This window comes from Serratia sp. HMSC15F11 (assembly GCF_001808215.1).
Taxonomy (GTDB): domain Bacteria; phylum Pseudomonadota; class Gammaproteobacteria; order Enterobacterales; family Enterobacteriaceae; genus Serratia; species Serratia nevei.
This window is the reverse complement of record NZ_KV792467.1, coordinates 1-55666: the sequence shown is the minus strand read 5'-3', so window position 1 is coordinate 55666 and position 55666 is coordinate 1. Positions and strand designations below refer to the sequence as shown.

General features: G+C 60.7%; 53 protein-coding genes. 41 read left to right on the top strand and 12 right to left on the bottom strand.

Translation table 11 applies throughout. The annotated features are described in order from the left end of the window. Window positions 1-616: 616 nt before the first annotated feature. Together HMPREF3138_RS15160 and HMPREF3138_RS15155 are read left to right on the top strand one after the other, a co-directional pair. Window positions 617-2080: a serralysin family metalloprotease gene (locus tag HMPREF3138_RS15160; RefSeq protein ID WP_038874135.1), complete on the top strand. Its 1464-nt coding sequence runs from the start codon at window positions 617-619 to the stop codon at window positions 2078-2080. A gap of 55 nt (window positions 2081-2135) precedes the next feature. Continuing rightward, complete coding sequence (locus HMPREF3138_RS15155; protein ID WP_038874139.1) at window positions 2136-2513, top strand: AprI/Inh family metalloprotease inhibitor; 378 nt, start codon at window positions 2136-2138, stop codon at window positions 2511-2513. A gap of 40 nt (window positions 2514-2553) precedes the next feature. Here the strand turns inward: HMPREF3138_RS15155 and HMPREF3138_RS15150 are convergent, their stop codons facing one another. After that, entirely contained in the window at window positions 2554-3180 is a 627-nt protein-coding gene (locus tag HMPREF3138_RS15150) for a lysoplasmalogenase (protein WP_038874141.1), read from the bottom strand. A 160-nt stretch (window positions 3181-3340) separates the two neighbouring features. Here HMPREF3138_RS15150 and HMPREF3138_RS15145 point away from each other — a divergent pair, with 160 nt between their 5' ends. Next, entirely contained in the window at window positions 3341-3697 is a 357-nt protein-coding gene (locus HMPREF3138_RS15145) for a DUF2500 domain-containing protein (protein WP_038874142.1), read from the top strand. Between the two features lie 3 nt (window positions 3698-3700). Here HMPREF3138_RS15145 and HMPREF3138_RS15140 read toward each other — a convergent pair whose 3' ends face one another. Next, the gene (locus HMPREF3138_RS15140) at window positions 3701-3973 is read right to left on the bottom strand and encodes a DUF1145 family protein (protein ID WP_004934327.1); all 273 of its coding nucleotides are present in this window, start codon (window positions 3971-3973) and stop codon (window positions 3701-3703) included. Next, window positions 3963-4583, bottom strand: a complete 621-nt coding sequence (gene rsmD, locus HMPREF3138_RS15135; RefSeq protein ID WP_033636678.1) for a 16S rRNA (guanine(966)-N(2))-methyltransferase — start codon at window positions 4581-4583, stop codon at window positions 3963-3965. The genes HMPREF3138_RS15140 and rsmD overlap by 11 nt, the downstream gene beginning before the upstream one ends. 242 nt (window positions 4584-4825) lie before the next feature. Here rsmD and ftsY point away from each other — a divergent pair, with 242 nt between their 5' ends. From ftsY to rpoH, 4 genes are all read left to right on the top strand, one after another. Then, window positions 4826-6376, top strand: coding sequence for a signal recognition particle-docking protein FtsY (gene ftsY / locus HMPREF3138_RS15130; protein WP_038884802.1), 1551 nt, complete (start codon window positions 4826-4828; stop codon window positions 6374-6376). A 5-nt stretch (window positions 6377-6381) separates the two neighbouring features. Then, window positions 6382-7053 (top strand): cell division ATP-binding protein FtsE, encoded by a 672-nt coding sequence (gene ftsE / locus HMPREF3138_RS15125; protein ID WP_004934337.1) that lies wholly within the window; start codon window positions 6382-6384, stop codon window positions 7051-7053. Further along, window positions 7043-7996 (top strand): permease-like cell division protein FtsX, encoded by a 954-nt coding sequence (gene ftsX, locus HMPREF3138_RS15120; protein WP_033636680.1) that lies wholly within the window; start codon window positions 7043-7045, stop codon window positions 7994-7996. The genes ftsE and ftsX overlap by 11 nt, the downstream gene beginning before the upstream one ends. Window positions 7997-8314: 318 nt before the next feature. Further along, window positions 8315-9172, top strand: coding sequence for an RNA polymerase sigma factor RpoH (rpoH, locus tag HMPREF3138_RS15115; RefSeq protein WP_038874147.1), 858 nt, complete (start codon window positions 8315-8317; stop codon window positions 9170-9172). A 63-nt stretch (window positions 9173-9235) separates the two neighbouring features. Here rpoH and HMPREF3138_RS15110 read toward each other — a convergent pair whose 3' ends face one another. The 3 genes from HMPREF3138_RS15110 to panM are packed head-to-tail and all read right to left on the bottom strand — an operon-like array spanning window position 9236 to window position 12904. Next, window positions 9236-11254, bottom strand: a complete 2019-nt coding sequence (locus HMPREF3138_RS15110) for a hypothetical protein (RefSeq protein ID WP_371326905.1) — start codon at window positions 11252-11254, stop codon at window positions 9236-9238. Between the two features lie 43 nt (window positions 11255-11297). Further along, complete coding sequence (locus tag HMPREF3138_RS15105) at window positions 11298-12515, bottom strand: DUF3142 domain-containing protein (protein WP_038874151.1); 1218 nt, start codon at window positions 12513-12515, stop codon at window positions 11298-11300. Further along, on the bottom strand, window positions 12512-12904 hold the full coding sequence (gene panM / locus HMPREF3138_RS15100; RefSeq protein ID WP_038874152.1) for an aspartate 1-decarboxylase autocleavage activator PanM: 393 nt from the start codon (window positions 12902-12904) through the stop codon (window positions 12512-12514). Before panM ends, HMPREF3138_RS15105 begins: the two co-directional genes overlap by 4 nt. Before the next feature lie 405 nt (window positions 12905-13309). Here panM and HMPREF3138_RS15095 point away from each other — a divergent pair, with 405 nt between their 5' ends. From HMPREF3138_RS15095 to HMPREF3138_RS15040, 12 genes are all read left to right on the top strand, one after another. Next, on the top strand, window positions 13310-14425 hold the full coding sequence (locus HMPREF3138_RS15095) for a branched-chain amino acid ABC transporter substrate-binding protein (RefSeq protein WP_025304902.1): 1116 nt from the start codon (window positions 13310-13312) through the stop codon (window positions 14423-14425). A gap of 117 nt (window positions 14426-14542) precedes the next feature. After that, window positions 14543-15469 (top strand): high-affinity branched-chain amino acid ABC transporter permease LivH, encoded by a 927-nt coding sequence (gene livH / locus HMPREF3138_RS15090; RefSeq protein WP_038874154.1) that lies wholly within the window; start codon window positions 14543-14545, stop codon window positions 15467-15469. Continuing rightward, window positions 15466-16749 (top strand): high-affinity branched-chain amino acid ABC transporter permease LivM, encoded by a 1284-nt coding sequence (locus HMPREF3138_RS15085; protein ID WP_038874155.1) that lies wholly within the window; start codon window positions 15466-15468, stop codon window positions 16747-16749. Before livH ends, HMPREF3138_RS15085 begins: the two co-directional genes overlap by 4 nt. Further along, the gene (gene livG, locus HMPREF3138_RS15080) at window positions 16746-17516 is read left to right on the top strand and encodes a high-affinity branched-chain amino acid ABC transporter ATP-binding protein LivG (RefSeq protein WP_038874156.1); all 771 of its coding nucleotides are present in this window, start codon (window positions 16746-16748) and stop codon (window positions 17514-17516) included. Before HMPREF3138_RS15085 ends, livG begins: the two co-directional genes overlap by 4 nt. Before the next feature lie 268 nt (window positions 17517-17784). Further along, entirely contained in the window at window positions 17785-18486 is a 702-nt protein-coding gene (gene livF, locus HMPREF3138_RS15075) for a high-affinity branched-chain amino acid ABC transporter ATP-binding protein LivF (protein WP_038874157.1), read from the top strand. A 44-nt stretch (window positions 18487-18530) separates the two neighbouring features. Next, entirely contained in the window at window positions 18531-19718 is a 1188-nt protein-coding gene (locus HMPREF3138_RS15070; RefSeq protein WP_038874158.1) for an aminotransferase-like domain-containing protein, read from the top strand. A 311-nt stretch (window positions 19719-20029) separates the two neighbouring features. Continuing rightward, window positions 20030-21349 carry a sn-glycerol-3-phosphate ABC transporter substrate-binding protein UgpB gene (gene ugpB, locus HMPREF3138_RS15065; protein WP_038874159.1) on the top strand — a complete coding sequence of 440 codons (1320 nt, stop codon included), beginning with the start codon at window positions 20030-20032 and terminating at the stop codon, window positions 21347-21349. Window positions 21350-21427: 78 nt separating this feature from the next. Then, complete coding sequence (gene ugpA, locus HMPREF3138_RS15060; RefSeq protein ID WP_070559144.1) at window positions 21428-22315, top strand: sn-glycerol-3-phosphate ABC transporter permease UgpA; 888 nt, start codon at window positions 21428-21430, stop codon at window positions 22313-22315. Further along, on the top strand, window positions 22312-23157 hold the full coding sequence (gene ugpE, locus HMPREF3138_RS15055; protein WP_038874160.1) for a sn-glycerol-3-phosphate ABC transporter permease UgpE: 846 nt from the start codon (window positions 22312-22314) through the stop codon (window positions 23155-23157). The genes ugpA and ugpE overlap by 4 nt, the downstream gene beginning before the upstream one ends. 5 nt (window positions 23158-23162) lie before the next feature. Further along, window positions 23163-24233 (top strand): sn-glycerol-3-phosphate import ATP-binding protein UgpC, encoded by a 1071-nt coding sequence (locus HMPREF3138_RS15050; RefSeq protein WP_038874163.1) that lies wholly within the window; start codon window positions 23163-23165, stop codon window positions 24231-24233. Beyond that, the gene (ugpQ, locus tag HMPREF3138_RS15045) at window positions 24233-24970 is read left to right on the top strand and encodes a glycerophosphodiester phosphodiesterase (protein WP_038874165.1); all 738 of its coding nucleotides are present in this window, start codon (window positions 24233-24235) and stop codon (window positions 24968-24970) included. Before HMPREF3138_RS15050 ends, ugpQ begins: the two co-directional genes overlap by 1 nt. Window positions 24971-25030: 60 nt before the next feature. Next, on the top strand, window positions 25031-25987 hold the full coding sequence (locus tag HMPREF3138_RS15040) for an AEC family transporter (protein ID WP_038874167.1): 957 nt from the start codon (window positions 25031-25033) through the stop codon (window positions 25985-25987). On the opposite strand, the gene HMPREF3138_RS15035 is transcribed toward HMPREF3138_RS15040, so the two are convergent. Further along, window positions 25968-26297, bottom strand: a complete 330-nt coding sequence (locus tag HMPREF3138_RS15035) for a hypothetical protein (RefSeq protein ID WP_038874168.1) — start codon at window positions 26295-26297, stop codon at window positions 25968-25970. The two genes, HMPREF3138_RS15040 and HMPREF3138_RS15035, sit on opposite strands and share 20 nt — an antisense overlap. A gap of 151 nt (window positions 26298-26448) precedes the next feature. Here HMPREF3138_RS15035 and HMPREF3138_RS15030 point away from each other — a divergent pair, with 151 nt between their 5' ends. Beyond that, window positions 26449-27309 carry a carboxylate/amino acid/amine transporter gene (locus tag HMPREF3138_RS15030; RefSeq protein ID WP_038874171.1) on the top strand — a complete coding sequence of 287 codons (861 nt, stop codon included), beginning with the start codon at window positions 26449-26451 and terminating at the stop codon, window positions 27307-27309. Between the two features lie 36 nt (window positions 27310-27345). Here the strand turns inward: HMPREF3138_RS15030 and metR are convergent, their stop codons facing one another. Further along, the gene (gene metR, locus HMPREF3138_RS15025; protein ID WP_038874173.1) at window positions 27346-28290 is read right to left on the bottom strand and encodes an HTH-type transcriptional regulator MetR; all 945 of its coding nucleotides are present in this window, start codon (window positions 28288-28290) and stop codon (window positions 27346-27348) included. Between the two features lie 90 nt (window positions 28291-28380). Between metR and metE the strand changes: the two genes are divergently transcribed. Continuing rightward, window positions 28381-30669, top strand: a complete 2289-nt coding sequence (gene metE / locus HMPREF3138_RS15020) for a 5-methyltetrahydropteroyltriglutamate--homocysteine S-methyltransferase (RefSeq protein WP_071605372.1) — start codon at window positions 28381-28383, stop codon at window positions 30667-30669. Between the two features lie 84 nt (window positions 30670-30753). Here metE and HMPREF3138_RS15015 read toward each other — a convergent pair whose 3' ends face one another. Continuing rightward, on the bottom strand, window positions 30754-31581 hold the full coding sequence (locus tag HMPREF3138_RS15015) for a dienelactone hydrolase family protein (protein ID WP_038874174.1): 828 nt from the start codon (window positions 31579-31581) through the stop codon (window positions 30754-30756). A gap of 487 nt (window positions 31582-32068) precedes the next feature. Between HMPREF3138_RS15015 and udp the strand changes: the two genes are divergently transcribed. The 12 genes from udp to hemB all read left to right on the top strand — a co-directional run bounded on the left by udp (window position 32069) and on the right by hemB (window position 42689). Next, complete coding sequence (gene udp, locus HMPREF3138_RS15010) at window positions 32069-32830, top strand: uridine phosphorylase (protein WP_004934432.1); 762 nt, start codon at window positions 32069-32071, stop codon at window positions 32828-32830. Window positions 32831-32960: 130 nt separating this feature from the next. Beyond that, window positions 32961-33743, top strand: coding sequence for a tyrosine-protein phosphatase (locus HMPREF3138_RS15005; protein ID WP_038874176.1), 783 nt, complete (start codon window positions 32961-32963; stop codon window positions 33741-33743). A gap of 79 nt (window positions 33744-33822) precedes the next feature. After that, complete coding sequence (locus HMPREF3138_RS15000; protein ID WP_004934438.1) at window positions 33823-34353, top strand: DedA family protein; 531 nt, start codon at window positions 33823-33825, stop codon at window positions 34351-34353. 140 nt (window positions 34354-34493) lie between these two features. Continuing rightward, window positions 34494-36041: a DNA recombination protein RmuC gene (rmuC, locus tag HMPREF3138_RS14995; RefSeq protein ID WP_048232418.1), complete on the top strand. Its 1548-nt coding sequence runs from the start codon at window positions 34494-34496 to the stop codon at window positions 36039-36041. 78 nt (window positions 36042-36119) lie between these two features. After that, window positions 36120-36875: a bifunctional demethylmenaquinone methyltransferase/2-methoxy-6-polyprenyl-1,4-benzoquinol methylase UbiE gene (gene ubiE, locus HMPREF3138_RS14990; protein ID WP_025304918.1), complete on the top strand. Its 756-nt coding sequence runs from the start codon at window positions 36120-36122 to the stop codon at window positions 36873-36875. A 13-nt stretch (window positions 36876-36888) separates the two neighbouring features. Beyond that, a complete protein-coding gene (locus tag HMPREF3138_RS14985) occupies window positions 36889-37497 on the top strand; it encodes a ubiquinone biosynthesis protein UbiJ (protein WP_038874179.1) in 609 nt (202 codons plus the stop codon). Further along, on the top strand, window positions 37494-39125 hold the full coding sequence (gene ubiB / locus HMPREF3138_RS14980) for a ubiquinone biosynthesis regulatory protein kinase UbiB (RefSeq protein ID WP_038874180.1): 1632 nt from the start codon (window positions 37494-37496) through the stop codon (window positions 39123-39125). The genes HMPREF3138_RS14985 and ubiB overlap by 4 nt, the downstream gene beginning before the upstream one ends. An 80-nt stretch (window positions 39126-39205) precedes the next feature. After that, window positions 39206-39469: a Sec-independent protein translocase subunit TatA gene (gene tatA / locus HMPREF3138_RS14975; RefSeq protein WP_004934452.1), complete on the top strand. Its 264-nt coding sequence runs from the start codon at window positions 39206-39208 to the stop codon at window positions 39467-39469. Between the two features lie 3 nt (window positions 39470-39472). Beyond that, window positions 39473-40042 (top strand): Sec-independent protein translocase protein TatB, encoded by a 570-nt coding sequence (gene tatB, locus HMPREF3138_RS14970; protein ID WP_038874181.1) that lies wholly within the window; start codon window positions 39473-39475, stop codon window positions 40040-40042. Window positions 40043-40045: 3 nt separating this feature from the next. Next, window positions 40046-40816 (top strand): Sec-independent protein translocase subunit TatC, encoded by a 771-nt coding sequence (gene tatC, locus HMPREF3138_RS14965; protein WP_038874183.1) that lies wholly within the window; start codon window positions 40046-40048, stop codon window positions 40814-40816. A 53-nt stretch (window positions 40817-40869) separates the two neighbouring features. Further along, window positions 40870-41652 carry a 3'-5' ssDNA/RNA exonuclease TatD gene (tatD, locus tag HMPREF3138_RS14960; protein ID WP_038874208.1) on the top strand — a complete coding sequence of 261 codons (783 nt, stop codon included), beginning with the start codon at window positions 40870-40872 and terminating at the stop codon, window positions 41650-41652. A 14-nt stretch (window positions 41653-41666) separates the two neighbouring features. Next, the gene (gene hemB / locus HMPREF3138_RS14955) at window positions 41667-42689 is read left to right on the top strand and encodes a porphobilinogen synthase (RefSeq protein WP_033636707.1); all 1023 of its coding nucleotides are present in this window, start codon (window positions 41667-41669) and stop codon (window positions 42687-42689) included. 45 nt (window positions 42690-42734) lie between these two features. Here hemB and rfaH read toward each other — a convergent pair whose 3' ends face one another. Beyond that, window positions 42735-43223 carry a transcription/translation regulatory transformer protein RfaH gene (gene rfaH, locus HMPREF3138_RS14950; protein ID WP_004934466.1) on the bottom strand — a complete coding sequence of 163 codons (489 nt, stop codon included), beginning with the start codon at window positions 43221-43223 and terminating at the stop codon, window positions 42735-42737. A gap of 246 nt (window positions 43224-43469) precedes the next feature. Here rfaH and pepE point away from each other — a divergent pair, with 246 nt between their 5' ends. From pepE to fre, 3 genes are all read left to right on the top strand, one after another. After that, entirely contained in the window at window positions 43470-44195 is a 726-nt protein-coding gene (gene pepE / locus HMPREF3138_RS14945) for a dipeptidase PepE (RefSeq protein WP_038874185.1), read from the top strand. 86 nt (window positions 44196-44281) lie between these two features. Further along, entirely contained in the window at window positions 44282-45778 is a 1497-nt protein-coding gene (gene ubiD / locus HMPREF3138_RS14940) for a 4-hydroxy-3-polyprenylbenzoate decarboxylase (RefSeq protein WP_048232423.1), read from the top strand. Between the two features lie 50 nt (window positions 45779-45828). After that, window positions 45829-46530: an NAD(P)H-flavin reductase gene (gene fre, locus HMPREF3138_RS14935; protein ID WP_038874189.1), complete on the top strand. Its 702-nt coding sequence runs from the start codon at window positions 45829-45831 to the stop codon at window positions 46528-46530. 172 nt (window positions 46531-46702) lie between these two features. Here the strand turns inward: fre and fadA are convergent, their stop codons facing one another. Beyond that, entirely contained in the window at window positions 46703-47866 is a 1164-nt protein-coding gene (gene fadA / locus HMPREF3138_RS14930) for an acetyl-CoA C-acyltransferase FadA (protein WP_070559142.1), read from the bottom strand. 10 nt (window positions 47867-47876) lie between these two features. Beyond that, window positions 47877-50066 (bottom strand): fatty acid oxidation complex subunit alpha FadB, encoded by a 2190-nt coding sequence (fadB, locus tag HMPREF3138_RS14925; protein ID WP_038874192.1) that lies wholly within the window; start codon window positions 50064-50066, stop codon window positions 47877-47879. Window positions 50067-50299: 233 nt separating this feature from the next. Between fadB and HMPREF3138_RS14920 the strand changes: the two genes are divergently transcribed. The 5 genes from HMPREF3138_RS14920 (at window position 50300) to hemG (ending at window position 55596) form a co-directional block, all read left to right on the top strand. Then, window positions 50300-51496 carry an MFS transporter gene (locus HMPREF3138_RS14920; protein ID WP_038874193.1) on the top strand — a complete coding sequence of 399 codons (1197 nt, stop codon included), beginning with the start codon at window positions 50300-50302 and terminating at the stop codon, window positions 51494-51496. Between the two features lie 112 nt (window positions 51497-51608). Continuing rightward, complete coding sequence (gene pepQ / locus HMPREF3138_RS14915; protein WP_038874195.1) at window positions 51609-52940, top strand: Xaa-Pro dipeptidase; 1332 nt, start codon at window positions 51609-51611, stop codon at window positions 52938-52940. Further along, window positions 52940-53554 (top strand): IMPACT family protein, encoded by a 615-nt coding sequence (locus HMPREF3138_RS14910; protein WP_038874197.1) that lies wholly within the window; start codon window positions 52940-52942, stop codon window positions 53552-53554. Before pepQ ends, HMPREF3138_RS14910 begins: the two co-directional genes overlap by 1 nt. A 35-nt stretch (window positions 53555-53589) precedes the next feature. Next, complete coding sequence (gene trkH, locus HMPREF3138_RS14905) at window positions 53590-55041, top strand: Trk system potassium transporter TrkH (protein ID WP_004934492.1); 1452 nt, start codon at window positions 53590-53592, stop codon at window positions 55039-55041. A gap of 21 nt (window positions 55042-55062) precedes the next feature. Beyond that, window positions 55063-55596 carry a menaquinone-dependent protoporphyrinogen IX dehydrogenase gene (gene hemG, locus HMPREF3138_RS14900; protein WP_038874199.1) on the top strand — a complete coding sequence of 178 codons (534 nt, stop codon included), beginning with the start codon at window positions 55063-55065 and terminating at the stop codon, window positions 55594-55596. Window positions 55597-55666 lie beyond the last annotated feature (70 nt).

The following is a 55666-nucleotide window of genomic DNA, read 5'->3' as shown; positions in this document are numbered from 1 at the left end:
GAGTCAAGCGTCGGATGAGAATTATTGCTAACGGCGTTCGAGTGTATAAAGGGGTATTCATTCAATAATGAATAATGCGAATTTAAATCTATAGGCTTTTCTTATCCCCTATTTGGGTGAAAAGCCTCACTGCCGTTAGTTTAAATAAGAAAATAATATTCCTATAGAAACTAAAAAGTCGCCTGACCTAATAATAAAGAGTTATTAACCTATAACGCTTTAGCAAAATTTACCTTTTTGCCCGTACCAAGCCAGCATGATTCGCTTGTGCCTGCAGGCCGCATTGTTATTGAAGTTTGGTGCCAACTTATCCTCGTTAAGTTTCATTTGTTTTGTAAATAAACCTAAAAAGCAGCATAACAAACTTTCGTTTAGACAATAAAAGGTTGATTATTTTATGTTCAGTTTCGCGGCCCTGCCTATAATTGGAATCGATTACCATTTTTAATGGCAATCTTATTTGCTGATATATATGCATTAATTCTACCTAATACACTGCCGACAACGGCGCATAAGCCCCTTCCAGCAAGCTTAAGGTTCATTCACCGTAGCTTACGGGGAGGTTATGTCTATCTGTCTGATTGATAGCGATCAGATAATGAGTGGAATCGAACCAATGCAATCTACTAAAAAGGCAATTGAAATTACTGAATCCAACTTCGCAGCCGCTAAAACCGGCTACGATGCTGTAGCCGACCTGCTGCATTATCATGAGCGTGGCAACGGGATTCAGATTAATGGCAAGGATTCATTTTCTAACGAGCAAGCTGGGCTGTTTATTACCCGAGAGAATCAAACCTGGAACGGTTACAAGGTATTTGGCCAGCCGGTTAAATTAACCTTCTCCTTCCCGGACTATAAGTTCTCTGCCACCAACGTCGCCGGCGACACCGGGCTGAGCAAGTTCAGCGCGGAACAGCAGCAGCAGGCTAAGCTGTCGCTGCAGTCCTGGGCCGACGTCGCCAATATCACCTTCACCGAAGTGGCGGCCGGTCAAAAAGCCAACATCACCTTCGGCAACTACAGCCAGGATCGCCCCGGCCACTATGATTACGGCACTCAGGCCTATGCCTTCCTGCCGAACACCATTTGGCAGGGTCAGGATCTGGGCGGCCAGACCTGGTACAACGTCAACCAATCCAACGTGAAACACCCGGCGACCGAAGACTACGGCCGCCAGACGTTCACCCATGAGATTGGCCATGCGCTGGGCCTGAGCCACCCGGGCGATTACAACGCCGGTGAAGGCAACCCAACCTACCGCGACGCCACTTATGCGGAAGATACCCGCCAGTTCAGCCTGATGAGCTACTGGAGCGAAACCAACACCGGTGGGGATAACGGCGGTCATTACGCCGCTGCTCCGCTGCTGGATGACATTGCCGCCATTCAACATCTGTATGGCGCCAATCTGTCGACCCGCACCGGCGACACCGTGTACGGCTTTAACTCCAACACCGGTCGTGACTTCCTCAGCACCACCAGCAACTCGCAAAAACTGATCTTTGCGGTCTGGGATGCGGGCGGCAACGATACCTTCGACTTCTCCGGTTACACCGCGAACCAGCGCATCAACCTGAATGAGAAATCGTTCTCCGACGTGGGCGGTTTGAAGGGCAACGTGTCGATCGCCGCCGGGGTGACCATCGAGAACGCCATTGGCGGTTCCGGCAATGACGTGATCGTCGGCAACGCGGCCAACAACGTGCTGAAAGGCGGCGCGGGCAATGACGTGCTGTTCGGCGGCGGCGGGGCGGATGAGCTGTGGGGCGGTTCCGGCCAGGATACCTTCGTGTTCACCGCTGCCAGCGATTCTGCACCGGGTGCTTCGGACTGGATCCGCGACTTCCAGAAAGGGATCGACAAAATTGACCTGTCGTTCTTCAACAAAGAGGCGCAGAGCAGCGATTTCATCCACTTCGTCGATCATTTCAGCGGCGCGGCCGGTGAAGCACTGCTCAGCTACAATGCTTCCAACAACGTGACCGATCTGGCGGTGAACATCGGGGGTCATCAGTCGCCGGACTTCCTGGTGAAAATCGTCGGTCAGGTAGACGTCGCCACCGACTTTATCGTGTAACACAGCAACGACACGCCCGGCGCAGTCTCGGCCGGGCGTGATGTGGGAGCCCGGTATGAAAGGTACTTTAACGCGCACCGCTCTGGCGGCGGGCGGCATGATGGTGACGAGTGCGGTCATGGCCGGCAGCCTGGCGCTGCCGACCGCGCAGTCGCTGGCGGGGCAATGGCAGGTTGCCGACAGCGAACGGCAATGCCAAATCGAGTTTTTGGCGAATGAGCAAAGTGAAACCAACGGCTATCAGCTGGTGGATCGGCAACGTTGTCTGCAAAGCGTGTTTGCGGCCGAGGTGGTGGGCTGGCGCCCGGCGCCGGATGGCATCGCCCTGCTGCGGGCGGATGGCAGCACGCTGGCGTTCTTCTCGCGCGACGGCGATCTGTATCGCAATCAGCTGGGCGCCGATGATGCCTTAACGTTGAAAGCGTTGGCTTGATGTGGAAACGGGTTCGGCGTACCGAACCCGCGGCAGGTCGTTACAGGTAGAGTGAGCGCACGATCAGGAAGTGGCCGGAGAAGTAACAGAAAGCGACGATGGCGTCCGCTGCGCGGAAGGTGAAACGGTAGCGGTTGATCAGCCAAACGACGTTGGCCAGCAGCAATAGCGAGGTGCCGGTCAGCAGCGAGAAGCCGAAATCGGTGCTGCGCAGGAAATATTGTTCGCCCGCCAACCAGACCATCAGCAGCGTCATCGCCACGTAGGTGACGATTGGCCAGCGCATCTCTTCCAGCCGGGTCCAAAGGGTGGCCAGCAGCAACGCGCCTATCGCCAGCAGCGCCAGCGGCAGCGGCCAAAACAGACTGAACGTCATCTGGCTGGCGAAGCTCAGGGTGTACAGCAGGTGGGACAGAAAAAAGGCGCCGATGGCGTACAGTACCCGCTCGCGCGGCAACAGGAGCAGCGCGTCGCCGCTCAGCGTCGCCAGCAGGCCGAGTACGATCAGATAACCTGCCGCGCTGAGCACCGGCGCCTGCCAGGCCAACAGCAACAGCAACAGTAGCGTGACGGGTTTGAACACCCAGCGTTGCCAGCGCGGCCCACGGTATGAGGCGTCGACGAACAGCCAACCGGAAAAGAATACGGCAAGAAACGGCCAACTCATTGATGTCTTCCTTATGTATGAGGGAGCCGCAACCACCGGCTCCAAACTGTCACCCATGTCACTTCTTATTTCAGTGTAGGTAGCCTGCCGACGATCGACAATGCTTTCTTGAGAATGCTATGTTTACGCCGATTTGGCCGTGAAGGAAATGGGGAAACCGATGAGCAAGCCACCGTTGTTTTTTGTCGCCGTGATTGCGCTGATCGCCGTGCTGGCCACGCAACGCTATTTCAAACAGCGCCAGCAGGAGGCGGAAAAAGACCGTGCACCGATGCGCAGTCTGCAGGTGACGGTGAGCGACAAGCGCAGCTTCCCGGTCGCCAAAACCCGTGCGCCGCAGCGCGAACCGCTGGTCAATGAGCCGATGTATTACGAGGTGGTGTTCCGCCCGGTACAGGGCGGTGAAGACATCACGCTTCGGCTGAAACAGTGGCAATACAACCCGATAGAAAAAGGCGCGCAGGGCACGTTGAACATGCAGGGCACGCGCTTCGTCTCTTTCACCGTTAAGCCGTAGCGGTCACTTTTTCTTGATGGGCGGCTGTTTCTTCTGCCAGGCCAACAGCTCGAACACGCCAAAGATAAAGATCTTGGCTTCTTGCCAGTAGCTGATCGGCTGATCCTTCGGCTGGGTGGATTTCAGCAGCACCAGTTGCAGGCCGTGCATCACCACCATGAAGAACAGCGCCACGTCGATGAAATACTTCAGCGGCTTGGGAAACGGATGGAACAGGTTAGAGAGCAGGAAGCCCCACACGCACAGCATCAGCAGGCGGCCCAGATTAATCAGCATGGTCGGTTTTCTCTTGCGAACGAATATAAAGGCGATAGGCCACCTGGCCGGCGACTTTCTCCCGGTGCAGCTGCCAGCTGGCAGGCACGTCCGCCGCGGCGCTTTCCGCCTCGGCTTCTACATAGATCCAGGCCTCGTCGGCCAGCCAGCCTCGCTGCTCCAGCAACAAGGCGGTCTCCGCCAGCAGGCCTTTGCGAAACGGCGGATCGAGAAACACCACGTCAAACGGTTGGCCCTCGCCCGCCAGCCAGCTCAGCGCGTTGGTGTTGATAACCACCCCTTTGCCCTGCAGCAGCGCCAGATTTTTTTCCAGCTGCTGCGCCACCGGTCGTTCGAATTCCAGCAGCGTGGCGCTGCCGGCGTAGCGCGACAGCGCTTCCAGCCCTAATGCGCCGCTGCCGGCGAAACAGTCCAGGCAGCGCGCGCCCTGAATCACCGGCGCCAGCCAGTTGAACAGGGTTTCGCGCACCCGATCGGTGGTGGGGCGCAGCCCCGGGCTGTTCGGCACCGGAAGCTTGCGACCGCGCCATTGGCCGCCGATGATGCGGATCTGTCCGGCTGCGGCCTGGGGCGGTTTTTTGGCCGCCGCCCGTGGCGAGAGTCTTGTCATAAGCGTTGTTTGATTTCTTTTGCGGCGCGGTGCCGCAGAGGTTAACGAAAAGTTGCCCCTATTCTACCGGTGACGGGCGTCGGGGGGAACGGTAAAACGTTGTTGTCTGATTTCACACCGGAAAGCATGCCGGATGCGTGTTGCTGCGCGAGGGAAAGTGATAGACTCGGCGGATTATTGTCAGCATATATCCTTCAGGTATGTAGGGTAAGCGAGCCTTCGGTACGGAGTAGAGTCATAACATGGCAAAAGATAAGAAACGTGGGTTTTTCTCCTGGCTGGGCTTTGGCCAGAAGGAAAAGGAAGAAGAGCAACAGCAACCTGAGCAGCCGGTAGAGCAGGCGGAGCCTCAGGCCGCGGAGACGCCGGCTGAACCGGCAGCCGCCAAGCTGGATGACAAGCTCCCCGCCCAGGAATCTGAACCTGCCGCCTCCGTCGACACCCCGGGAGAGTGGGATAACGGTCAGGCCGGCGAACAAATCGCGGAGAACCTGCCGGCGGCGGCCGAACACCCAACGTCGCAAGCGTTGGCCGAAGAGATTGTCAGCGTGACCGAGCAGGTAGTGGCGCAGCAGCAGCCGATCGTCGAGCCTGAGCCGGTTGTCGAACCTGAGCCGGTTGTGGAACCTGAGCCGGTCGTTGAGTCCGAGCCTGTCGTTGAACCTGAGCCGGTTGTTGAACCTGAGCCGGTTGTTGAGCCCGAGCCGGTCGTCGAACCCGAGCCAGTCGTTGAGCCCGAGCCGGTCGTTGAACCCGAGCCGGTTGTTGAGCCTGAGCCGGTTGTCGAAACTGAGCCGGTCGTTGAGCCAGAGCCGGAAGAGGAAAAAGAGCCACTTGAGCCGGCCGCTGCGCAAGAGCAGGAGCGCCCGACCAAAGAAGGCTTCTTCGCTCGCCTGAAACGCAGCCTGCTGAAGACCAAGCAAAACCTCGGCTCCGGCTTTATGGGGCTGTTCCGCGGTAAAAAGATCGACGACGACCTGTTCGACGAGTTGGAAGAACAGCTGCTGATCGCCGATGTCGGCGTAGAAACCACGCGCAAGATCATCACCTCCCTGACCCAGCACGCCAGCCGCAAGCAGCTGAAAGACGCCGAAGCGCTGTACGGCAAGCTGAAGGAGGAAATGTCCGAAATTCTGGCCAAGGTCGATCAGCCGCTGGATGTCAGCGGGAAAACCCCGTATGTCATCCTGATGGTCGGCGTGAACGGCGTGGGTAAAACCACCACCATCGGTAAGCTGGCGCGTCAGTTCCAGGCGGAAGGCAAGTCGGTGATGCTGGCGGCGGGGGATACTTTCCGCGCCGCGGCGGTAGAGCAGCTGCAGGTGTGGGGCGAACGCAACCGCATCCCGGTGGTGGCGCAGCATACCGGTGCGGATTCCGCTTCGGTGATCTTCGATGCGGTGCAGGCTGCCAAAGCGCGCGGCATCGATGTCTTGATCGCCGATACCGCCGGCCGTCTGCAGAACAAATCGCACCTGATGGAAGAGCTGAAGAAGATCGTCCGCGTCATGAAAAAACTGGACGACCAGGCCCCCCATGAGGTTATGCTGACGCTCGATGCCAGCACCGGCCAGAATGCGGTCAGTCAGGCGAAATTATTTAATGAGGCCGTGGGCTTAACCGGCATCACGCTGACTAAACTGGACGGTACCGCCAAGGGCGGGGTGATCTTCGCCATCGCCGATCAGTTCGGTATCCCGATTCGCTATATCGGCGTCGGGGAAGGCATCGAAGATTTGCGGCCGTTTAAGGCTGACGATTTTATTGAGGCACTTTTTGCCCGAGAGGATTAATACGGATGATTCGCTTTGAACAGGTCAGTAAAGCTTATCTGGGCGGACGGCAAGCGCTGCAGGGGGTCGATTTCCATCTGCGCCCGGCGGAAATGGCGTTTCTGACCGGCCATTCCGGCGCGGGGAAAAGTACCCTGCTGAAACTGATTTGCGGTATCGAACGGCCCAGCGCCGGGCACATCTGGTTTGGCGGCCACGACATCAGCCGTTTGAAAAACCGCGAAGTGCCGTTCCTGCGTCGGCAGATCGGCATGATCTTCCAGGATCACCATCTGCTGCTGGATCGCACGGTGTATGACAACGTGGCGATGCCGCTGATCATCGCCGGCGCCAGCACCGAAGATATCCGCCGTCGCGTTTCCGCCGCGCTGGACAAGGTCGGTTTGCTGGATAAAGCGAAGAACTTCCCGATTCAGCTGTCCGGTGGTGAGCAGCAGCGCGTGGGCATCGCCCGTGCGGTGGTGAACAAGCCGGCGGTGCTGCTGGCGGATGAACCGACCGGCAACCTGGACGACGCGCTGTCGGAAGGCATTCTGCGCCTGTTTGAAGAATTCAACCGCGTCGGCGTCACCGTATTAATGGCGACGCACGACACCGGGCTTATCGCCCGCCGTAATTACCGCATCCTGACGCTGAGCCAGGGCCGCATGCAAGGGGGCGCTCACCATGGCCAATAACGCAAAAACCGCCAAGAGCAAGGCGCTGCGCGGCGGCTGGCGCGAACAGTGGCGTTACGCCTGGATGAACGCCATCAAAGACATGCTGCGTCAGCCGTTGGCGACGCTGCTGACGGTGATGGTGATCGCCATCTCCCTGACGCTGCCTAGCGTGTGCTACATCGTGTGGAAAAACGTCAGCACCGCGGCCAGCCAGTGGTACCCGACGCCGCAGCTGACGGTCTACCTGGATAAATCGCTCGATGACGACGCGGCGCTGAAAGTGCTCGACGCCATCAAGGCGGAAGCCGGTGTGGAGAAGGTGAACTACCTGTCGCGTGAAGAAGCGCGCGGCGAGTTCCGTAACTGGTCGGGCTTTGGCGGCGCGTTGGACATGCTGGAAGAGAACCCGCTGCCGGCGGTGGCGATCGTCACGCCGAAGATGAGCTTCCAGAGTTCGGATACCCTCAACACCCTGCGCGATCGCGTGGCGGCGGTGCAGGGCGTGGAAGAAGTGCGTATGGATGACAGCTGGTTTGCCCGCCTGGCGGCGCTCACCGGGCTGGCGGGCCAGATTGCGGCGATCATCGGCGTGCTGATGATCGTGGCGGTGTTCCTGGTGATCGGCAACAGCGTGCGTCTGAGCATCTTCAGCCGTCGCGACACCATCAACGTGATGAAGCTGATCGGCGCCACCGACGGCTTTATCCTGCGGCCGTTCCTCAACGGCGGGGCGATGCTGGGCTTTGCCGGCGCGCTGCTGTCGCTGGTGCTCTCCGGCGCGCTGGTGTGGCAGCTGGAGTCGGTAGTCGCCGGGGTAGCCAAGGTATTCGGCACCACCTTCACCCTGCACGGGCTGGGCTGGGATGAGGCGCTGCTGCTGCTGATCATCTCCGCGATGATCGGCTGGATCGCCGCCTGGCTGGCGACAGTGCAACATTTACGCCGATTTACACCACAGTAAGATTTTTTTGGTATACTCTTCTCCTGCTGCTTTTGATCGCGTTGCGGGAGAAGAGTGACCTCAAGCGAAGTCAGCACCACATCTCTCTTCTTAGCGCACAAATTCCCTATCGGCCTGCACCCTCGTCACGTATTGTCAGCAACAATGCTTGCAAAAAAGGGTGAACTTATAGGGCGGAGTACGGTCAAAAATTAGCAGCAAATGTTAAGGTGCCCGGCGTGTGGAACCGCTTTTGCTTCAGCAACTGCCGTAGAATCAATCATTTCCCCGCTGTAATAATCACCTGCATGATTTTGTATTCTCATAGAGAGGGTTTGAATGACCAAAGAAATGCAAACTTTAGCCTTAGTACCCCAAGGTAGCTTGGAAGCCTATATCCGGGCAGCCAACGCCTATCCGATGCTGACGGCAGAGGAAGAGCGGGAGCTGGCTGAACGGCTGCATTATCAGGGCGATCTGGATGCCGCTAAGCAGCTCATCCTGTCTCACCTGCGCTTTGTCGCTCATATTGCCCGCAACTATTCAGGCTACGGTCTGCCGCAGGCAGACCTGATTCAGGAAGGTAATATCGGCCTGATGAAAGCCGTTCGCCGCTTCAACCCTGAAGTCGGCGTGCGTCTGGTTTCCTTTGCGGTGCATTGGATTAAGGCGGAAATCCACGAGTACGTATTGCGCAACTGGCGCATCGTGAAAGTGGCGACCACCAAAGCGCAGCGCAAGCTGTTCTTTAACCTGCGCAAAACCAAACAGCGTTTGGGCTGGTTCAACCAGGACGAAGTGGAGCTGGTGGCCCGCGAGCTGGGCGTAACCAGCAAAGACGTGCGCGAGATGGAATCTCGCATGGCGGCGCAGGACATGACCTTCGATCCGACGCCGGACGACGAGGCTCGCGATGGCCAGGCGATGGCGCCGGTGCTGTATCTGCAGGACAAGAGCTCCGACTTCGCCGAAGGCATCGAGGAAGATAACTGGGAAAGCAACGCCGCAGACAAACTGGCCTATGCGCTGGAAGGTCTGGACGAGCGCAGCCAGCATATCATCCGCGCCCGTTGGCTGGACGACGACAACAAGTCGACGCTGCAGGAGCTGGCCGATCAGTACGGCGTTTCCGCCGAGCGCGTGCGCCAGCTGGAAAAGAACGCCATGAAGAAATTGAAAATGGCGATCGAAGCCTGAGTCGATGCGATATTCGAAAAAAAAGCCCGGCAAGCCGGGCTTTTTCATGCCTGAAATTCGGCGTTATGGCGCCACGGCGGCGAAGTCCGGCGCCGGGCAGTCGTAGCCGAATTTTGCCGCCCACGGGTAGCGGGTGCCGGTGTTGATGTAGCGCTGATAAAGCGCCCGGCCGGTCTTGGCGTCGCGCTTGATAACCCAGCTGGCGGCGTTACACAGCACGGCGGCGTAGGCCTGGCTTTTCGGCGGCAGCAGATCGGCTGCCTGTTGCGCCAACCCCACGGCCTGCCAGCGATAGTGCAGGAAACGGTTGTCCTGCGCCGGCAGCGCTGCCTTGGCGCGCGCCGCTTCTGCGCTGTCGATCCAGCTTTTATGCTTCAGCTCGCGAGTATCGAACGCATCCCCCAGATAGGAATAGCCGGCGCCATAGATGGCGTAGTCCGGCGTCATCTCATAGCCGGTAAACTCCAGCCCCTGGGCGCGCAGCAGGTTGGCGGCGCGATAGTAAGCCTGCGCGCGCGTCAGCGGCGCGGCGGATTTGTCCTGGGCGGCCTTCAGCTCGTCGGCGTACTGTTGCGCCGCCTGGCGGTAGTTGGGGATATCGAAGTAGGCCTGCGCTTCCGGCGCTCGTCCGACGCGCATCAGCCGCCGCGCCAGCAGTTCGCGCAGCTGCACTTCCGGCGTGATCTGCTGGCCGCCGTAGTCGTCCGGGTTAACCGGCTTGAGCGGCGTCGTCGGCGCCGGGGCGTGTTTATCGACAAAGCCTTTCAACTCATCGACGGTCAGCACGCGCTCTGCCACATCGGCCACGTCGGCCCAGTAGAGCGCCTTGCCGCGATACAGCAGGTCCATCGCCTGCAGATAGTCGCCGCGGTTCAGCGCCAGGATAGCCTGTTCGCCGGCCACCCGGCACTCGGGCACGATGGTTTCCGCGACGAAGTCGGCGTTGCGCTGTTCGCCCCAGCTTTCGTCGGCGGGGAACGCGCTTGCCGCCTTGGCGTAGGCGGCGGTGGCGGCTTTCACATCACCGTCACGCAGCGCCATTTTGGCGCGCAGCCACCACGCCAGGCCGCTGTCGCCGGCGTTTTTCAGCAGGCTGGCCGCCATCGGATACTGCCCGGAACGGTAGGCCAATGCCGCCAGCCGATCGCTGCCGGCGAAGCCGCTTTTCACCGTGCCGTCCAGCAGCGCCAGGATCTGGCTGATGATCTGTGCGGAGCGGCCGTTGCCGTCGGTATCCGCCATCTGCAGGTTGCCGCTGCGGGCGAACAGTTCAATGGTCACCAGCTGTTGGATTAAGGGATCGCCGATAACCTGCTTCAGCGTTTCCAGATGGTCGGGATTGACCAGGAAACTGGAGACGTACTGCAGCGACTGCCCGCCGCTCGGATCGCCCTGCGCCGCCTGCTGTGCGTACAGGTGGGCGGCGGGAGCGACGTCACCCAGCCACAGGTGGATGCGCGCCTGCTGTCCGAGGCTGCTCAGCGCCAGCTGATCGGGGTCGGCGGCGCCGCTTTTCACCCGATCGATCACCTGCTGGAACGCTGCCAGCGCCTGTTCAAGTTCGGCTTTAGGCGGATGCTCGGGGGCGGGCGCCGCTTCACCAGATTCATTCATCGGCGTACCGTGGTCATTCATCAACACCCGACCAAGCGAATACTGCGCCCGTAGCCCCCAGTCGCCCTGTTCGGCGGCCGGCAGCTTCAGCACCTGCTGGAAATACTCTGTGGCGCGCGGATCGTGGCCGGCGAAAGCGACGGCACCCAGTTGATAAAGGCGCGCGGCGTTGGACAACCCCTGCGTATTGACGGCGTCAGCCTCTTCTACCGTTTTGGCGGCGCGCATTTTGCCGATCGCCACCGTTTCCGGCGACTGCGGCATTGGTTTCGGCGGCATTGGCGGCGGCGGGGCTTGCCAGTGCGGCAGCTGCTTGTCCGCCGGCACCAATCGGCCGGCTTCGAAGGCGAAATTGCCCTCCGGCATATACAGCAGGGTGCCGTTGCGGTCGATCAGCAGCCGGTTAGGAAAATCCGGGCCGCAGGCATAGCCGTTCAGCGGCAGCGCCAGCGCGGCGCCGATCAGCATGGCCAGCGGAAGAAGGCGGCGGGTGTTCCGTGCCGCGCGCGAATCAAGGTGTGACAAGGGTGCCTCCTGGCGTCAGTTTTTGGCAGCGCAGCCAGCCCAGCGGCCGGGATTGCCCGGCGCGCAGCTGGTCGCCGCTGATGCGAATAAAGCGTTGCCGTTGCGGTGCGGATTCCAGCCGGTAGTTGCCGACCGCGTCCGCCGCCAGGCAGTCGTCGGCGCGGATGATCACCTCTTGCGGCAGCGGGGCGTCCACCGGCCCGTTGTTATGAATTATCAGATCATACAGCCCATTTTGCTGTGGCTGAGGCCTAAATTTTACCTGCCACTCGACGTTCAGCGGCCGCCGTTCGATCACCGCTCGCAGCGTGGCGAGCGACCAGGCGCGCCGATCGTCCGCCAGCGGCAAGCGGAACCAGATAATGCCGCGCAGCCGGGGCGGCGTTTGCTGCGCCAGCGTCTGCAGAAAATCGGCGATCTGCTGCGGCGCGACCGTCAGCTCGCGGCCGTTGCCCGCCACGCGCAGCGAGGATTCGCTCTCCACCTGCGCGCCCTGCGCATCAAACCCCAGCAGCGCCATGCCATAGGCCGGCAGCGCGACGCGAAACGGCTTCGGTGTGACGGCGGCGTACTGCCGCACCCAGTGCAGTGCCAAGGGGCCGTCAAACAGCCCCTGCTGCGGCGAGAGCACCGCGTGCACCTGCAGGACGGAACTGTCGGCCTGTTGCAGTACGCCGGGCAGGTTGGGCGAGCCGATCCAGGCCGGCAGGGCGGTGATGCCGAGTTGCAAAGCGGTGGGCAGCCGTTGGCGCAGCCGCTGTAGAAAGCGTTGGTAGTCCGGCAGGCGGGCGGTGGCGGCGTCATGATCGATCTCGACGCCGGTGACGGGCAGCCCGGCCGCCTGCCAGCGCTGGGTGAGCGCCAGCAGCCGCTGGATAATGGCTTCTTGGTCCAGCTGCGGCAGCTGGCCGTCGAGGCGCGCTACCAGCCAGAGCGGGCGGCCGTCCTGCTTCAGCAGGCTGAGATCGGCCGGGATTTCCCGCCAGCCTTCGCGCGGATGCACCTGCAGCGCCAGCACGCGCAGCGCGCCGAACAGATCGCGGCTGTGCGTCAGCGCATCGGCGTGCTGCGGCGTCCAAACCCGCTGCCAGACATAAACCTGCTGATCCCAGCCTGAGGCCAGGCGTAGCGCCTGCTGGCGCCCGAGGAGTGCGGCCGCCAGCCCCAGCGCAATCAAGACCAGCGCCGCCAGCCGGCGTTTCATTTTTGCCAGAGATCGCCCTGCGGTGCGAAGCCGCAGGCGCGCATGAAGTTATCGACTTCCCCGCGTTCGCGCGGCGCCAGGCCGGCGGTCGACAGCTGCCAGTGGGCAACCTGCGGCAGCTGACGCTGCGCATCCTGCACCAGGTAAAGACCGACGCCGCGGCGGCGCGTCACTTCGCGCACCAGCAGGTCCTGCAGCTCGGCGCGGTCGTCCTGCAGCGCGATTTTCACCGCCCCCAGCAGCCGCTCGTTGAAGCGGGCAGCGAACAGCACCTTGCCGTCGCTCAGCCAGCTTTGCCACTGTTCCGGCTGCTGGTGCGGCCAAATTTTACCGAGGTCGATAAGGTCTTGCGGGGACAGCGCGGTCAGGCGCTCGATGGTCAGTTTCATGCAGAATTTCCGCGCAGCTAAATGATGCCGACAGTGTAATAGATCTTGTGCAGAGCGTTGTGTAAGTTTTTCTGTACGATTACTGTGCAATATGTTTTTTGCACGGGGCATTTTCCGAGTAAATAGTTAGTAAACGGATTGTTAACCAGCACAACGCACTACGCCTCAAGGTAAAGAGCGCAGATTTAATTCGAATTTTATCCTGTTTACACCGCTTGTTTCTGCCGGATGAAGTTGATTTGCAGAAGAAAATTCCTGTTTAATGGCATGAAAAATAAAGTCTTATTAGAAAATAATGCCGATAAAACGCCTAAATCATTATTACTTATAACAAAAGCGGTCAATAACGATCGGGCGCAGGCAAACACAACAGGTACGTTCACAACGACAGATGGGGATTTGCGGATGAAATTAACAACAGGTAAGGCACTGCTGGCGGGTTGTATTGCGATGGCCATGAGCCAGGCGGCCATGGCGAAAGACATCAAGGTGGCGATCGTCGGGGCGATGTCCGGCCCGGTCGCGCAGTATGGCGACATGGAGTTTACCGGCGCGCGCCAGGCGATTGCCGACATCAACGCCAAGGGCGGCATCAAGGGCGACAAGCTGGTTGGCGTGGAATACGACGACGCCTGCGACCCGAAACAGGCGGTTGCGGTCGCCAACAAGGTGATCAACGACGGCATTCGCTACGTGATCGGCCACCTGTGCTCCTCGTCTACCCAGCCGGCGTCCGATATCTATGAAGACGAAGGCGTGATCATGATTACCCCGGCGGCCACCAACGCCGATCTGACCACCCGCGGCTACAAGATGATCCTGCGCACCACCGGCCTGGACTCGGATCAGGGCCCGACCGCCGCCAAATACATTCTCAGCGACATCAAGCCGAAGCGCATCGCCGTGGTGCACGACAAGCAGCAATACGGTGAAGGCCTGGCCCGCTCGGTGCGCGACAGCCTGAAAAAACAGGGCACCGAAGTGGCGATGTTCGAAGGCATCACCGCCGGCGACAAAGACTTCTCCACCCTGGTGGCGCGCCTGAAGAAAGAAAATATCGATTTCGTGTACTTCGGCGGTTACTACCCGGAAATGGGCCAGATCCTGCGTCAGGCCAAGCAGGCCGGGTTGACCACCCGCTTCATGGGGCCGGAAGGCGTGGGCAACTCCTCGCTGTCCAACATCGCCGGGGCCGCTTCGGAAGGCATGCTGGTGACGCTGCCGAAACGCTACGACCAGGTGCCTGCCAACCAGCCGATCGTCGATGCATTGAAAGCCAAGAAGCTGGATCCGACCGGCCCGTTCGTCTGGACCACCTATGCCGCACTGCAGTCGCTGACCACCGGCATGGAGCGCAGCGGCAGCCAGGAGCCGGCGGACATCGTCAAGGATCTGAAAACTGGCAAGCCGGTGGAGACCGTGATGGGGCCGCTGACCTGGGATGACAAGGGCGATCTGAAAGGCTTCGAGTTCGGCGTGTTCGAATGGCATGCCAACGGCACGTCCACACCGATCAAATAAGCCATAATGATTAGGGTGGGGCGCAGCCCGCTGCGCCTGGCGGGTCGGCTTGCCGGCCCCGTCTCCCTTTACCCGCCGGTTCTCCGCCGGCGGGTTTCGCAGCCAAGGGTTCAGAGTATGTCAGAGCAGCTCCTCTATTTTCTGCAGCAGATGTTCAACGGCTTAACGTTGGGCAGCACCTATGCATTGATCGCCATCGGTTACACCATGGTTTACGGCATCATCGGCATGATCAACTTCGCCCACGGCGAGGTGTACATGATCGGTAGCTATGTCTCCTTTATCGTCATCGCCGCCCTGATGATGCTCGGCATCGACGTCGGCTGGTTGCTGATCGGCGCCGCGTTCCTGGTCTCGATCGTCATCGCCAGCGCCTACGGCTGGAGCATCGAGCGGGTGGCCTACAAGCCGGTGCGCAACTCCAAGCGCCTGATTGCGCTGATCTCGGCCATCGGCATGTCGATATTCCTGCAAAACTACGTCAGCCTGACGCAGGGCTCACGCGATCTGGCGCTGCCCAGCCTGGTGACCGGCCAGTGGGTGCTGGGGGAAAGCAACGGCTTCGCCGCCACCATCAGCACCATGCAGCTGATCATCTGGCTCGTGACCTTCCTGGCGATGCTGGCGCTGACGCTGTTTATCCGCTATTCGCGCATGGGCCGCGCCTGCCGCGCCTGTGCGGAAGACCTGAAGATGGCCAGCCTGCTGGGCATCAACACTGATCGGGTGATCTCGCTGACCTTCGTCATCGGGGCGGTGATGGCGGCGGTGGCCGGGGTATTGCTCGGCCAGTTCTACGGCGTCATCAACCCTTACATCGGCTTTATGGCCGGTATGAAAGCCTTCACCGCCGCGGTTCTGGGCGGTATCGGCAGCATTCCCGGCGCGATGATCGGCGGCCTGGTGCTGGGCGTGGCGGAAGCGCTGACCTCCGCCTACCTCAGCACTGAATATAAAGACGTGGTGTCGTTCGCGTTGCTGATCGTGGTGCTGCTGATCATGCCGACCGGCATCCTCGGGCGTCCGGAGGTTGAGAAAGTATGAAACTCAATCTGCTCAATGCGCTGATCGCCACGGCGGTGCTGTTCGTGATGGCGTCGTTCCTGATGGGCATGCAGCTCAGCCTGGACGGCACCAAGCTGGTGGTGCACGGCGCGGCGGAAGTACGCTGGATGTGGATCGGCATCGGTTGCGTCATCGTCTTTTTCTTCCAGCTGTTGCGCCCGCTGCTGCAGCAGGGATTGAAAAAAGTCTCCGGCCCGGCGCTTGTGCTGCCGAGCTTCGACGGCACCACGCCGCGGCAAAAGCTGCTGGCGGCTCTGCTCATCGTCGCGGCGGTCGCCTGGCCGTTCCTGGTCTCGCGCGGCACGGTGGATATCGCCACCCTGACGCTGATCTACGTGATGCTGGGCCTCGGCCTCAACGTGGTGGTGGGCTTGTCTGGTCTGCTGGTGCTCGGCTACGGTGGTTTCTACGCCATCGGCGCCTACACCTACGCGCTGCTGAATCACTATTACGGCCTCGGCTTCTGGGAGAGCCTGCCGCTGGCGGGCATCGTCACCGCCGCCTTCGGCTTCCTGCTCGGTTTCCCGGTGCTGCGTCTGCGCGGCGACTATCTGGCAATCGTGACGCTCGGCTTCGGTGAGATCGTGCGCATCCTGCTGCTGAACAATACCGAGATCACCGGCGGGCCGAACGGCATCAGCCAGATCCCGAAACCGACCTTCTTCGGCCTGGAGTTCAACCGCAGCGTGCGCGACGGTGGTTGGGATACCTTCCATAACTTCTTCGGCCTGAAATACGATCCGAGCGATCGCATCGTGTTCCTGTATCTGGTGGCACTGCTGCTGGTGGTGCTGACGCTGTTTGTCATCAACCGCCTGCTGCGCATGCCGCTGGGGCGCGCCTGGGAAGCGCTGCGCGAAGACGAGATCGCCTGCCGCTCGCTGGGCCTCAGCCCGACGCGCATCAAGCTGACTGCTTTTACCATCAGCGCCGCTTTCGCCGGGTTTGCCGGCACGCTGTTCGCCGCGCGCCAGGGGTTCGTCAGCCCGGAATCCTTCACCTTTGTCGAGTCGGCCTTCGTACTGGCGATCGTCGTACTGGGGGGCATGGGCTCGCAGTTCGCGGTCATTCTGGCGGCGATCCTGCTGGTGGTGTCGCGCGAGCTGATGCGCGATCTGAACGAATACAGCATGTTGCTGCTGGGTGCGCTGATGGTGCTGATGATGATTTGGCGGCCGCAGGGGCTGTTGCCGATGAAACGGCCGCAGCTGAAGCTGCAGGCGGCGGACATTCACGCGGGTAAGGGGGAGCAGGCATGAGCGTTCAACCTTTGCTGCAGGTGGAGGGCCTGTCGATGCGTTTCGGCGGGCTGCTGGCGGTCAACAACGTGGCGTTGACGCTGAACGAAGGCGAAATCGTGTCGCTGATCGGCCCCAACGGTGCCGGTAAGACCACGGTGTTCAACTGCCTGACCGGTTTTTACCGCCCGACCGGCGGCACCATCAAATTGCGCGATCGCCACCTGGAAGGATTGGCGGGGCAGGCCATCGCCCGCATGGGCGTGGTGCGCACCTTCCAGCACGTGCGGCTGTTCCGTGAAATGACGGTGATCGAAAACCTGCTGGTGGCGCAGCATCAGCACCTGAAAAGCGGCGTGTTCGCCGGGCTGTTGAAAACCCCGGCCTTCCGCCGCGCCGAAGCCGAAGCGCTGGCGCGCGCGGCGGAGTGGCTGGAGCGCGTCGGCCTGCTGGAGATGGCCAACCGTTCGGCGGGCAACCTGGCCTATGGGCAGCAGCGGCGGCTGGAGATCGCTCGCTGCATGGTGACCCGGCCGGAGCTGCTGATGCTGGACGAACCGGCCGCCGGCCTCAACCCGAAAGAGACCGACGAGCTGGATCACCTGATCGTCGAGTTGCGCGATCGGCATAAGGTATCGGTGCTGCTGATCGAGCATGACATGAAGCTGGTGATGGGCATTTCCGACCGCATTTACGTGGTGAATCAGGGCACGCCGCTGGCGCAGGGCACACCGGCGGAGATCCGCAACAACCCGGACGTGATCCGGGCTTATTTGGGCGAGGCTTAAGACTGTGTCCCATCATTGTTCGCGGCATCGTCGCAGACCCAAAAACCCGCTATCAAGGCGGAAGATGAAGAACATAGCGGGACTATGTTCGAATCTGACAACGCAGAGAGCGGGTTTTTGGGGCGCGACCCGCAGGGCTGGGGCTATTTCGCCGCGCCGCTGCGTTACTCACCGTTTATTTGGCCCACCAAACCTCACGGCTCGCGCCTTGCTGCGCAGCGAAATAATCACCAGCGATGCTCACGCACAATGATGGGGCGCAGTCTTTATGTTGTCATTCAATCAGGTATCCGCCCATTACGGCAAAATTCAGGCGCTGCATCAGGTCAGTCTCACGATAAGCCAGGGCGAAATCGTGACGTTAATCGGCGCCAACGGCGCCGGTAAAACCACGCTGCTCGGCACCCTGTGCGGCGAGCCGCGCGCCAGCGAAGGCAGCATCGTCTTTCAGAACCAGGACATCACCCAGTGGCAAACCTCGCGCATTATGCGCGAAGCGGTGGCGATCGTGCCCGAAGGGCGGCGCGTCTTCTCGCGCATGACGGTGGAAGAAAACCTGGCGATGGGCGGCTTCTTCGCCGATCGCCGGCAGTATCAACAGCGCATCGAACGGGTGTTCACTCTGTTCCCGCGCCTGCTGGAGCGCCGAAGCCAGCGCGCCGGCACCATGTCCGGCGGCGAGCAGCAGATGTTGGCCATCGGCCGCGCGCTGATGAGCCAGCCGAAGCTGCTGCTGCTCGACGAGCCCTCGCTCGGGCTGGCGCCGATCATCATCCAGCAGATTTTCGACATCATTCAGCAGCTGCGGGAAGAGGGCATGACCATCTTCCTGGTGGAGCAAAACGCCAATCAGGCGCTGAAATTGGCGGACCGCGGTTATGTGCTGGAAAACGGCCGCGTGGTGTTGGAAGATACGGGGGCTGCATTGTTAGCCAACGAAGCAGTGAGGTCGGCGTATCTGGGCGGTTAATCCGCCCCCCTACGAATTAAAATAATCAGGTACGAGAAGAAGAAATGAAGACAGAAGGGTTACTCGCGCAGCGCATCGTTAACGTAAAAAGTTCGGCCATCCGTGAATTGCTTAAGCACAGCAAGATGGAACACGTCATTTCGCTGGCGGGCGGCATCCCCTCTGATGCGTTGTTCGATTTCGAAGGATTGAGCATTGCCACCCAGCAGGCGATCACCGAACAGCCGAAAAGCGCGTTCCAGTATGGCCTGACCGAGGGCAGCCCGCTGCTGCGTGAGCGCATTTGCGCGCTGTGCGCCGAGCGCGGCGTCACCGCTGATGCGGAAGAGGTGATGGTCACCGCCGGCTCGCAGCAGGCATTGGATTTGGTGATGCGCGCCATCGTCAACCCCGGCGACGTGTTCGTGGTGGAGCGCCCGAGCTACCTGGCGGCGCTGCAAACGCTGGAGCTGGCGGAAGCCAGCATCATGTCGGTCTCGTCCGACAGCGACGGCATGGTGGTGGAAGAGCTGGCCGAGCTGCTGAAAACCCAGCGCATCAAGGGCGTGTACGTGGTGCCGAACTTCGGCAACCCCAGCGGCATCACCCTGAGCGCCGCGCGCCGCGAACTGCTGGTGAAGCTGGCCGCCGAACATAACTTCCTGATCATCGAAGACGATCCGTACGGCGAGCTGCGTTTCACCGAAGAGCGCCACCCGACGCTGCATCAGGTGTCGCAGCGGGTGCTGGGCAACACCGACCATATCATCTATACCTCGACCTTCTCCAAGATCCTGGCGCCGGGCCTGCGGTTGGGCTGGGCGATCCTGCCGCCGTTCCTGTTGCATAAAGTGGCGATCATCAAGCAGGCGGCAGATCTGCACGCCAGCGCGCTGTCGCAGAGCATCGTCGAATGCTACCTCGGCCTGGGCCGCCTGCCGGCGCAAATCGACAAGATCCGCGCCGCCTACAAACAGAAGGGCGAGATCCTGGCCGGTTTGGTGGAGCAGGAGCTGGGCGACTACATCACCTTCGATAAGCCGAAGGGCGGCATGTTCCTGTGGGCACGTTTCCGCCAGCCGTTCAACGCCACCGAATGGCTGAACGCTACCCTGCAGCAGGGCGTGGTGTTCGTGCCGGGGGAATACTTCTTCTCCGACAACCCGGATCGTTCGACCTTCCGCCTGTCGTTCGCCACCGCCACCGAACAGCAGATGCAGGAAGCGGTGGCGCGTCTGCGCCGTTCGCTGTAATCCTCGCGGCGGCGGAGCCCATGCCCGCCGCCGACATCAAACCGCCATCTTCACTTCACCTTGCCGTCATGTGGCTGTCATATAACGGTTATTTTTCTGTCATCCGAGCATGGCATGTTATCACCCGTCATCTTTCGAGCCGCAGCGTTGTTGGCTGCCCGGCTGCCCCCCTGTCACTTAGTTAGCTAAGCTCCAGGGTGCCAGCAGGTTGCCGCCTAGCTGCAACTCGAAAGCTATAGGGGGCACTCCCTCATCAAGAATTGATTCTTTTCGCTCACGCGCTTTTACACCAGCTTTTTCAGGAGTTAGGCATGCTCACCTACGCTATTCGCAAAACCACGCTGTGCGTCGCGTTGACCCTGGCGGTCAGCACTCAGGCGCTGGCGGCGACCGAGATCCCGTTCTGGCATTCGATGGAAGGCGAACTGGGTAAGGAAGTGGATTCCCTGGCGGATCGCTTCAACCAGTCGCACAGCGACGTCAAGATTGTGCCGGTTTATAAAGGCAACTACGAACAGAGCCTGGCGGCGGGCATCGCCGCTTACCGCTCCGGCAAGGCGCCGGCGATCCTGCAGGTTTACGAGGTGGGCACCGCCACCATGATGGCCAGCAAGGCCATCAAACCGGTCTACGAAGTGTTTAAAGAGGCCGGCATCAACTTCGACGAGTCGGTGTTCGTGCCGACGGTAGCCGGCTATTACACCGACAACAAGAGCGGCCATCTGCTGTCTCAGCCGTTCAACAGCTCCACGCCGGTGCTGTACTACAACAAAGACGCCTTCAAAAAGGCCGGCCTGAACCCGGACCAGCCGCCGAAAACCTGGCAGGAGCTGGCGGCGGATACTGCCAAGCTGCGTGCGGCCGGCATGAAGTGCGGCTACGCCAGCGGCTGGCAGGGCTGGATCCAGCTGGAGAACTTCAGCGCCTGGCACGGCGTGCCGTTCGCCAGCGAAAACAACGGGTTCGGCGGCACCAACGCCAAGCTGGAGTTCAACAAGCCGCTGCAGGTCAAGCACATCGAGCTGCTGGAGGCGATGAACAAGAAGGGCGATTTCACCTACTTCGGCCGCAAAGACGAATCCACCGAGAAGTTTTATAACGGCGACTGCGCCATCACCACCGCTTCTTCCGGTTCACTGGCGGACATCAAGCACTACGCCAAATTCAACTACGGCGTCGGCATGATGCCGTACGACGCCGACGCGAAAAACGCGCCGCAGAACGCCATCATCGGCGGGGCCAGCCTGTGGGTGATGAATGGCAAAGACGCCGCCACCTACAAGGGCGTGGCCGAGTTCCTGCAGTACCTGGCGCAGCCGGAAATCGCCGCCGAATGGCACCAGAAGACCGGCTATCTGCCGATCACCACCGCGGCTTACGATCTGACCGAGCAACAGGGCTTCTACGACAAGAACCCGGGTGCCGACGTCGCCACTCGCCAGATGCTGAACAAGCCGCCGTTGCCGTTCACCAAGGGCCTGCGCCTGGGCAACATGCCGCAGATCCGCAGCGTGGTGGATGAGGAGCTGGAAGGCGTGTGGACCGGTAAGAAAACGCCTCAGCAGGCGTTGGACGCCGCCGTGCAGCGCGGTGACGTGCTGCTGCGCCGTTTCGAAGCATCGACCAAGTAACCCTGCGTCGCGGGCCCGTCCGATCGGGCTCGCGTCTTCACGCCGATCCTTCCGTACCCGATTAATGGTTTAACTGCTATGTCATCTTCCCGTCCCGGTTTCGGCTGCAGCTGGTTGCCCTATGCGTTGGTGCTGCCGCAGCTGCTGATTACCGCCGTCTTCTTTTTATGGCCCGCCGGCGAGGCGCTGTGGTATTCGGTGCAGAGCCTCGATCCGTTCGGCCTGTCCAGCCAGTTTGTCGGGCTGGATAACTTTAAGCAGCTGTTTCAGGATCCTTACTATCTTGACTCGTTCTACACCACGCTGATCTTCAGCTTCCTGGTGGCGGGCGTCGGGCTGGCGGTGTCGCTGTTCTTCGCCGCGCTGGTGGACTACGTGCTGCGCGGCAGCCGCCTCTATCGCACGCTGATGATCCTGCCCTATGCGGTGGCGCCGGCGGTGGCGGCGGTGCTGTGGATCTTTCTGTTCAACCCCGGCCTGGGGTTGATCACCCATTTCCTCAACGGGCTGGGCTATAACTGGAACCATGCGCAAAACAGCGGCCAGGCGATGTTCCTGGTGGTGCTGGCCTCGGTGTGGCAGCAGATAAGCTATAACTTCCTGTTTTTCCTCGCGGCGCTGCAGTCGATCCCGCGCTCGCTGGTGGAGGCGGCGGCCATCGACGGCGCCGGCCCGGTGCGGCGTTTCTTCCATCTGGTGCTGCCGCTGATCGCGCCGGTGAGCTTCTTCCTGCTGGTGGTCAATCTGGTGTACGCCTTCTTCGATACCTTCCCGGTGATCGACGCCGCCACCGGCGGCGGGCCGGTGCAGTCCACCACCACGTTGATCTACAAGATCTACCGCGAGGGCTTCGCCGGATTGGATCTCTCCAGCTCTGCCGCGCAGTCGGTGATCCTGATGCTGCTGGTGATCGGCCTGACGGTGATCCAGTTCCGCTTTGTTGAACGTAAGGTGCGCTATCAATGATTGAGAATCGACGCGGGCTGGATATCTTCAGCCATGTGATGCTGACTATCGGCGTGCTGGTGGTGCTGTTCCCGCTGTACGTGGCCTTTGTCGCCGCCACGCTGGACGACAAGCAGGTGTTTCAGGTGCCGATGACGCTGGTGCCCGGCGGCCACCTGTGGGAGAACATCCGCAATATCTGGCAGGGCGGCGTGGGCAACCTCAAAGTGCCGTTCTCGCTGCTGCTGCTCAACAGCGTGATCATGGCGCTGGCGATCACCTTCGGCAAAATTGCGGTGTCGGTGCTGTCGGCTTACGCCATCGTGTACTTCCGCTTTCCGCTGCGCAGCCTGTTCTTCTGGCTGATTTTCCTCACCCTGATGCTGCCGGTGGAGGTGCGTATTTTCCCGACGGTGGAGGTGATCTCCAACCTTAACCTGCTGGACAGCTACACCGGCCTGACGTTGCCGCTGATGGCCTCGGCCACCGCGACCTTCCTGCTGCGCCAGTTCTTCATGACGCTGCCGGATGAGCTGCTGGAGGCGGCGCGCATCGACGGCGCCGGGCCGATGCGTTTCTTTTGGGACATCGTGCTGCCGCTGTCGAAAACCAATCTGGCGGCGCTGTTCGTCATCACCTTTATCTACGGCTGGAACCAATACCTGTGGCCGATCCTGATCACCAGCGACGCCTCGATGGGCACCGCGGTGGCGGGCATCAAGAGCATGATCTCCACTTCCGGCGCGCCGACCCAGTGGAACCAGGTGATGGCGGCGATGATTCTGACTTTATTGCCACCGCTGGCGGTGGTGCTTCTGATGCAGCGCTGGTTTGTGCGCGGTCTGGTTGATAGCGAGAAATAACGACGATGGCAGGATTAAAACTACAGGCGGTCACCAAGTCTTACGACGGTAAAACGCCGGTGATCAAACAGATCGACCTCGATGTGGCGGACGGCGAATTCATCGTGATGGTCGGCCCGTCCGGCTGCGGCAAATCCACGCTGCTGCGGATGGTGGCCGGGCTGGAACGCACCACCAGCGGCGATATCTATATCGATACCCGGCGCGTGACCGATCTGGAGCCCAAGGATCGCGGCATCGCGATGGTGTTCCAGAACTACGCGCTCTATCCGCACATGAGCGTGTACGACAACATGGCCTACGGCCTCAAGATCCGCGGTTTCGGCAAGGATCATATCCGCCAGCGGGTGGAGGAGGCCGCGCGCATCCTGGAGTTGGAGCCGCTGCTCAAACGCAAACCGCGCGAGCTTTCCGGCGGCCAGCGCCAGCGCGTGGCGATGGGGCGCGCCATCGTGCGCGAGCCGGCGGTATTCCTGTTCGATGAGCCGCTGTCGAACCTGGACGCCAAGCTGCGGGTGCAGATGCGCCTGGAGCTGCAACAGCTGCATCGTCGTCTGAAAACCACCAGCCTGTACGTGACCCACGATCAGGTGGAAGCGATGACGCTGGCGCAGCGGGTGATCGTAATGAACAAGGGCGTGGCGGAGCAGATCGGCACCCCGAGCGAAGTGTACCAACGGCCGGCTTCGCTGTTTGTCGCCGGCTTTATCGGATCGCCGGCGATGAACCTCTTGCCCGGCACCCTCAGTGCCGACGGCGGCCAGCTGCTGCTGGCGGACGGCATGGCGCTGCCGTTGCCGGCGGCCAAACCGCAGTGGGCGGGGCGGCAGTTGACGTTGGGCATTCGGCCGGAGCATATTCAACTGGTGGCGCAAGGCCAGGGCGTGCCGCTGCAGTTGCAGACGCTGGAACTGCTGGGGGCCGACAATCTGGCGCACGGCCAGTGGGGCGGCCACGGGGTGATCGCGCGGCTATCGCACGAAACCTTGCCGGCGGCGGGCAGTACGCTATATTTGCAGCTGCCTGCTCAGGCGCTGCACTTCTTTGACACCCACAGCGGATTACGGATGGATTGATGACTAGACCCTGGCCTTACCCTCATATCGTTGCCCACCGCGGCGGCGGTTCTCTGGCGCCGGAAAACACCTTGGCGGCGATCGACGTCGGCGCGCGCCACGGCCACAAGATGATCGAGTTCGATGCTAAGCTGGCACAGGACGGGCAAATTTTCCTGCTGCACGACGACACGCTGGATCGCACCAGCAACGGTTGGGGCGTGGCGGGCGAGCTGCCGTGGGACAAACTGGTGCAGCTGGACGCCGGCAACTGGTACAGCTCGGCCTTCAAGGGCGAGCGGCTGCCTCTGTTGTCGGAGGTGGCGGAACGCTGCCAGGAACACGGCCTGATGGCCAATATCGAGATCAAACCGACCACCGGCAGCGACGATGAAACCGGCCGGGTGGTGGCGCTGGCGGCGCGGCTGCTGTGGCAAGGGCAGCCCGATCCGCTGCTTTCCTCCTTCTCGGTAGAAGCGCTGGCGGCGGCGCAACGCACCGTGCCGGATTTGCCGCGCGGCCTGCTGCTCGAGGCCTGGGACGACAACTGGCGCGAGCTGACCGAACGCCTGGACTGCGTCTCGCTGCATATCGATCACAAAGCGCTGACCGCCGAGCGGGTAAAAGCGTTGAAAGACGCCGGGCTGCGCATTCTGGTGTACACCGTCAACCAACCGGATCGCGCGCGCCTGCTGCTCGACTGGGGCGTTGACTGCATTTGCACCGACCGGATAGATTTGATCGGCCCGGATTTTTAATCCGGTACCGATGAATCCCGCGACGACAAGCCTTGCCGCCGCACCACCGGAAGGAATGCGATGCCTGGCTTTATCCTGTCACTGTGGCACCAGATCGTGCTGTCTTTACCGCTGTTCGTCCTGATTGCGTTGGGTTATGGGCTGATTCGCTGGGGGAAATGGCCTGCCAGCATCACCGATGGCCTGACGCGCTTCGTGTTTTCTCTCGCCTTGCCCGCCATGCTGTTTCGCATGATGTGCGACTTCTCGCAGCGCCCGGCGGTCGACGCCCGGCTGCTGATCGCGTTCTTCGGCAGTTGCCTGATCGTGTTTGTGCTTGGCCGCCTCGTCGCCCGGCATCTCTTCCGGCTGGATGGCGTCGCCGGATCGGTGTTTGCGCTGGGCAGTATTTTCTCCAATAACGTGATGCTCGGCTTGCCGATCGCCAGCGTGATGCTGGGGGAGGCGGCGATCCCGTCGGTGGCGCTGGTGCTGGTGTTCAACGGCCTGATCCTGTGGACGCTGGTGACGGTGTCGATCGAATGGGCGCGCAACGGTTCGCCGACGTTGAGCGGCTTCGCTAAAACCGCGCGTAGCGTGCTGACCAATCCGCTGATCGTCGGCATTCTGTCTGGCACTCTGTTCAGCCTGACCGGCCTGCCGCTGCCGGCCTTCGTCGATCGGCCGGTCAGCATGCTCGGCCAGGTGGCGGCGCCGCTGTCGCTGGTGGTGCTGGGGATGGGGCTTGCCGAGTACCGCATCAGCGAAGGCTGGCAGCTGAGCAGCGCCATCTGCGTGCTGAAGTTGCTGGTGCAACCGCTAGTGATTTGGCTGCTGGCCTGGATGATGGATTTGCCGCCGATGGAAACCCGCGTTGTGGTGCTGCTGGGGTCGATGGCGGTGGGGGTGAACGTCTACCTGATGTCGCGCCAGTTCAATACGCTCACCGGCCCGGCCGCCACCAGCCTGGTGATGTCCACCGTGCTGGCGGCGATCACCACGCCGCTGATCCTCACCGTTATGGGCGTGCGGGCGTAGCCGGCATCGGTGCCTGCGGCACCGCCGGCGCGGTGCGATTGAACGGATCGCGTGGCTGATTGCCGTTAGGCAGCAGTTGCCCGCCGTTCGGCGTGGTTTGCATCAGCTGTTGCCGCTGATTGTCGAACTGCCGCTGTTGCTGCAGGCGGCGTTGGTCCATTTGCCGATTGTTCAACAGGCGCTGTTGCTGGGCCTGCTGGCTGCTTTGGTTGAGAAACTGCTGCTGTGAACGCAGATCGGTTACGCCGTTGGCCGCCGCAGCCAGGCCGGGCAGCCACAGCAGGGCGAACAGGATGTGAGAAGTTTTCATGATGGTTACCTCGCCTTTTTATTAAGCCTAACCCAGCGGTGAAATTTTGCCGGTAGTTTATCTTTTGTTCGGATGTAAACCGCCTTTTCACCAACGCGGTGCGCATCTTCCGTTACAATCGCCCTTTCGGTCTTTTTAGGGTGAACCCATCGTGCTGCTTTTGGTTATAACCACCATTCTGTGGGCATTTTCTTTCAGCCTGATTGGCGAGTACCTGGCGGGCCACGTCGACAGCGGATTCTCGGCGCTGGTGCGCATCGGGCTGGCGGCGCTGGTGTTTCTGCCGTTTCTGCGTTGGCGCAACATCAAACTCAAGGTGATCCTGCTGTATATGCTGGTGGGCGCCTTCCAGCTGGGCATCATGTACCTGTTCAGCTTCCGCGCCTATCTGTACCTGACGGTGCCGGAATTCCTGCTGTTCACCGTGCTGACGCCGCTGTACATCACGCTGATTTACGATTTGCTGAGCGGCCGACGCCTGCGTTGGGGCTATGTCTTCAGCGCGTTGCTGGCGGTGCTGGGCGCGGCGATTATCCGCTATCACCAGCTGAGTGAGCATTTCTGGTGGGGGCTGCTGTTGGTGCAGGCGGCGAATATCAGCTTCGCCATCGGCATGGTCGGCTATAAGCGCCTGATGGAAGTGCACCCCTTGCCGCAGCACACCGCATTTTCCTGGTTCTACCTGGGGGCTGCGGCGGTGGCGGCGGTGGCCTGGTTCCTGTGGGGCAATCCGCAGCAGCTGCCGACCACCAATCTGCAGTGGGGCGTGCTGATCTGGCTGGGCGTGGTGGCGTCGGGGCTGGGCTACTTCATGTGGAACTACGGCGCGACGCAGGTGGATGCCGGCACGCTCGGCATCATGAACAATATGCATGTGCCGGCCGGTTTGTTGGTCAACCTGGCCATCTGGCAACAGCAGCCGCATTGGCCGAGCTTTATCATCGGCGGGGCGGTGATCGTCGCTTCGCTGTGGGTGCATCGCCGCTGGGTGGCGCCGAAACAGCTTGGCTAAGCGGGCGGGCCACCCCGGCCCGGGGGGCCCGAAAGTTTATACGCCGGCCGCCAACGCTTTGGCGCCGGTCGCGCCGGGGCGTGCGGCGTCGCGCACAAACGGCAGATGATCGCAGGCGTGCTGGCGGGCCGAGCGGATAAAGGCTTCGGTCACCGCCTGGCGCTGTTCACCGTCGCGCACGGCAGCGTACAGGCGGCTCCACAGGCCGTCACCCAGGGTTTTGGTCACCACCAGACCCTGCTGTTCGAAACTCTCCACCACCCAGTGCGGCAGCGCCGCAATCCCCATCCGCGCCGATACCATCTGGATCAGCAGCAGCGTGTTATCGACGTTCTTCAACGCCGGGCTGACGCCCGCCGGCTGCAGAAAATGCCGCCAGATATCCAGCCGTTGGCGCTGCACCGGGTAAATCAACAGCGTTTCGTCACTCAAGTCTTCCGGCTCGATGTGCGGCCTGCCGGCCAGCGGATGATCCGGCGCCAGCACCAGGCGCACCTCGAAATCGAACATCGGCGAATAGTGCAGGCCGCTGCGCGGCAGAATATCCGACGTCATCACCAGATCCAATTCGCCCTGTTGCAAGGCCGGTTGCGGATCGAAAGTCACGCCGGAAGTGAAGTCCATCACCACCTGCGGGAAACGCCGGCGGAAGTTGTCCAGCGCCGGCGTCAGCCACTGAATGCAGCTGTGGCATTCGATGGCGATGCGCAGCGTGGTCTGATGCGGCTCGTGGCAGGCCTGCAGCGCCTGCTGGATCTGCGGCAGCACCTGTTCCGCCAGCTGCAGCAGGATCTCGCCCTGGGCGGTGAAGCGCAGGGGCTGGCTCTTGCGCACGAACAGCTTGAAGCCCAGACGTTGTTCAAGATCGCTGAACTGGTGCGACAGGGCAGACTGCGTCTGATGAAGTTGGGCCGCCGCCCCCGCCAGCGAACCGCTGTTGCGCAGGGCCTGCAGCGTCCGTAAATGTTTCAGTTCGATCATGAGAGTCCTTCACATTGACAGTGAATAAATTGCGCTTGTGGTTAATACAGTACCTGCTGATTATGGATGTGTAAACATCTGGACGGCTAAATGGGAAATATGACGATGGCAATTTTGAATCACACACTGGGTTTTCCTCGCGTTGGGCTACGACGTGAGCTGAAAAAAGCTCAGGAAAGCTACTGGGCCGGCAACTCAACGCAGGAAGAGCTGTTGGCGGTTGGCCGCGAGCTGCGCGCTCGTCATTGGCAGCAGCAACAGCAGGCCGGGGTGGATTTGGTGCCGGTCGGCGATTTCGCCTGGTACGATCATGTGTTGACCACCAGCCTGCTGCTGGGCAACGTGCCGGCGCGCCATCAGAATGCGGATGGCTCGATCGATCTGGACACGCTGTTTCGCATTGGCCGTGGCCGCGCACCGACCGGCGAGCCGGCGGCCGCGGCGGAAATGACCAAATGGTTCAACACCAACTATCACTACATGGTGCCCGAATTCCAGCAAGGCCAGCAGTTCAAGCTGGGCTGGACTCAGCTGCTGGACGAAGTGGACGAAGCGCTGGCGCTCGGCCATCGCATCAAGCCGGTGCTGCTGGGCCCGGTGACCTATCTGTGGCTGGGTAAGGTGAAGGGCGAGCCGTTCGACCGTCTGTCGCTGCTGAAAGACATCCTGCCGGTTTATCAACAGGTGCTGGCCGAGCTGGCGAAACGCGGCGTCGAGTGGGTGCAAATTGATGAACCTGCGCTGGTGCTGGAGCTGCCGCAAGCCTGGCTGGATGCGTTCAAACCGGCTTACGACGCGCTGCAGGGGCAGGTGAAGCTGCTGCTGACCACGTATTTCGACAGCGTCGGCCACAACCTCGATACCGTCCGCACGCTGCCGGTGCAGGGGCTGCACGTCGATCTGGTCGCCGGCCATGACGATATTGCCGCGCTGAGCGCCGCATTGCCGAACGACTGGCTGCTGTCGCTGGGGGTCATCAACGGCCGCAACGTCTGGCGCGCCGATCTGAGCCGCTGGTTCGAACGTCTTCAGCCGCTGGTGGGCACCCGCCCACTGTGGATCGGCAGCTCCTGTTCACTGCTGCACAGCCCGATCGACCTGAGCGTGGAAAGCCGTCTGGACGAAGAAGTGAAAAGCTGGTTCGCCTTCGCGCTGCAAAAATGCGCCGAGCTGGCGCTGTTGAGCTCGGCGCTGAACGCGCCTGACGCGGCCAAGCAGGCTGAACTGGATGCCTACAGCGCACCGATCCGCGCCCGCCGTCAGTCGAGCCGCGTACATAACCCACAGGTTGAGCGCCGGCTGGCCGCGATCACCGCGCAGGACAGCGAACGCCACAGCGCTTACGCCGAACGCGCCAGGGCGCAGCGCGAACGTTTCAACCTGCCGGCCTGGCCGACCACCACCATCGGTTCGTTCCCGCAGACCACCGAGATCCGCGGCCTGCGTCTGGACTTCAAACAGGGCCGTTTGGACGGCAACAACTACCGCACCAGCATCGGTGAGCACATCAAACAGGCGATCGTCGAGCAGGAGCGCCTCGGGCTGGACGTGCTGGTGCACGGTGAAGCCGAGCGCAACGACATGGTGGAGTATTTCGGCGAGAACCTGGACGGCTTCGTGTTTACCCAAAACGGCTGGGTGCAGAGCTACGGCTCCCGCTGCGTGAAGCCGCCGGTCATCATCGGCGACGTCAGCCGCCCGGAAGCCATCACCGTCGAATGGGCCAAATTCGCCCAGTCGCTGACCGACAAGCCGGTGAAAGGCATGTTGACCGGGCCGGTGACCATCCTGTGCTGGTCGTTCCCGCGTGAAGACGTGACCCGCGAAGTGATTGCCAAGCAGATTGCGCTGGCGCTGCGCGACGAGGTGGAAGATCTGGAAAAAGCCGGTATCGGCATCATCCAGATCGACGAACCCGCCCTGCGCGAGGGGCTGCCGCTGCGCCAATCCGACTGGGCCGCGTACCTGAACTGGGCGGTGGACGCCTTCAAACTGAACGCCGCCGTGGCGCGGGACGACACCCAGATCCACACCCACATGTGTTATTGCGAATTCAACGACATCATGGACTCCATCGCCGCGCTGGACGCCGACGTGATCACCATCGAGACCTCGCGTTCCGATATGGATCTGCTGGAAGCCTTCAAAGCGTTCGAATACCCGAACGAAATCGGGCCGGGCGTCTACGATATTCACTCGCCGAACGTGCCGAGCGTGGAATGGATTGAAGCGCTGCTGCGTAAAGCGGCGCAGAACATCCCGGCGGAACGCCTGTGGGTTAACCCGGATTGCGGCCTGAAAACCCGCGGCTGGCCGGAAACCCGGCAGTCGCTGGCCAACATGGTATTGGCGGCACAGCGCCTGCGCGAGCACGCGTGATGCCGTGCGGCGGATAAACCGCCGCTTATAGATTTACTGGTGTGATGATTGGGCGCTTCGGCGCCCTTTTTTATGCGAGGGAAATTATTTGACGCCGTGCTGGGCGAACCACGCCAGCATGCGCTGCCAGCCGTCTTGCGCCGCTTCGGCGTTGTAGCTGGGACGATAATCGGCGTTGAACGCATGCCCGACCTCGGGATACACCACGATTTCGGCCTCGGCGTTGGCGGCGCGGATCGCTTGGCGCATGGTTTCCACCGTCTCCAGCGGGATGCCGCTGTCCTGCCCGCCATACAGCCCCAGCACCGGCGCCGACAGGTGGGTGGCGACGTCGACCGGCTGCTTCGGTGAATTCAGCGTTTTCTCGCCGACCAGTTTGCCATACCAGGCGACCGCCGCCTTCAACTGCGGGTTATGCGCCGCGTACAGCCAGGTGATGCGGCCACCCCAGCAAAAACCGGTGATCGCCAGCTTGCCGGCGTCGCCGCCGTGGCGGATAGCCCAGTGCGCGGCGTGATCCAGATCCGACAGCACCTGACGATCCGGCACCTTGGTGACCAACTGCTGGAACAGCTCGCCGATATCGGTGTAGTCGTTGGCGTCGCCCTGGCGGAAATAGAGTTCGGGCGCGATCGCCAGATAGCCCTGCTTGGCCAGGCGGCGGCACAGATCCTGAATATGTTCATGGACGCCGAAGATTTCCTGCACCACTAGGACGATGGGGAAGGGGCCGCTCTGGTCGGCGGGTTTGGCGACGTAGGCCGGCAGCGCGTCACCCTGAGAAGGAATGGTCGTTTGCCCGGCGTGAATGCCCTGTTCGTCGGTGATAATCGCGGAGGCGGCCAACGGCGCGGCGGCCGGGGCGAATCCCCCCTGAGCCTGTTCTAATGTCATCACATGTTCGGTTTTCATTGCGGTCTCCGTGCAATAGAAAAAAGCGCTGAGATTAACTATAGGAAAGATTACCCATTATTGGCGCTGCGTGGCGCACTTTCGGACAAGTTGATAAAAAACGGCTAATTATCTGGCTTTGCGGCATTTTTAAGCGCTTTTTATCATGTTATTACGCGTTTTGCCCTGCGTAAGTGCCATAAGGTGCGTTAGAGGGCTTTTTTACTCCTAAGCAACCGATAAGATGAGGTTATTTTGAATTGAACAGCTAAATAGTTTCAGCCGGCAACCAACGGGCAGGGAACAGCAAGGTTTGTCGGCTAGACTGAGGTTTAGCGGTGCGTTCTGGATGCCTTATAGTGCTTTTTTGTGATGAAAATCACAAAAAATATGTAGCATGTAATTTGTTTCTCTTTTCATAGTGACTATCGTCACGAAATTAGGCGGCGATTTTCAGTAGAGTGCGTTTTTGTTCCTCCCAATAAACATGATCCATGAGGAGTCTCGTATGTCTCAGTCTGACGTTTTTCATCTCGGCCTCACCAAGAACGATTTACAAGGGGCCCAGCTTGCCATCGTGCCGGGCGATCCGCAGCGCGTAGAGAAGATTGCCAAGCTGATGGAAAATCCGGTGCATCTGGCCTCCCATCGTGAATTCACTACCTGGCGCGCAGAGCTGGACGGCAAGGCGGTGATCGTGTGCTCTACCGGTATCGGCGGCCCGTCTACTTCTATCGCGGTGGAAGAGCTGGCGCAGCTGGGCATTCGCACCTTCCTGCGCATCGGCACCACCGGCGCCATTCAGGCGAACATCAACGTCGGCGACGTGCTGGTCACCACGGCGGCGGTACGCCTTGACGGCGCCAGCCTGCACTTTGCGCCGATGGAGTTCCCGGCGGTCGCGGACTTCGCCTGCACCACCGCGCTGGTGGAAGCGGCCAAGGCCAGCGGTGCCACCACGCACATCGGCGTGACCGCCTCCTCCGATACCTTCTATCCGGGCCAGGAGCGTTACGACACTTACTCCGGCCGCGTGGTCAGCCGTTTCAAAGGCTCGATGGAAGAGTGGCAGGCGATGGGCGTGATGAACTATGAAATGGAATCCGCCACGCTGCTGACCATGTGCGCCAGCCAGGGCCTGCGTGCCGGCATGGTGGCCGGGGTGATCGTCAACCGCACCCAGCAAGAGATCCCGAACGCCGAGACCATGAAAAACACCGAAAGCAAAGCGGTGCAGATCGTGGTGGACGCCGCTCGCCGCCTGCTGTAATCGCCTTTCCCCCAGCGGGCCGCCGACGCGGCCCGTTTTTCCATTCGCGGCGAATCTGTTACGGTGATACTCCTCAGCGCTGCGCCGATGGCCGCCGCGCGTTGTCATAACAAAAACAACGAGGACGTTTATGACCGCCCAGATCCTGCTTCATCCTTCGCTCGCGCCGCTCGACGGCGGCATCAATTTCCGCGACTTCGGCGGCAACGGCGTGGCCGACGGGCGCCGCATCAAGCGCGGCCTGCTGTTCCGCTCCGGTTCCCTCGAGCGGCTGACGGAAAACGACTGCACCTTTCTCGCCGGCGTGCCGGTGCGCTCGGTGCTGGACTACCGCGATGCCGACGAGGTGCAGGCCAAGCCGGATATTCTGTGGAGTGGCGCCGACTATCACCACGTGCCGGCTAACCCGCTGAGCAGCGAAGTCAACGCCAACCTGGAGAAGCTCACCAACGAGACGCTGGCCGCCTTCGACGCCCGGGCGTTCATGCTGGAGCTGTATCGCCGCCTGCCGTTCGGTAATGCGGCCTATCAGCGGCTGGCGCAGCTGTTGAGCAATCCTGGCGGCGGCGCCATCGTGCAGCACTGCGCGGTCGGCAAGGATCGCACCGGGGTCGGTTCGGCACTGGTGCTGTTCGCGCTGGGGGCCGACGAAGCGACGGTGCTGGAAGACTATCTGCTGACCGAAACCACGCTGGCCACTTTCCGCGAGCAGATGTTGGATCAGCTGTCTATCAAGCTGAATGCGGCGGCGCTGGAGCAATTCGCTTACGTGCTCAGCGCGCGCGAGGAGTTCCTGATGACGGCGTTGGGCTGCATCCGTCAGCAATACGGTTCCACCGACCGCTGGTTGGAAGCGGAATACGGCCTGGGCGCAGCCCAGCGCGAAGCGCTGCAGGCGTTCTACCTCGAGTAAATCGCCGCGCGTTTAGCCGGGGTTTAACTCGCCCCGGCCTATCCTAGGCGGCGAATTATCGCGTATCAGGAGCCCCGCATTGAGCCTCAATGACGTTATCAACTGGGTCAGCGACGTCGTGCGTCAGCACGAAGGCTGGGCCATTCCCATCATCTTTTTCCTGGCGTTCGGCGAGTCGCTGGCGTTTTTGTCGCTGCTGCTGCCGGCCACGGTGATCCTGCTGGCGCTGGGCGCGCTGATCGGCGAAAGCGGCATCGCCTTTTGGCCGATTTGGGCCGCTGCCGCCGCCGGGGCGTTTTTCGGCGACTGGCTCTCTTACTGGATCGGCTATCACTATCAGGACCGGGTGGCGCATATGTGGCCGCTGTCGCGCAATCCGCAGCTGCTGGCGCGCGGCCACGCGTTCTTTGAACGCTGGGGCGTGCTGGGCATCTTCATCGGCCGCTTTTTCGGCCCGCTGCGCGCCGTGGTGCCGCTGGTGGGCGGCATTTGCGGCATGCCGCAGCGTTATTTCCAGTTAGCCAACGTCACGTCGGCGATGATCTGGGCGTTCGGCATTCTGGCGCCGGGGGCATTCGGCATCAAGTGGCTCAGCCAGTGGCTGGGCTGATTTCTCGCTAAATTGCGCAGCGCCGCGCAATATTGTGCGCGGCGGGCAAAATCAGGCTGGACATCCATACAGGCTCCCCTTAACGTGACGGGCAATGGGCGTGCGAAACGCCGGAACGGCAAGGTGCAACAGGAGGCAGGGTGGATACCAGTCTGATTTATGGGATTGGCGGCGTAACGATCGGCATGCTGTTGGGGTGGTTGATCGCCAGTCTGCGGGTGCAACAGACGAATGCGCAGCATGAAACCGAGCTGCGGTTGCTGGAGCAAGCGTTGCAGCAGGCGCAGCAGGAAACGGTGGCGCGGCAGGAGGCTCTGCAGCGCCACGAGCAGCAGCTGCGGCAGAGCGAGCTGGAGCTGCGTAACCTGCACAGCCAGCTGGCGGCCGGGCATGAAAAGCTTCAACAGCTCAACCATTGGCGCAACGAATGCGAACTGCTTAACCAGGAGCTGCGTGCCCAGCGCGAGGTTAACAGCGCGCAGGAGGCCGAGCTGCGCGAAGTCACCATCCGTTTGGAAGAGACGCGCATGGCGGCGGAGGAGAAGCAGCGCCTGCTTATCAACAGCGAACAACGCCTCACCACCCAGTTTGAAAACCTCGCCAACCGCATTTTTGAACACAGCGGCCGTAAGGTGGACGAGCAAAATAAGCAAAGCTTGGATCGGTTGCTGCTGCCGCTGCGTGAACAGCTGGACGGTTTCCGCCGTCAGGTGCAGGACAGCTTTGGTCAGGAGGCGCGGGAACGTCACACGCTGACGCACGAGATACGTAATCTGCAGCAGTTGAACGCACAGATGGCGCGCGAGGCCATTAACCTCACCAAGGCGCTTAAAGGCGACAACAAAACGCAGGGCAACTGGGGCGAAGTGGTGCTGAGCCGGGTGCTGGAGGCCTCCGGCCTGCGCGAAGGGCACGAGTATGAAACGCAGGTCAACGTGCGGGTGGATCACCAGAGCCGCATGCAGCCCGATGTGATCGTGCGCCTGCCGCAGGGCAAGGATGTGGTGATCGACGCCAAGATGTCGCTGATCGCCTACGAGCGCTATTTCAACGGCGAGGATGAGGCGGAGCGCGAGGCGGCGCTGAGCGAACATATCGCCTCGCTGCGCGGCCACATCCGCATGCTGGGCCGCAAGGACTATCAGCAGCTGCCGGGGTTGCGCTCGCTGGACTATGTGCTGATGTTCATTCCGGTCGAGCCTGCCTTCCTGCTGGCTATCGATCGCGAGCCGGAGCTGATCAGCGAAGCGCTTAAGCACAACATCATGCTGGTCAGCCCGACCACGTTGCTGGTGGCACTGCGTACCATCACCAACCTGTGGCGTTATGAGCATCAGAGCCAAAATGCCCAGCGCATCGCCGATCGCGCGGCGAAACTGTATGACAAGATGCGGCTGTTCGTGGACGATATGTCCGCGCTGGGGCAGAGCCTGGACAAGGCGCAGGGCAGTTATCGTCAGGCGATGAACAAACTGAGCGAAGGCCGTGGTAACCTTATTGGCCAAATTGAAGGTTTTCGCGCGTTGGGGGTTGAGGTCAAACGGCCGATCAACCCGCTGCTGGCGCAGCAAGCCGGCGCGCAACACGATGAAGCGGAAGAGGCGAACGACGATGATGTCGCCGCGCTGCCGCAGACGAAAGACGGTGACGATACCGCCGGGGAACCAGGCTTCGTTTCGCACGGCTGAGGCCGTGGCGAGGTGGGGTATTCCCCAGGCTTCTGGTACACTCATCCACACAAAATTGACTGAATAGCAGGCAGGACAATGGCAGATCAACCGCAGGAAACCACCGATTTCGGTTTTCGCACCGTCGCTAGAGACGAAAAACAGGCCATGGTGGCGGACGTTTTTCATTCGGTAGCGGCAAAGTATGACGTGATGAACGACCTGATGTCGTTCGGCATCCACCGTATCTGGAAGCGTTTCACCATTGACTGCAGCGGCGTGCGCCGCGGGCAGCGCGTGCTGGATCTGGCCGGCGGTACCGGCGACCTGGCGGCCAAGTTCTCCCGCATGGTCGGCGAGCAGGGGCAGGTGGTGCTGGCGGACATCAACGATTCGATGCTGAAGATGGGACGCGAGAAGCTGCGCGATCGTGGCATCGTCGGCAACATCAATTACGTGCAGGCCAACGCCGAAGCGCTGCCGTTCCCGGACAATTACTTCGATTGCATCACCATCTCCTTTGGCCTGCGCAACGTCACCGACAAAGACAAAGCGCTGCGCTCGATGTTCCGCGTGTTGAAGCCGGGCGGCCGCCTGCTGGTGCTGGAATTCTCCAAGCCGCTGCTGGCGCCGCTGAGCAAAGCTTACGATGCCTACTCGTTCCACGTATTGCCGAAGATCGGCGAGCTGGTGGTGAAGGATCCGGACAGCTACCGCTACCTGGCGGAATCGATCCGCATGCACCCCGATCAGGAAACCCTGAAGGGTATGATGGGCAACGCCGGTTTTGAAAACGTCACCTATTTCAACCTGACCGGTGGGATTGTCGCCCTGCATCGCGGCTTCAAGTTCTGAGAGGGAGATGCCGATGCTGTTTACCCCTCTGCTGACCGGTGCGCTGGAAACCTCGCTGAATAATCTGCTGTTTCGCGATCGCAGCATGAAAGCCGCTCGCCAACGCCTGGCGGGCAAGGTGTTGCGTATCGAACTGGAAGAGCTGGCTTCACCGCTGGTACTGGTGTTCAGCGAACTGCGCGTGGACGTGCTGGGGCAGTCTGAGGACAGCGCCGATTGCACCGTGCGCAGCCGCATTCCCGCCTTACTGAAGCTGCGCGATCGCCAGCAGTTGCCGGTGCTGATGCGCAGCGGCGAATTGACGGTGGAAGGCGATATTCAGGTGGTACAACAGCTGGTTGGGCTGCTCGATCTGGCGGAGTGGGATCCGGCGGAGTGGCTGGCGCCCTATATCGGCGATATCGCCGCCCAGGGCATTACGCAGGCGCTGGGAAAAGGCGCCTCGCTGCTGAAAGCCGGCTTTATGCGCCGGCAGCAGGACATGGCGGAGGCGTTGACGGAAGAGTGGCGTCTGGCGCCGGGGCCGCTGGAAGTGGTGTGGTTCAACGAGGAAGTTGATGCACTCGCCCGCAGCGCGGAAGCGCTGTCTGCCCGCATGGACAAGTTGGAGGGCAAGCGATGACCCCAGGCGAACTGCGCCGTTTGTATTTTATCGTCCGCGTTTTTCTCAGCTATGGGCTGGACGAACTGATCCCTAAAATGCGTTTGACGCTGCCGCTGCGCTTCGGCCGCCGGCTGCTGTTCTGGATGCCGAATCGGCACAAGGACAAGCCGCTGGGTGAACGCCTGCGGCTGGCGCTGCAGGAACTGGGGCCGGTCTGGATCAAGTTCGGCCAGATGATGTCGACCCGCCGCGATCTGTTTCCGCCGCAGATTGCCGATCAGCTGACTTTGTTGCAGGACCGGGTCGCGCCTTTCGACGGCGCGCTGGCGCGTAAACATATCGAACTGGCGATGGGCGGCCCGCTGGAAACCTGGTTCGACGATTTCGATCAGCAGCCGCTGGCCTCTGCTTCGATCGCGCAGGTGCATACCGCGCGGCTGAAAACCACCGGCCAGGAAGTAGTGCTGAAGGTGATCCGGCCGGATATCGGGCCGATCATCAAGGCCGACGTGCGCTTGATGTACCGTTTGGCCGGCTGGGTGCCGAAGCTGTTGCCGGACGGCCGCCGTCTGCGCCCGCGCGAAGTAGTGCGTGAGTACGAGAAAACCCTGCTGGACGAATTGAACCTGCTGCGCGAAGCGGCCAACGCCATTCAGCTGCGCCGCAATTTCGACGGCAGCCCGATGCTGTACGTACCGGAAGTCTATTCCGACTACTGCCGTGAAAGCGTATTGGTGATGGAGCGCATCTACGGCATTCCGGTCTCGGATATCGCCACGCTGGAGCAGCAGGGCACCAACATGAAACTGTTGGCGGAACGCGGCGTTCAGGTGTTCTTTACCCAGGTATTCCGCGACAGCTTCTTCCATGCGGACATGCATCCCGGTAATATTTTCGTCAGCTACGAACATCCGGAAGATCCTTGCTATATCGGCATCGACTGCGGCATCGTCGGCTCGCTGAACAAGGATGATAAACGCTACCTGGCGGAAAATTTCATCGCCTTCTTCAACCGTGATTACCGCAAGGTGGCGGAACTGCACGTCGACTCCGGTTGGGTGCCGCGCGACACCAACGTGGAAGACTTTGAATTCGCCATCCGCACCGTTTGCGAGCCGATTTTCGAGAAACCGCTGGCGGAGATTTCCTTCGGTAACGTGCTGCTGAACCTGTTCAACACCGCACGCCGCTTCAATATGGAAGTGCAGCCGCAGCTGGTGTTATTGCAGAAGACCTTGCTGTATGTTGAAGGACTGGGGCGCCAGCTCTACCCGCAGCTGGATCTGTGGACCACGGCCAAGCCGTTCCTCGAGAGCTGGCTGCGCGATCAGGTCGGCATCCCTGCCGTGGTGCGCGCGCTCAAAGAAAAAGCGCCGTTCTGGGCGGAGAAGCTGCCGGAACTGCCCGAGCTGTTTTACGACAGCCTGCAGCAGCATAAACTGTTGCAACAAAGCGTTGATAAGCTGACTAACCAAATGCAGGCTCAGCGGGTTCGTCAGGGGCAGTCACGTTATTTGTTCGGCGTTGGCGCTACACTCTTGGTAAGCGGCACGCTGTTGCTGCTGGGGCAAATCGAGGTGTTTCCCGCCTGGATGATGGCCGCCGGCATCGTATGCTGGGTGATTGGCTGGAAGCGAACCACCTGATTTAATTCGTCACTCTGGTAAAGTCGGCCCTATAATGCGGGCTGGCTTTGAAAGACCCTTTAAAATTAGAGGTAATTAAAATGGGCGGTATTAGTATTACGCAATTGTTGATCATCGCAGTGATCGTGGTGCTGCTGTTCGGTACCAAAAAACTGCGCACGCTGGGCTCCGATCTCGGCGCCTCGATCAAGGGCTTCAAGAAGGCGATCGGCGACGACACGCCGTCGACCCCCAACACGGCTGAGAAAAGCAGCCTGGATGACGCTGACTTCTCGGCCAAGCCTATTACCGATAAGCAGCCGGAAGTGAAACCGGAAGAGTCGAAGAACAAAGAGCAGGTATAAACCGTGTTTGACATTGGGTTTAGTGAGCTGCTGCTGGTGCTGGTGATCGGCCTGGTTGTTCTGGGGCCGGAACGGTTGCCGGTCGCGGTCAGAACGGTGTCGGGCTGGATCCGCGCGCTGCGCTCGCTGGCGGCCTCGGTGCAGCACGAACTGTCTCAGGAGCTGAAGCTGCAGGAACTGCAGGACAGCCTGAAAAAAGCCGAACAGGCCGGCCTGCAGAACCTGACGCCGGAATTGAAGGCATCGATGGATGAGCTGAAAGACGCGGCGGAATCATTGAAACGCACTTACCGGGGCGAGAAAGAAGAGCTGGCGAACACCATTCATAACCCGCAGGTCACCGATCCGGAAGCCTTGCACGACGGCGTGACGCCGGCGGAAGCGGCAACCAGCGCCAGCGCGCCCGCCGCCGTGCCAAAACCGGCAGCGGAGCCTGAGGCCGTCGCGGCTGCTTCCCCGGCTGCGCCTGTGGCGGTGCAACCGGCTAAAGCACCGGTGGAAACCGCGCCGGCACCTGTCGAACCTGTTGCGGATAAAACCCCTGCGTCTCACCAACCTAGTGGCGATCGTTAATACATGGCTGTTGAAGATACCCAACCCCTTATCAGTCATCTGATAGAGCTGCGCAAGCGGCTGTTGAACTCGATTATTTGCGTGCTGGCGGTGTTCGTGGTGCTGGTGTTTTTCGCCAACGACATCTACCAGCTGGTCTCTGCGCCGCTGCTCAAGCAGCTGCCGGCCGGGGCGAGCATGATCGCTACCGACGTGGCGTCACCGTTCTTTACGCCGATCAAGCTGACCATGATCGTCTCGGTGTTCGTCTCCGCGCCGATGATTCTGTATCAGGTGTGGGCATTCATCGCACCGGCGCTGTACAAGCATGAACGCCGCCTGATGATGCCGCTGCTGGTGTCCAGCAGCCTGCTGTTCTACCTCGGCATGGCTTTCGCCTACTTCATCGTGTTCCCGCTGGCCTTCGGCTTCTTTGCCAAGACCGCGCCGATGGGGGTGACCATTGCGACCGACATTAAAAACTACCTCGATTTCGTCATGGCGCTGTTTATGGCGTTTGGCGTTGCCTTCGAAGTGCCGGTCGCCATCATTTTGCTGTGCTGGAGCGGCGTCACCTCGCCGGAAGATCTGAAGAAGAAACGGCCGTATGTGTTGGTCGGCGCGTTTGTGGTCGGCATGCTGTTGACGCCGCCGGACGTGTTCTCGCAAACCCTGTTGGCAATACCGATGTATCTGCTGTTTGAAGTGGGGGTGTTCTTCGCTCGCTTCTATACCGGTAAACGTCGCCCGCAGGCGGAAGAAGAAGACGAGGGTGACGAACCTCCAATACCCTGATCCACATTGATTGCGAAGCCGCCCATCGGGCGGCTTTTGCTTTGGAAAAAACCATGTTTGATATCGGCGTTAATCTTACCAGCAGCCAATTCGCCAAAGACCGCCAGGCGGTGGTGGAACGCGCCCGCGTTGCGGGCGTGACGGGGATGTTGATTACCGGCACCGATCTGGCGGAGAGCCGCGAGGCCGCCGAACTGGCGCAGCAACATGCGGGCTACGGTTGGTCTACCGCCGGCGTGCATCCGCACTATGCCAGCGGTTGGGATGAACACACCGCCGAGCAGATTTATGCGTTGGCCGCGTGCCCTGAAGTGGCGGCGATCGGCGAATGCGGCCTGGATTTCAATCGCAACTTCTCGACGCCCGCACAGCAGGAAGCGGCGTTCACCGCGCAGCTGGCGCTGGCGGCGGAGTTGGCGCTGCCGGTGTTTCTCCACTGCCGCGACGCACACGCACGTTTTGCCGAGCTACTGACGCCGTGGTTGGATAAACTGCCCGCGGCCGTGGTGCACTGCTTCACCGGCACCGCCGAAGAATTAACAAGCTGCCTGTCGCTGGGCCTGTCGATCGGGATTACCGGTTGGGTCTGCGACGAGCGGCGCGGCCTGGAATTGCGCGCCCTGTTGCCGCAGATCCCGGCCGAGCGTCTGTTGCTGGAAACGGACGCCCCTTATCTGTTGCCCCGGGATTTACAACCTAAACCCGCATCTCGCCGCAACGAACCCTGTTTCCTGCCCCATATCGTGCATCAGGTCGCCGTCTGGCGACAGGAAGAGCCGCAATGGCTGGGGCAAAAAACCGATGAGAACGCCCGCCGGCTATTCCGGCTGGTTTGAGCTAGGAGAAAACTATGAGCTATGCATTTCCGGGTACCTTTCCTGGTCGCCGTATGCGCCGCGTGCGCCGTCATGACTTCAGCCGCCGCCTGGTCGCCGAGAACCAACTGACGGTCAACGACCTGATTTATCCGGTGTTTGTCATGGAAGGCAGCAACCGTCAGGAAGAAGTGGCCTCGATGCCGGGCGTATCGCGCATGACGATCGATCTGCTGGTCAAGGAAGCGGAAACCATCGCCAAACTCGGCGTGCCGGTGATCTCCCTGTTCCCGGTGATCGAGCCGGGCCTGAAATCGCTGCATGCGGAAGAAGCCTATAACCCGGAAGGGTTGGTGCAGCGCACGGTGCGCGCGCTGAAAGACGCGGTGCCTGAGTTGGGCATTCTGACCGACGTAGCGCTCGATCCCTACACCACGCATGGGCAGGACGGGGTCATCGATGAGCAGGGCTATGTGATTAACGACGTGACCAAAGACATCCTGGTGCGTCAGGCGCTGTCCCATGCCGAAGCGGGTGCGGAAATCGTGGCGCCGAGTGACATGATGGACGGCCGCATCGGGGCGATCCGCGATCGTCTGGAATTGCAGGGCCTGGTGAATACCCAGATTATGGCATATTCCGCCAAGTATGCTTCCTGTTACTACGGCCCGTTCCGCGATGCGCTGGGCTCCAGCGGCAACCTGAAGGGCGGCAATAAGAAGACCTATCAGATGGATCCGGCCAACAGCGACGAAGCGCTGCAGGAGATTGCACAGGATCTGCAGGAAGGCGCGGACATGGTGATGGTGAAACCGGGCATGCCGTACCTCGACGTCGTACGCCGCGTGAAGGATACCTTCGGCGTGCCAACCTTCGCTTATCAGGTGTCCGGCGAGTACGCGATGCATATGGCGGCGATTCAGAACGGTTGGCTGCAAGAGCAACCTGCGGTGATGGAGTCGTTGATGTGCTTCAAACGCGCTGGCGCCGACGGTGTGTTGACCTACTTCGCCAAGCGTGTCGCCCAGTGGCTGCACGACGACGCGATGCGTCGTTAAGCGCCAAATGAGCCAACAAAAAGGCGCCTGAGGGCGCCTTTTGCATTACATCTTCTGGAACTGTCGGTTGTCGATGCTTTGACTGACCTGTTTGTTGATCAGGTTCAGCAACAACATGGAACGCGCCTCGCCGTCCGGCTCGGTGTAGATCGCCTGCAGCCCTTCGAATACGCCGTCGACGATCAGAACGGTGTCCCCCGGCTGCGGGGTTTCCGGATCGACATAGGTTTCGCTGGCGTGCGTGCGCAGCTCATCGATCACCTTGCTCGGGATCACGCTCGGCAACGCGCCGAAACGCACGAAGTGGCTGACGCCGCGGGTGGCGCTGATGGTGGTGGTGTGAATGCGCTCCGGGTCGAACTCCACAAACAGATAGTTGGGAAACAGGGGTTCGCTGACCGCGATGCGCTTGCCGCGCACGATCTTTTCCAGCGTGATGATCGGGCTGAGGCAGTTTACCTGCTGCCGTTCCAGATGTTCCTGCGCTCGCAACAGCTGACCGCGTTTGCAATAAAGTAGATACCAGGATTCCATAATTTCACATGCCTTTCTGCCAGCCGGTAAGCATATCAAAAGCTATTCCGGATACATAGTGATGCAAGTTTCAGCGTGTAACATCACCTATCTCTATGAATATGCGGCTATTAGCGAGGGGTCACACACTTATCGATACGGCGCTGGTATAACAGAGGGCTGAAAATTTGTTACCGTCACAGTATGGCAAGGCGTTGCGCTACCGGCTGTGACGCTATTCATCGTTTTTGACCGAGGGGGAAAGAAATGGAGCTGTTTCTGTTGAGCAACGGCAAACTGTCTGACGAAGCCGAGCTGCTGGGGTACGCCAAAAGCCAACTGCTGGCGATGATTGCGCGTCGCGGCATCAAATCCGCCGTCTTTATCCCTTACGCCCTGATCCGTTATGACTACGACCAGCGTGCGCAGGAGCTGGCGCAAACGCTGGGCATCGAAGTCACCAGTATCCATCACGCCGCTTCGCCGGCGGCGGCGATCGCGCAGGCGGAGTGCATTTTGGTCAGCGGCGGCAATACCTGGTTGCTGAACCAAATGCTGCACGAGCAAGGCCTGATCGTGCCCATCCAGCGCGCAGTGCGCGAGCGTGAGGTGCCTTACGTCGGCTGGAGCGCCGGTTGCAACGTGGCCACGCCGAGCATTCGCACCACCAATGATATGCCGGTGCGCTGCAGCGTGGTGCTGCCGGCGCTGGGGCTATTCCCGGTGCAGATCAACCCGCATTACATCGACGCGCCTATCAGCGGCCACATGGGCGAAACCCGTGACGAGCGCCTGGCGGAGTTCTGCGCGATCAACCCGAGTGAATCGGTGGTGGCGCTGCGTGAAGGCAGCCTGCTGCACGTTGAAGGCAATGCGCTGCGTTACTTCAGCGCTAACGGGCAGGGCTTCAAGGTGTTCCGCCACGGCGAGGAGACGCGCGAATATCAGGATACGCGTGCGTTGGCCACGCTGGTGCCGTTCAACTGCGGCTGAGAGCCACCCCGCATCGGGCGGCGTTAACAAAATTGCAGCAACAACCGTGAAGAGGGCTTATAATGCCCTCCCCACTGGCCGTTATAATGATCAGCATGAAATACCGTGACTTACGCGATTTCCTCTCGTTGCTGGAGAAGAGAGGGGAACTAAAACGCATCAGCCAGCCGATCGATCCTTACCTGGAAATGACGGAGATTGCCGATCGCACCCTGCGGGCGGGCGGCCCGGCATTGCTGTTTGAAAACCCGAAAGGCTACGACATGCCGGTGCTGTGCAACCTGTTCGGCACCGCCAATCGCGTGGCGATGGGCATGGGGCAGGAAGACATCAGCGCGCTGCGCGAAGTCGGCAAACTGCTGGCGTTCCTCAAAGAGCCGGAGCCGCCGAAAGGCTTCCGCGATCTGTTCGACAAAATGCCGAAGTTCAAGCAGGTGCTGAACATGCCGACCAAGGTGCTGGGATCCGCGCCTTGTCAGGAGCAGGTATGGCAGGGTGAGGATGTTGATCTGGGCCGTATTCCGGTGATGCACTGCTGGCCGGAAGACGCCGCGCCGCTGATCACCTGGGGGCTGACGGTGACCCGCGGCCCGCATAAGGAACGGCAAAACCTCGGCATCTATCGCCAGCAGGTGCTGGGCAAGAACAAAGTGATCATGCGCTGGCTGTCGCATCGCGGCGGCGCGCTGGATTATCAGGAGTGGTGCCAGGCGCACCCCGGCGAGCGTTTCCCGGTCGCGGTAGCGCTGGGGGCCGATCCTGCCACCATCCTCGGTGCGGTCACGCCGGTGCCGGATACCCTGTCTGAATATGCCTTTGCCGGGCTGCTGCGCGGCAATAAAACTGAAGTGGTCAAGTGCCTTTCCAACGATCTGGAAGTGCCCGCCAGCGCCGAAATCGTGCTGGAAGGCTATATCGAGCCGGGTGAAATGGCGCCGGAAGGCCCCTACGGCGACCACACCGGTTACTACAATGAAATCGACCAATTCCCGGTGTTCACCGTCACCCACATCACCCAGCGCCGCAACGCGATCTACCACTCGACCTACACCGGCCGCCCGCCGGATGAGCCGGCGATCCTGGGCGTGGCGCTGAACGAAGTGTTCGTGCCGATCCTGCAAAAACAGTTCCCGGAAATCGTCGATTTCTATCTGCCGCCGGAAGGATGCTCGTACCGCCTGGCGGTAGTGACCATGAAAAAACAGTACGCCGGCCACGCTAAACGCGTGATGATGGGCGTCTGGTCGTTTCTGCGGCAGTTTATGTACACCAAATTTGTTATCGTCTGCGATGACGACGTCAATGCGCGCGACTGGAACGACGTGATTTGGGCGATCACCACACGAATGGATCCGGCAAGGGATACCGTTCTGGTGGAGAATACGCCGATCGACTATCTGGACTTCGCCTCGCCGGTTTCCGGTCTGGGTTCGAAGATGGGGCTGGACGCCACCAATAAATGGCCGGGTGAAACCGATCGCGAATGGGGCCGTCCGATTCAGATGGATGAAAAGGTACGTGCGCGCGTCGACGAAATCTGGGATGAGCTCGCAATCTTCAGTGGCAGGGAACCGACGCTGTAGCGTCAGGCCCTGTTCTCAGCTTTGCATTGATGACCCGACAGAGGGAACGCATGACAATATTGAGCTGTAAAGTGACCTCGGTAGAGGCCATTACCGATACGGTTTATCGGGTACGTCTGGTGCCCGAGCAGCCGTTTTCTTTCAAGGCAGGGCAATATCTGATGGTGGTGATGGACGAGCGCGACAAGCGCCCGTTCTCGCTGGCATCAACCCCGACGCAGCAAGATTACATTGAGCTGCACATCGGCGCTTCGGAGCTGAATCTGTACGCCATGGCGGTGATGGATCGCATCCTGAAAGAGCAGGCGATCACCGTCGACGTGCCGCACGGCGACGCCTGGCTGCGGGAAGAGGGCCGCCGTCCGCTGGTGCTGATCGCCGGCGGCACCGGCTTCTCTTACGCGCGCTCAATCTTGTTGACCGCGTTGGAGCAGCAGCCCGATCGCGACATTTCGATCTACTGGGGCGGGCGTGAGCTGAAGCACCTGTACGATTTGAGCGAGCTGGAAGCGCTGTCGTTGCAGCATCCGAATCTGAAGGTGATCCCGGTGGTCGAGCAGCCGGAAGCCGAATGGCGCGGCCGCAGCGGCACCGTGCTCAGCGCGGTGCTGCAGGATTTCGGCACGCTGGCGGAGCATGACATCTACATCGCCGGGCGTTTCGAGATGGCGAAAATCGCCCGTGAGCGTTTCTGCGCCGAGCGCGGCGCGCTGGAAGCGCATATGTTCGGCGACGCGTTTTCGTTTATCTGACCGATGCGGTGCGCAGTGAACGGGGTGGCCGAGGGTCGCCCCGTTTTTATTTGGGCGCCGGCAAACTTCAGGCATAAAAAACCCGCCCCTGACAGGCGGGAAGAACGGCAACTAAACTTGGCGGGATGCCGCGATTTGAAGTGGTGACGCGGTCATCCCAAGATAGACACAGCTAAACGCGTTCAAACACGGTGGCGATACCCTGGCCCAGGCCGATGCACATGGTCGCCAGGCCGAACTGCGCGTCGCGACGTTCCATGTTGTTCAACAGGGTGGTCGAGATGCGGGAGCCTGAACAACCCAGCGGGTGGCCGAGCGCGATGGCGCCGCCGTTCAGGTTGATCTTGTCGTCGATGCTATCCATCAGCCCCAGATCCTTGATGCACGGCAGCGACTGGGCGGCGAACGCCTCGTTCAGCTCGAACAGATCGATGTCCTGCACGCTCAGACCGGCGCGTTTCAGCGCCAGCTTGCTGGCCGGCACCGGGCCGTAACCCATGATGGAAGGATCGCAGCCGACGACCGCCATCGAGCGGATGCGGGCGCGGGCCTTCAAACCGAGCGCTTTGGCGCGCGATTCGCTCATCAGCAGCATGGCGGAAGCGCCGTCCGACAGGGCGGAAGAACTGCCGGCGGTGACGGTGCCGTTGACCGGATCGAACGTCGGACGCAGGGCCGACAGGCTTTCGACGGTGGTTTCCGGGCGAATGACTTCATCGAAATCGTAACGGGTCAGCACGCCATCGGCGTCGTGGCCGTTGGTCGGTATGATCTCGTTTTTAAAGTAGCCGGCCAGCGTCGCCGCATGTGCGCGCTGGTGGGAGCGGGCGGCGAACTCATCCTGCATCTGGCGGCTGATGTTGTGCATCTTGGCCAGCATTTCGGCGGTCAGCCCCATCATCCCGGCGGCTTTGGCCACGCTGCGGCTCAGCCCCGGATGGAAATCCACGCCGTGGTTCATCGGCACATGGCCCATGTGTTCCACGCCGCCGATCAGGCTGACGTGCGCGTCGCCGACCATGATGGCGCGCGCCGCGTCGTGCAGCGCCTGCATCGAAGAGCCGCACAGGCGGTTGACGGTCACCGCCGGTACGCGGTGCGGGATCTCGGCCAGCAGCGCGGCGTTGCGGGCGATGTTGAAGCCTTGTTCCAGCGTCTGCTGCACGCAGCCCCAGTAAATGTCATCGATCTCGGCGGCGTCCAGCGCCGGGTTGCGGCTCAGCACTTCACGCATCAGGTGAGCGGAGAGATCTTCGGCGCGCACCTGGCGGAAGGCGCCGCCCTTGGAGCGGCCCATCGGCGTGCGTACGGCATCAACAATAACTACGTTTTCCATCTTTATGACCTCATGCCGGTTGGCGGGTAGCGACGTCGGACAGCGGTGTCGCCACCGGGTAGTAGCTTTCATTGCGTTCGGCCTTGGCGCGCAGACCGGCCGGCACCTGATACAGGGCGCCGAGGTGTGCGTAACGCTGGGCCAGCTCAACGTAGTTGGCGGTGCCGAGCGTATCCAGGTAGCGGAACGCGCCGCCGTGGAACGGAGGGAAGCCGATGCCGTAGACCAACGCCATATCGGCTTCCGCCGGGCTGGCGACGATCTTCTCTTCCAGGCAGCGAACCACTTCGTTGATCATCGGGATCATCATGCGCGCGATGATTTCTTCGTCGCTGATGGTCTGGCGCGGTTGGCTCACTTCGGCCAGCAGCACATCGGTCTGCTCGTCGTGGTCCTTGCGCGGTTTGCCTTTGCTGTCCTGGCTGTAGCGGTAGAAGCCCAGCTGATTTTTCTGACCGAAGCGCTGGTTGTCGAACATCACGTCAATGGCGTCGCGATAGTCTTTGCTCATGCGATCCGGGAAGCCGGCGGCCATTACCGCCTGCGCGTGGTGCGCGGTGTCGATGCCCACGACGTCGAGCAGGTAGGCCGGGCCCATCGGCCAGCCGAACTGTTTTTCCATCACTTTATCGATCTGACGGAAGTCGGCGCCGTCGCGCAGCAGCAGGCTGAAGCCGGCGAAATACGGGAACAGCACGCGGTTGACGAAGAAGCCCGGGCAGTCGTTCACCACGATCGGCGTTTTGCCCATGCGGCTGGCGTAGGCCACCACTTTGGCGATGGTGTCATCGCTGGTCTGTTCGCCGCGGATGATTTCAACCAGCGGCATGCGGTGTACCGGGTTAAAGAAGTGCATGCCGCAGAAGTTTTGCGGGCGCTTCAGCGATTTTGCCAGGTGATTAATCGGAATGGTCGAGGTGTTCGACGCCAGAACGGTGTCCTCACCGATCAGGTTTTCCACTTCCGACAGCACGGCGGCTTTGACCTTCGGATTCTCGACGACCGCTTCAACGATCACCTGTGCGCGCTCGATGCCGGCGTAGTCCAGCGTCGGCTGAATGGTCGACAGCACCTGCGCCATTTTCAGGCCATCCAGCTTGCCGCGCTCCAGCTGCTTATTGAGCAGCTTGGCCGCTTCGCTCATGCCCAGCGTCAGCGACTTGTCGCTGATGTCTTTCATGATCACCGGCACGCCTTTCAGCGCCGATTGGTAGGCGATGCCGCCGCCCATAATGCCAGCGCCCAGCACCGCCGCCTGTTTCGGCGCATCCACATTCTTGGCCAGCTTTTTCGCCTGGCCCTTCACGAACTGGTCGTTAAGGAAGATGCCGACCAGCGCGCGCGCTTCGTTGGAGCGCGCCAACGGCACGAAGCTGGCGGTTTCCAGTTTCAGCGCTTCATCGCGGCCCAGCTTGGCGGCGGCTTCAATGGTTTTCACCGCGGTCATCGGCGCCGGGTAATGTTTTCCGGCGGTCTGCAGCACCATGCCTTTGGCGGTGGTGAAGCTCATCGCGGCTTCAATCGGGCTGAGCTTCAGCGGCTCCAGCTTAGGTTGACGCACGGCGCGCCAGTCCAGCTTGCCGTCGATCGCCTGTTGCAGCATTTTCAGCGCCGCTTCGGCCAGTTTTTCCGGTGCCACCACCGCATCCACCAGGCCGACTTTCAACGCGTCTTTGGCGCTGACGTCTTTGCCGGCGGCGATGATTTCCAGCGCGCTGTCGTTACCCAGCAGGCGTGGCAGGCGGACGGAACCGCCGAAGCCCGGCATGATGCCCAATTTGGTTTCCGGCAGGCCGATGCGCGCGTCCGGTGAGGCGACGCGGAAATCGGTCGCCAGAATGCATTCGCAACCGCCGCCGAGCGCATAGCCGTTAATGGCCGAAATGGTCGGCACAGGCAAATCTTCCAGCCGGTTAAAGACGTTGTTGGCGAACACCAGCCACTCTTGCAGCTTTTCAGCCGGTGCGGCGAACAGAGAAAGGAATTCGGTGATATCGGCGCCGACGATAAACGCGGCTTTGGAGGAGCGCAGCAGCAGCCCCTTCAGTTCAGGTTGGTTTTCCAGCACGGTGAGCGCTTCGCCCAGGCTGGCGACGGTGCGGGTGTCCAGCTTGTTGACCGAGCCCGATGCGTTGAACACCAGCTCGGCGATGCCGTTATCGAGCCAGTGCAGTTGTAATGTTTCGCCTTGGTAGAGCATGTCTATCTCCTGAATCAGCGTATGATCTGGTATGACCAGATGTTGAGGAGTGTGGTTTTTATGTTAAAAATATGCAAATGAGAGATTGCATATTTGCTGGCCTGATCACATCTCGCCAAGTTAGTTTTTTGATTTAAAACGAAGTTATATTTTATGTGCTATCGGCATTTGCTGGAGTTTGTCGGCCCTCATACACTTGCCTGCAGCGATTTATCATTCAGACGAGGTTAAGCATGAATAAGGCGGCTTGTGTTAAACGCAGCGGCTTATGGAGCATTCCCGCCAGAACCATGACGCTGGCGTGTCTGTTGGTGTTTATGGCGCAGATGGCGACGACCGTGTACCTGCCTTCGCTGCCGACGGTGATGCGCGAGTTGGCAATGAGCCGGCGCGCCACCGAGCTGTCCATTTCGATCTTCGTCATCGGCGCTGCCTTGCCGGTGCTGTTCTGGGGCGCGGCTGCCGATCGCTTTGGCCGCCGAGCGCCGCTGACGCTTTCCCTGCTGCTTTTCATTGGCTGCAGCGGGCTGTTGGCGTTGTGCAGCAACGGCGCCCAGCTGCTGGCGCTGCGCGCGCTGCAGGGTGTGGGCGCCGGTGGCGCGGCGATCATTGCACGTATCATCGTGCGGGATAACTGGAGCGGTGACGAGCTGGCGCGGCGGCTGTCGGTGCTCTCTATCGCTTTTATCACCGCGCTGGGCGGCGGTCAGTTCGTCGGCGGCCTGCTCAGCCAATATTCGCACTGGCAGATGGGCTTCGTCTTGATGGGAGCCACCGGTTTGGCCATTCTGGCGCTGATGGCGACGCTGCCGCTGGAGGCGGGGCGCGATCGCGGGCCTCGCCCGGCGATGACGGCTACCTACTTCGCCATCCTGCGGCGGCCGGGATTTTTTTGGCCGGCCTGCGTCGGCGGGCTGGGTTTCGCCACCACGGTGACGCTGCAGGAGGTGAGCCCGTTCGTCATGCAACAGGGTTTTGGTCTCAACGTCACGGCGTTCGGCGCGCTGGGCTTGGTGATCGGCATCGCCTACTTTAGCGGCGCGTTGACGGTGAACCGTACGGTGGCGCGCGTCGGCGGGAAAAAACTGATGCAAACCGGCAGCGGCATCGTGGCTCTGGCGACGGTGGCGATCCTGATATTGTGGTGGAGTGAAATTCTGGCCGGCCTTTCCGGTATGGTGCTGTTCATCGCGCTGTATTGCCTGACCATTTTTGGCCAGGCGGTGTTGTTTCCCAACAGCATGGCGATGGCGGTCAGCGACGCCAAAGAGTACGGTGCCTATGCGATGGCGCTGTGCGGCTTTCTGCAGCAGTGTCTGGCGGGCGTCGCCGCGGCTGGCGCGGTGTTGTTGGAGCACCATGGCCTGTGGGCGCTGGCGATAGCGTTGCTCGGCCTGGCCGGCTGGTTAATGGTTAAACTGCGGATGTAACGGCATTTGCAGGGAATTGCGAGCTGCTCCGCATGCCCAACGCGATGAGGTTGGTGCGTAGGAGCGCTGTGTTAAGATGGCTTCTTTCGTGCTAAGGCATAAGGGTACTGTGATGGAAACGCTGGCTTCTTTGTATAACGACCACCTGGCAGAGTTGCAAAAACGCGCACGTGAAGTGCTGGAGCGCAACAAGTTGGATGCGCTGCTGATTCACTCCGGGGAACTGCAAAAGGTATTTTTGGACGACCATAGCTATCCGTTCAAAGTGAACGCGCATTTCAAAGCCTGGGTGCCGGTGACGTCGGTGCCGAACTGTTGGCTGTGGATCGACGGCGTCAACAAGCCGAAGCTGTGGTTCTATTCTCCGGTCGACTATTGGCACAGCGTAGAGCCGCTGCCGGACAGTTTCTGGACCAAGTCCCTCGAATTGATGCCGCTGGCCAACGCCGACGCCATCGCCCAGCAGCTGCCGCCGCAGCGCGAGCGTGTCGGCTATATCGGTTATGCGCAACAGCGCGCCCGCGATCTCGGCATCCCTTCTGAGAACATCAACCCGAAAGCGGTGTTGAACTACCTGGATTTCCACCGTTCGATCAAAACCGGCTATGAGTTGGCCTGCATGCGCGAAGCGCAGAAAACGGCGGTAACCGGCCATCGTGCGGCGCATGAGGCCTTCCTCTCCGGCATGAGCGAGTTCGACATCAACCTGGCCTACCTGACGGCGACCGGCCACCGTGATACCGATGTGCCTTACGACAACATCGTGGCGCTGAATGAACACGCTTCGGTACTGCATTACACCAAGCTGGATCATCAGCCGCCGGCCGAATCCCTGAGTTTCCTGATCGACGCTGGTGCAGAATATAACGGCTACGCCGCCGATCTGACCCGCACCTACGCGGCGCAAAGCGGCAGTGAGTTCGCCCACCTGGTGAAAGATCTCAACGCTGAACAGCTGGCGCTGATCGAGACCATCAAGACCGGCGTGCGCTATACCGACTACCATGTGCAGATGCACCAGCGCATCGCCAAGCTGCTCAAGAATCACAAGTTGGTGAACGGCCTCAGCGAAGAGGCGATGGTGGAAACGGGCATCACCACGCCGTTCCTGCCGCACGGGCTGGGCCATCCGTTGGGCCTGCAGGTGCACGATGCCGCCGGCTTTATGCAGGACGAGCAAGGCACCCATCTGGCGGCGCCGTCCAAGTATCCGTTCCTGCGTTGCACCCGCGTGTTGCAGCCGGGCATGGTGTTGACCATCGAGCCGGGTCTGTACTTCATCGAATCGCTGTTGGCGCCGTGGCGCAGCGGTGAGTTCAAGCAGCACTTCGCCTGGGATCGCATCGATGCGCTGAAGCCGTATGGCGGCATCCGTATCGAAGACAACATCGTGATCCACGAAAAGCGCATTGAGAACATGACGCGCGATCTGAACCTGGCCTGATGCGGCCGTACCCGATACCGGCGGAAGCAACCAGCTTTACCGAAGAAATAAAGAAGAGCTGTTTTATCACCCTGCTGGCGCCGACCAGCGGGGTAGCGGCGGCAAAGGCGTTTATTCAGCAGGTGCGCGACGAACATCCGGCGGCGCGGCACCACTGTTGGGCTTTCGTTGCCGGCAGCCCCGATGACTCGCAGCAGCTGGGGTTTTCCGACGACGGAGAACCGTCGGGTACCGCCGGCAAACCGATCCTTGCGCAGCTGATGGGCAGCGGTATCGGCGAAGTGACCGCCGTGGTCGTTCGTTACTACGGCGGCGTCAAGTTGGGCACTGGCGGGCTGGTGAAAGCCTATGGCAACGGTGTTCAACAGGCGTTGAAGCAGTTGGCGTTGGCACAAAAGGTGCCGGAAGCCGAATATATCTTGCAGTGCGACTATGCGCAGTTGGCGTTGGTGGAGAACTTGCTGCAGCAAACTGCAGGTCGGATCCTACAGGGCGAATACGGCGCCGCCGTCGTACTGCACCTGGCGTTGCCGGCCACCGAGGTCGAGCTGTTTGGAAATAAATTGCGTGATCTCAGTCGCGGTAATTTGCAATTAACCCCCATTTCGCAATAATTCCTCCCAATTGAATTGTTAAGGATCGTGCTGAAATGCATTTTCGCGCCATAACCCGTATCGTTGGTCTGCTGGTCATCCTGTTCTCCGGGACGATGTTTATTCCCGGCCTGGTGGCATTGATTTACCGCGATGGGGCGGGGCGTGCATTCAGCCAAACCTTCTTCGTGGCGCTGACCATCGGCCTGATGCTGTGGTGGCCGAACCGCAAACAGAAACACGAGCTGAAGCCCCGGGAAGGCTTCCTGATCGTCGTGCTGTTCTGGACCGTGCTGGGCAGCGTGGGGGCATTGCCGTTCCTGTTTTCGGAACGGCCCAACTTGTCACTGACCGACGCCTTCTTTGAATCCTTCTCGGGATTGACGACCACCGGTGCGACGACGCTGGTGGGATTGGACTCGCTGCCGAAGGCCATTCTGTTCTATCGCCAGATGCTGCAATGGATGGGCGGTATGGGGATCATCGTATTGGCGGTGGCGATACTGCCGATACTCGGCGTCGGCGGCATGCAGCTGTATCGGGCGGAAATGCCCGGGCCGCTGAAAGACAACAAGATGCGTCCACGCATCGCCGAAACCGCCAAAACCCTCTGGCTAATCTATGTATTGCTGACCGTTGCCTGTGCGCTGGCGCTCTGGGGCGCCGGGATGTCGGTATTCGACGCTATCGGCCACAGTTTCTCGACCATCGCCATCGGCGGTTTTTCTACTCACGACGCCAGTATCGGTTATTACGCCAGTCCGACCATCAACACCATCATCGCCGTGTTCCTGCTGATTTCCGGCTGTAACTACGGCCTGCACTTCGCTTTGCTAAGCGGCCGCAGTCTGAAGGTGTATGGGCGCGATCCTGAATTCCGCATGTTCATCTTCGTCCAGTTGACGTTGGTGGTGGTATGCACGTTGGTGCTCTGGGGGCATGGCGTCTATAAGAGCGGTATGGAAACGCTCAATCAGGCGTTCTTCCAGGTGGTATCGATGGCGACCACGGCCGGTTTTACGACCGACAGCATCGCCAAGTGGCCGCTGTTTCTGCCTATGTTGTTGCTGTGCTCGGCGTTCATCGGCGGTTGCGCCGGCTCGACCGGCGGTGGCCTGAAGGTGATTCGTATCCTGCTTCTGTACCTGCAGGGCTCGCGTGAGTTGAAAAGGTTAGTGCACCCCAACGCGGTCTATACCATCAAATTGGGCAACCGTGCGCTACCGGAACGCATTCTGGAGGCGGTATGGGGATTCTTCTCTGCCTATGCGCTGGTGTTTATCGTCAGCATGCTGGCGATCATTGCCACCGGCGTTGACGATTTTTCCGCGTTCGCCGCAGTGACGGCAACGCTCAATAACCTCGGCCCCGGCCTGGGCGTAGTGGCGGATAACTTCACCACGATGCCAGCGGCGGCCAAGTGGATCCTGGTGGTGACGATGCTGTTCGGGCGCCTGGAAGTGTTCACATTGCTGGTGCTGTTCACGCCAACCTTCTGGCGTGAGTGAGTCTGATATAAGGAGTACGCCATGAAGGCATTGATACTTTATTCGAGCCGTGACGGGCAAACACGCGCTATCGCTTCTTATATAGCAAGCAAGCTGCAGGACACGCTGCGTTGTGAGGTGATCGATCTGCTGCAGGCGGAACAGGTCGATCTTAGTCAGTATCAGCAGGTGATGATCGGCGCTTCTATCCGTTACGGGCACTTTAACCCGGCGCTGGATAAATTCGTCAAGCGTCATGCCGAGCAACTGAATCGAATGCCGAGCGCGTTCTTTGCCGTGAACCTGACCGCGCGTAAACCGGAAAAGCGCTCGCCGCAAACCAACGCTTATACTCGCAAGTTCCTGCTGGCCTCGCCGTGGCAGCCAAAACAGTGCGCGGTGTTTGCCGGCGCATTGCGTTATCCGCACTATCGCTGGTTCGACCGCATCATGATTCAATTTATTATGCGTATGACGGGCGGTGAAACGGATACCAGTAAGGAAGTGGAGTACACCGATTGGCAGCAGGTCGACCGTTTCGCCCAGGAATTTAGCCAGATCCAGTACGAAAAGTGACAAAAATGCGGGTTTGGCCAGCGTTTTGCCGAAAAAAGCCGCGCTTGAAAAGTTTTTTGCAATTAGGGGT

What these genes read in the sequence shown, in the direction of transcription:
- HMPREF3138_RS15160 (WP_038874135.1), top strand. Translation starts at nt 617, where the DNA reads ATGCAATCTACTAAAAAGGCAATTGAAATTACTGAATCCAACTTCGCA.
- HMPREF3138_RS15155 (WP_038874139.1), top strand. Translation starts at nt 2,136, where the DNA reads ATGAAAGGTACTTTAACGCGCACCGCTCTGGCGGCGGGCGGCATGATG.
- HMPREF3138_RS15150 (WP_038874141.1), bottom strand. Translation starts at nt 3,180, where the DNA reads ATGAGTTGGCCGTTTCTTGCCGTATTCTTTTCCGGTTGGCTGTTCGTC.
- HMPREF3138_RS15145 (WP_038874142.1), top strand. Translation starts at nt 3,341, where the DNA reads ATGAGCAAGCCACCGTTGTTTTTTGTCGCCGTGATTGCGCTGATCGCC.
- HMPREF3138_RS15140 (WP_004934327.1), bottom strand. Translation starts at nt 3,973, where the DNA reads ATGCTGATTAATCTGGGCCGCCTGCTGATGCTGTGCGTGTGGGGCTTC.
- rsmD (WP_033636678.1), bottom strand. Translation starts at nt 4,583, where the DNA reads ATGACAAGACTCTCGCCACGGGCGGCGGCCAAAAAACCGCCCCAGGCC.
- ftsY (WP_038884802.1), top strand. Translation starts at nt 4,826, where the DNA reads ATGGCAAAAGATAAGAAACGTGGGTTTTTCTCCTGGCTGGGCTTTGGC.
- ftsE (WP_004934337.1), top strand. Translation starts at nt 6,382, where the DNA reads ATGATTCGCTTTGAACAGGTCAGTAAAGCTTATCTGGGCGGACGGCAA.
- ftsX (WP_033636680.1), top strand. Translation starts at nt 7,043, where the DNA reads ATGGCCAATAACGCAAAAACCGCCAAGAGCAAGGCGCTGCGCGGCGGC.
- rpoH (WP_038874147.1), top strand. Translation starts at nt 8,315, where the DNA reads ATGACCAAAGAAATGCAAACTTTAGCCTTAGTACCCCAAGGTAGCTTG.
- HMPREF3138_RS15110 (WP_371326905.1), bottom strand. Translation starts at nt 11,254, where the DNA reads ATGCTGATCGGCGCCGCGCTGGCGCTGCCGCTGAACGGCTATGCCTGC.
- HMPREF3138_RS15105 (WP_038874151.1), bottom strand. Translation starts at nt 12,515, where the DNA reads ATGAAACGCCGGCTGGCGGCGCTGGTCTTGATTGCGCTGGGGCTGGCG.
- panM (WP_038874152.1), bottom strand. Translation starts at nt 12,904, where the DNA reads ATGAAACTGACCATCGAGCGCCTGACCGCGCTGTCCCCGCAAGACCTT.
- HMPREF3138_RS15095 (WP_025304902.1), top strand. Translation starts at nt 13,310, where the DNA reads ATGAAATTAACAACAGGTAAGGCACTGCTGGCGGGTTGTATTGCGATG.
- livH (WP_038874154.1), top strand. Translation starts at nt 14,543, where the DNA reads ATGTCAGAGCAGCTCCTCTATTTTCTGCAGCAGATGTTCAACGGCTTA.
- HMPREF3138_RS15085 (WP_038874155.1), top strand. Translation starts at nt 15,466, where the DNA reads ATGAAACTCAATCTGCTCAATGCGCTGATCGCCACGGCGGTGCTGTTC.
- livG (WP_038874156.1), top strand. Translation starts at nt 16,746, where the DNA reads ATGAGCGTTCAACCTTTGCTGCAGGTGGAGGGCCTGTCGATGCGTTTC.
- livF (WP_038874157.1), top strand. Translation starts at nt 17,785, where the DNA reads ATGTTGTCATTCAATCAGGTATCCGCCCATTACGGCAAAATTCAGGCG.
- HMPREF3138_RS15070 (WP_038874158.1), top strand. Translation starts at nt 18,531, where the DNA reads ATGAAGACAGAAGGGTTACTCGCGCAGCGCATCGTTAACGTAAAAAGT.
- ugpB (WP_038874159.1), top strand. Translation starts at nt 20,030, where the DNA reads ATGCTCACCTACGCTATTCGCAAAACCACGCTGTGCGTCGCGTTGACC.
- ugpA (WP_070559144.1), top strand. Translation starts at nt 21,428, where the DNA reads ATGTCATCTTCCCGTCCCGGTTTCGGCTGCAGCTGGTTGCCCTATGCG.
- ugpE (WP_038874160.1), top strand. Translation starts at nt 22,312, where the DNA reads ATGATTGAGAATCGACGCGGGCTGGATATCTTCAGCCATGTGATGCTG.
- HMPREF3138_RS15050 (WP_038874163.1), top strand. Translation starts at nt 23,163, where the DNA reads ATGGCAGGATTAAAACTACAGGCGGTCACCAAGTCTTACGACGGTAAA.
- ugpQ (WP_038874165.1), top strand. Translation starts at nt 24,233, where the DNA reads ATGACTAGACCCTGGCCTTACCCTCATATCGTTGCCCACCGCGGCGGC.
- HMPREF3138_RS15040 (WP_038874167.1), top strand. Translation starts at nt 25,031, where the DNA reads ATGCCTGGCTTTATCCTGTCACTGTGGCACCAGATCGTGCTGTCTTTA.
- HMPREF3138_RS15035 (WP_038874168.1), bottom strand. Translation starts at nt 26,297, where the DNA reads ATGAAAACTTCTCACATCCTGTTCGCCCTGCTGTGGCTGCCCGGCCTG.
- metR (WP_038874173.1), bottom strand. Translation starts at nt 28,290, where the DNA reads ATGATCGAACTGAAACATTTACGGACGCTGCAGGCCCTGCGCAACAGC.
- metE (WP_071605372.1), top strand. Translation starts at nt 28,381, where the DNA reads ATGGGAAATATGACGATGGCAATTTTGAATCACACACTGGGTTTTCCT.
- HMPREF3138_RS15015 (WP_038874174.1), bottom strand. Translation starts at nt 31,581, where the DNA reads ATGAAAACCGAACATGTGATGACATTAGAACAGGCTCAGGGGGGATTC.
- udp (WP_004934432.1), top strand. Translation starts at nt 32,069, where the DNA reads ATGTCTCAGTCTGACGTTTTTCATCTCGGCCTCACCAAGAACGATTTA.
- HMPREF3138_RS15005 (WP_038874176.1), top strand. Translation starts at nt 32,961, where the DNA reads ATGACCGCCCAGATCCTGCTTCATCCTTCGCTCGCGCCGCTCGACGGC.
- ubiE (WP_025304918.1), top strand. Translation starts at nt 36,120, where the DNA reads ATGGCAGATCAACCGCAGGAAACCACCGATTTCGGTTTTCGCACCGTC.
- HMPREF3138_RS14985 (WP_038874179.1), top strand. Translation starts at nt 36,889, where the DNA reads ATGCTGTTTACCCCTCTGCTGACCGGTGCGCTGGAAACCTCGCTGAAT.
- ubiB (WP_038874180.1), top strand. Translation starts at nt 37,494, where the DNA reads ATGACCCCAGGCGAACTGCGCCGTTTGTATTTTATCGTCCGCGTTTTT.
- tatA (WP_004934452.1), top strand. Translation starts at nt 39,206, where the DNA reads ATGGGCGGTATTAGTATTACGCAATTGTTGATCATCGCAGTGATCGTG.
- tatC (WP_038874183.1), top strand. Translation starts at nt 40,046, where the DNA reads ATGGCTGTTGAAGATACCCAACCCCTTATCAGTCATCTGATAGAGCTG.
- tatD (WP_038874208.1), top strand. Translation starts at nt 40,870, where the DNA reads ATGTTTGATATCGGCGTTAATCTTACCAGCAGCCAATTCGCCAAAGAC.
- hemB (WP_033636707.1), top strand. Translation starts at nt 41,667, where the DNA reads ATGAGCTATGCATTTCCGGGTACCTTTCCTGGTCGCCGTATGCGCCGC.
- rfaH (WP_004934466.1), bottom strand. Translation starts at nt 43,223, where the DNA reads ATGGAATCCTGGTATCTACTTTATTGCAAACGCGGTCAGCTGTTGCGA.
- pepE (WP_038874185.1), top strand. Translation starts at nt 43,470, where the DNA reads ATGGAGCTGTTTCTGTTGAGCAACGGCAAACTGTCTGACGAAGCCGAG.
- ubiD (WP_048232423.1), top strand. Translation starts at nt 44,282, where the DNA reads ATGATCAGCATGAAATACCGTGACTTACGCGATTTCCTCTCGTTGCTG.
- fre (WP_038874189.1), top strand. Translation starts at nt 45,829, where the DNA reads ATGACAATATTGAGCTGTAAAGTGACCTCGGTAGAGGCCATTACCGAT.
- fadA (WP_070559142.1), bottom strand. Translation starts at nt 47,866, where the DNA reads ATGGAAAACGTAGTTATTGTTGATGCCGTACGCACGCCGATGGGCCGC.
- fadB (WP_038874192.1), bottom strand. Translation starts at nt 50,066, where the DNA reads ATGCTCTACCAAGGCGAAACATTACAACTGCACTGGCTCGATAACGGC.
- HMPREF3138_RS14920 (WP_038874193.1), top strand. Translation starts at nt 50,300, where the DNA reads ATGAATAAGGCGGCTTGTGTTAAACGCAGCGGCTTATGGAGCATTCCC.
- pepQ (WP_038874195.1), top strand. Translation starts at nt 51,609, where the DNA reads ATGGAAACGCTGGCTTCTTTGTATAACGACCACCTGGCAGAGTTGCAA.
- HMPREF3138_RS14910 (WP_038874197.1), top strand. Translation starts at nt 52,940, where the DNA reads ATGCGGCCGTACCCGATACCGGCGGAAGCAACCAGCTTTACCGAAGAA.
- trkH (WP_004934492.1), top strand. Translation starts at nt 53,590, where the DNA reads ATGCATTTTCGCGCCATAACCCGTATCGTTGGTCTGCTGGTCATCCTG.
- hemG (WP_038874199.1), top strand. Translation starts at nt 55,063, where the DNA reads ATGAAGGCATTGATACTTTATTCGAGCCGTGACGGGCAAACACGCGCT.